This window comes from Marivibrio sp., from assembly GCF_040218065.1.
GTDB lineage: Bacteria > Pseudomonadota > Alphaproteobacteria > UBA8366 > Aestuariispiraceae > Marivibrio.
The window spans coordinates 394018-448969 of record NZ_JAVJQE010000005.1 but is presented as its reverse complement, the minus strand read 5'-3'; the positions used below and the strand labels follow the sequence as shown (position 1 = coordinate 448969).

54 protein-coding genes and 1 tRNA gene (2 of these 55 running past the window's edge) are annotated in these 54952 nt (G+C 67.9%); 31 read left to right on the top strand and 24 right to left on the bottom strand.

Going from position 1 to position 54952, the window contains the following annotated elements; genetic code table 11:
* Positions 1–477, top strand: partial view of a capsid assembly protein gene (locus RIB45_RS04375; protein ID WP_350049004.1) — the 3' portion only. 294 nt of this gene lie to the left of the window's left edge; the window shows 477 of its 771 coding nt (coding positions 295–771); its start codon lies beyond the left edge, outside the window; its stop codon occupies positions 475–477.
* A gap of 132 nt (positions 478–609) precedes the next feature.
* Complete coding sequence (locus RIB45_RS04370; protein WP_350049003.1) at positions 610–1011, top strand: hypothetical protein; 402 nt, start codon at positions 610–612, stop codon at positions 1009–1011.
* 112 nt (positions 1012–1123) lie between these two features.
* Here RIB45_RS04370 and RIB45_RS04365 read toward each other — a convergent pair whose 3' ends face one another.
* From RIB45_RS04365 to RIB45_RS04355, 3 genes are all read right to left on the bottom strand, one after another.
* Complete coding sequence (locus RIB45_RS04365) at positions 1124–2317, bottom strand: trans-sulfuration enzyme family protein (RefSeq protein ID WP_350049002.1); 1194 nt, start codon at positions 2315–2317, stop codon at positions 1124–1126.
* A gap of 27 nt (positions 2318–2344) precedes the next feature.
* Positions 2345–3736, bottom strand: coding sequence for a pyridoxal-phosphate dependent enzyme (locus RIB45_RS04360; protein WP_350049001.1), 1392 nt, complete (start codon positions 3734–3736; stop codon positions 2345–2347).
* An 82-nt stretch (positions 3737–3818) separates the two neighbouring features.
* Positions 3819–4493, bottom strand: coding sequence for a helix-turn-helix transcriptional regulator (locus RIB45_RS04355; RefSeq protein ID WP_350049000.1), 675 nt, complete (start codon positions 4491–4493; stop codon positions 3819–3821).
* An 88-nt stretch (positions 4494–4581) separates the two neighbouring features.
* Here RIB45_RS04355 and RIB45_RS04350 point away from each other — a divergent pair, with 88 nt between their 5' ends.
* Together RIB45_RS04350 and RIB45_RS04345 are read left to right on the top strand one after the other, a co-directional pair.
* The gene (locus tag RIB45_RS04350) at positions 4582–5493 is read left to right on the top strand and encodes an NAD-dependent epimerase/dehydratase family protein (protein WP_350048999.1); all 912 of its coding nucleotides are present in this window, start codon (positions 4582–4584) and stop codon (positions 5491–5493) included.
* A complete protein-coding gene (locus RIB45_RS04345) occupies positions 5480–7108 on the top strand; it encodes a Rieske (2Fe-2S) protein (protein ID WP_350048998.1) in 1629 nt (542 codons plus the stop codon). Before RIB45_RS04350 ends, RIB45_RS04345 begins: the two co-directional genes overlap by 14 nt.
* On the opposite strand, the gene RIB45_RS04340 is transcribed toward RIB45_RS04345, so the two are convergent.
* The 5 genes from RIB45_RS04340 to ispH all read right to left on the bottom strand — a co-directional run bounded on the left by RIB45_RS04340 (position 7061) and on the right by ispH (position 10900).
* Entirely contained in the window at positions 7061–7453 is a 393-nt protein-coding gene (locus RIB45_RS04340; RefSeq protein WP_350048997.1) for a PAS domain-containing protein, read from the bottom strand. The genes RIB45_RS04345 and RIB45_RS04340 overlap by 48 nt on opposite strands.
* Positions 7454–7684: 231 nt before the next feature.
* Positions 7685–8200, bottom strand: a complete 516-nt coding sequence (locus tag RIB45_RS04335) for a peroxiredoxin (protein ID WP_350048996.1) — start codon at positions 8198–8200, stop codon at positions 7685–7687.
* 239 nt (positions 8201–8439) lie between these two features.
* A complete protein-coding gene (gene rnhA / locus RIB45_RS04330) occupies positions 8440–8907 on the bottom strand; it encodes a ribonuclease HI (protein ID WP_502882547.1) in 468 nt (155 codons plus the stop codon).
* On the bottom strand, positions 8904–9866 hold the full coding sequence (locus tag RIB45_RS04325) for a homoserine kinase (RefSeq protein ID WP_350048994.1): 963 nt from the start codon (positions 9864–9866) through the stop codon (positions 8904–8906). The genes rnhA and RIB45_RS04325 overlap by 4 nt, the downstream gene beginning before the upstream one ends.
* Positions 9867–9904: 38 nt before the next feature.
* Positions 9905–10900, bottom strand: coding sequence for a 4-hydroxy-3-methylbut-2-enyl diphosphate reductase (gene ispH, locus RIB45_RS04320; protein ID WP_350048993.1), 996 nt, complete (start codon positions 10898–10900; stop codon positions 9905–9907).
* Positions 10901–11132: 232 nt separating this feature from the next.
* Between ispH and RIB45_RS04315 the strand changes: the two genes are divergently transcribed.
* From RIB45_RS04315 to RIB45_RS04295, 5 genes are all read left to right on the top strand, one after another.
* Entirely contained in the window at positions 11133–11372 is a 240-nt protein-coding gene (locus RIB45_RS04315; protein WP_350048992.1) for a CDGSH iron-sulfur domain-containing protein, read from the top strand.
* A gap of 107 nt (positions 11373–11479) precedes the next feature.
* Positions 11480–11992, top strand: a complete 513-nt coding sequence (locus RIB45_RS04310; RefSeq protein WP_350048991.1) for a hypothetical protein — start codon at positions 11480–11482, stop codon at positions 11990–11992.
* A 177-nt stretch (positions 11993–12169) separates the two neighbouring features.
* On the top strand, positions 12170–13345 hold the full coding sequence (locus RIB45_RS04305; protein WP_350048990.1) for a M24 family metallopeptidase: 1176 nt from the start codon (positions 12170–12172) through the stop codon (positions 13343–13345).
* Positions 13346–13465: 120 nt separating this feature from the next.
* A complete protein-coding gene (locus tag RIB45_RS04300; RefSeq protein WP_350048989.1) occupies positions 13466–15061 on the top strand; it encodes a sensor histidine kinase in 1596 nt (531 codons plus the stop codon).
* Positions 15062–15168: 107 nt separating this feature from the next.
* On the top strand, positions 15169–16122 hold the full coding sequence (locus tag RIB45_RS04295) for a DMT family transporter (RefSeq protein ID WP_350048988.1): 954 nt from the start codon (positions 15169–15171) through the stop codon (positions 16120–16122).
* A 7-nt stretch (positions 16123–16129) separates the two neighbouring features.
* On the opposite strand, the gene RIB45_RS04290 is transcribed toward RIB45_RS04295, so the two are convergent.
* The gene (locus RIB45_RS04290; protein WP_350048987.1) at positions 16130–16360 is read right to left on the bottom strand and encodes a DUF1289 domain-containing protein; all 231 of its coding nucleotides are present in this window, start codon (positions 16358–16360) and stop codon (positions 16130–16132) included.
* 147 nt (positions 16361–16507) lie between these two features.
* Between RIB45_RS04290 and RIB45_RS04285 the strand changes: the two genes are divergently transcribed.
* Positions 16508–16849 (top strand): ArsR/SmtB family transcription factor, encoded by a 342-nt coding sequence (locus RIB45_RS04285; protein ID WP_350048986.1) that lies wholly within the window; start codon positions 16508–16510, stop codon positions 16847–16849.
* Positions 16850–16875: 26 nt separating this feature from the next.
* Positions 16876–17973, top strand: coding sequence for a permease (locus RIB45_RS04280; RefSeq protein WP_350048985.1), 1098 nt, complete (start codon positions 16876–16878; stop codon positions 17971–17973).
* Positions 17974–18135: 162 nt separating this feature from the next.
* Here the strand turns inward: RIB45_RS04280 and RIB45_RS04275 are convergent, their stop codons facing one another.
* Entirely contained in the window at positions 18136–20421 is a 2286-nt protein-coding gene (locus tag RIB45_RS04275; protein WP_350048984.1) for a xanthine dehydrogenase family protein molybdopterin-binding subunit, read from the bottom strand.
* A 200-nt stretch (positions 20422–20621) separates the two neighbouring features.
* Between RIB45_RS04275 and RIB45_RS04270 the strand changes: the two genes are divergently transcribed.
* Together RIB45_RS04270 and RIB45_RS04265 are read left to right on the top strand one after the other, a co-directional pair.
* Positions 20622–21197 carry a TetR/AcrR family transcriptional regulator gene (locus RIB45_RS04270; RefSeq protein WP_350048983.1) on the top strand — a complete coding sequence of 192 codons (576 nt, stop codon included), beginning with the start codon at positions 20622–20624 and terminating at the stop codon, positions 21195–21197.
* 135 nt (positions 21198–21332) lie between these two features.
* Positions 21333–21905, top strand: a complete 573-nt coding sequence (locus tag RIB45_RS04265; RefSeq protein ID WP_350048982.1) for a carboxymuconolactone decarboxylase family protein — start codon at positions 21333–21335, stop codon at positions 21903–21905.
* Positions 21906–21909: 4 nt separating this feature from the next.
* On the opposite strand, the gene RIB45_RS04260 is transcribed toward RIB45_RS04265, so the two are convergent.
* The 5 genes from RIB45_RS04260 to groES form a co-directional block, all read right to left on the bottom strand.
* On the bottom strand, positions 21910–22152 hold the full coding sequence (locus RIB45_RS04260; protein WP_350048981.1) for a hypothetical protein: 243 nt from the start codon (positions 22150–22152) through the stop codon (positions 21910–21912).
* Between the two features lie 112 nt (positions 22153–22264).
* Positions 22265–23629, bottom strand: a complete 1365-nt coding sequence (locus tag RIB45_RS04255) for a mechanosensitive ion channel family protein (RefSeq protein WP_350048980.1) — start codon at positions 23627–23629, stop codon at positions 22265–22267.
* 68 nt (positions 23630–23697) lie between these two features.
* A complete protein-coding gene (locus tag RIB45_RS04250) occupies positions 23698–24918 on the bottom strand; it encodes a DNA/RNA non-specific endonuclease (RefSeq protein ID WP_350048979.1) in 1221 nt (406 codons plus the stop codon).
* 178 nt (positions 24919–25096) lie between these two features.
* On the bottom strand, positions 25097–26740 hold the full coding sequence (gene groL / locus RIB45_RS04245) for a chaperonin GroEL (RefSeq protein ID WP_350048978.1): 1644 nt from the start codon (positions 26738–26740) through the stop codon (positions 25097–25099).
* 53 nt (positions 26741–26793) lie between these two features.
* Positions 26794–27108 carry a co-chaperone GroES gene (groES, locus tag RIB45_RS04240; protein WP_350048977.1) on the bottom strand — a complete coding sequence of 105 codons (315 nt, stop codon included), beginning with the start codon at positions 27106–27108 and terminating at the stop codon, positions 26794–26796.
* Between the two features lie 305 nt (positions 27109–27413).
* On the opposite strand from groES, the gene RIB45_RS04235 reads away from it, so the two are divergent.
* The gene (locus RIB45_RS04235) at positions 27414–27692 is read left to right on the top strand and encodes an usg protein (protein ID WP_350048976.1); all 279 of its coding nucleotides are present in this window, start codon (positions 27414–27416) and stop codon (positions 27690–27692) included.
* Here RIB45_RS04235 and RIB45_RS04230 read toward each other — a convergent pair.
* From RIB45_RS04230 to RIB45_RS04215, 4 genes are all read right to left on the bottom strand, one after another.
* Positions 27679–28467 carry a Crp/Fnr family transcriptional regulator gene (locus tag RIB45_RS04230; RefSeq protein WP_350048975.1) on the bottom strand — a complete coding sequence of 263 codons (789 nt, stop codon included), beginning with the start codon at positions 28465–28467 and terminating at the stop codon, positions 27679–27681. The genes RIB45_RS04235 and RIB45_RS04230 overlap by 14 nt on opposite strands.
* Positions 28468–28584: 117 nt before the next feature.
* Positions 28585–28911, bottom strand: a complete 327-nt coding sequence (locus RIB45_RS04225; RefSeq protein WP_350048974.1) for a hypothetical protein — start codon at positions 28909–28911, stop codon at positions 28585–28587.
* Between the two features lie 460 nt (positions 28912–29371).
* Positions 29372–29445: transfer RNA gene (locus RIB45_RS04220), tRNA-Gly, on the bottom strand.
* Between the two features lie 48 nt (positions 29446–29493).
* Entirely contained in the window at positions 29494–30045 is a 552-nt protein-coding gene (locus RIB45_RS04215) for a GNAT family N-acetyltransferase (protein WP_350048973.1), read from the bottom strand.
* Positions 30046–30432: 387 nt separating this feature from the next.
* Between RIB45_RS04215 and RIB45_RS04210 the strand changes: the two genes are divergently transcribed.
* From RIB45_RS04210 to argE, 8 genes are all read left to right on the top strand, one after another.
* Positions 30433–31674 (top strand): ABC transporter substrate-binding protein, encoded by a 1242-nt coding sequence (locus tag RIB45_RS04210; protein WP_350048972.1) that lies wholly within the window; start codon positions 30433–30435, stop codon positions 31672–31674.
* Positions 31664–33400, top strand: a complete 1737-nt coding sequence (locus RIB45_RS04205) for an ABC transporter permease (protein WP_350048971.1) — start codon at positions 31664–31666, stop codon at positions 33398–33400. Before RIB45_RS04210 ends, RIB45_RS04205 begins: the two co-directional genes overlap by 11 nt.
* 5 nt (positions 33401–33405) lie before the next feature.
* Positions 33406–34077, top strand: a complete 672-nt coding sequence (locus tag RIB45_RS04200) for an ATP-binding cassette domain-containing protein (protein ID WP_350048970.1) — start codon at positions 33406–33408, stop codon at positions 34075–34077.
* Between the two features lie 257 nt (positions 34078–34334).
* Positions 34335–35186 (top strand): OmpA family protein, encoded by an 852-nt coding sequence (locus RIB45_RS04195; RefSeq protein ID WP_350048969.1) that lies wholly within the window; start codon positions 34335–34337, stop codon positions 35184–35186.
* A 229-nt stretch (positions 35187–35415) separates the two neighbouring features.
* Positions 35416–35808, top strand: a complete 393-nt coding sequence (apaG, locus tag RIB45_RS04190) for a Co2+/Mg2+ efflux facilitator ApaG/CorD (protein ID WP_350048968.1) — start codon at positions 35416–35418, stop codon at positions 35806–35808.
* Positions 35809–35916: 108 nt separating this feature from the next.
* Positions 35917–36555, top strand: a complete 639-nt coding sequence (gene folE / locus RIB45_RS04185) for a GTP cyclohydrolase I FolE (protein ID WP_350048967.1) — start codon at positions 35917–35919, stop codon at positions 36553–36555.
* A 223-nt stretch (positions 36556–36778) separates the two neighbouring features.
* Positions 36779–38227, top strand: a complete 1449-nt coding sequence (locus RIB45_RS04180; protein WP_350048966.1) for a TrkH family potassium uptake protein — start codon at positions 36779–36781, stop codon at positions 38225–38227.
* Positions 38228–38269: 42 nt separating this feature from the next.
* Positions 38270–39424 (top strand): acetylornithine deacetylase, encoded by a 1155-nt coding sequence (argE, locus tag RIB45_RS04175; protein ID WP_350048965.1) that lies wholly within the window; start codon positions 38270–38272, stop codon positions 39422–39424.
* Positions 39425–39507: 83 nt separating this feature from the next.
* On the opposite strand, the gene RIB45_RS04170 is transcribed toward argE, so the two are convergent.
* From RIB45_RS04170 to RIB45_RS04160, 3 genes are all read right to left on the bottom strand, one after another.
* Positions 39508–41064, bottom strand: coding sequence for an alpha/beta hydrolase family protein (locus RIB45_RS04170; RefSeq protein ID WP_350048964.1), 1557 nt, complete (start codon positions 41062–41064; stop codon positions 39508–39510).
* A gap of 7 nt (positions 41065–41071) precedes the next feature.
* Positions 41072–42892: an ABC transporter transmembrane domain-containing protein gene (locus RIB45_RS04165; RefSeq protein ID WP_350048963.1), complete on the bottom strand. Its 1821-nt coding sequence runs from the start codon at positions 42890–42892 to the stop codon at positions 41072–41074.
* Positions 42893–43021: 129 nt separating this feature from the next.
* Complete coding sequence (locus tag RIB45_RS04160) at positions 43022–43504, bottom strand: hypothetical protein (RefSeq protein ID WP_350048962.1); 483 nt, start codon at positions 43502–43504, stop codon at positions 43022–43024.
* Positions 43505–43628: 124 nt separating this feature from the next.
* Here RIB45_RS04160 and RIB45_RS04155 point away from each other — a divergent pair, with 124 nt between their 5' ends.
* On the top strand, positions 43629–44027 hold the full coding sequence (locus tag RIB45_RS04155) for a thiol-disulfide oxidoreductase DCC family protein (RefSeq protein ID WP_350048961.1): 399 nt from the start codon (positions 43629–43631) through the stop codon (positions 44025–44027).
* Between the two features lie 6 nt (positions 44028–44033).
* On the opposite strand, the gene RIB45_RS04150 is transcribed toward RIB45_RS04155, so the two are convergent.
* Complete coding sequence (locus RIB45_RS04150) at positions 44034–45062, bottom strand: class I SAM-dependent methyltransferase (RefSeq protein ID WP_350048960.1); 1029 nt, start codon at positions 45060–45062, stop codon at positions 44034–44036.
* A gap of 105 nt (positions 45063–45167) precedes the next feature.
* On the opposite strand from RIB45_RS04150, the gene RIB45_RS04145 reads away from it, so the two are divergent.
* From RIB45_RS04145 to RIB45_RS04115, 7 genes are all read left to right on the top strand, one after another.
* Positions 45168–46367, top strand: a complete 1200-nt coding sequence (locus RIB45_RS04145; protein ID WP_350048959.1) for a phosphoglycerate kinase — start codon at positions 45168–45170, stop codon at positions 46365–46367.
* A 101-nt stretch (positions 46368–46468) separates the two neighbouring features.
* Positions 46469–46840, top strand: coding sequence for a hypothetical protein (locus RIB45_RS04140; protein WP_350048958.1), 372 nt, complete (start codon positions 46469–46471; stop codon positions 46838–46840).
* Between the two features lie 337 nt (positions 46841–47177).
* On the top strand, positions 47178–50435 hold the full coding sequence (carB, locus tag RIB45_RS04135; RefSeq protein WP_350048957.1) for a carbamoyl-phosphate synthase large subunit: 3258 nt from the start codon (positions 47178–47180) through the stop codon (positions 50433–50435).
* Between the two features lie 201 nt (positions 50436–50636).
* On the top strand, positions 50637–51110 hold the full coding sequence (gene greA, locus RIB45_RS04130; RefSeq protein ID WP_350048956.1) for a transcription elongation factor GreA: 474 nt from the start codon (positions 50637–50639) through the stop codon (positions 51108–51110).
* A 41-nt stretch (positions 51111–51151) separates the two neighbouring features.
* Positions 51152–51373: a hypothetical protein gene (locus RIB45_RS04125; RefSeq protein WP_350048955.1), complete on the top strand. Its 222-nt coding sequence runs from the start codon at positions 51152–51154 to the stop codon at positions 51371–51373.
* A 136-nt stretch (positions 51374–51509) separates the two neighbouring features.
* Positions 51510–52133, top strand: coding sequence for an MEDS domain-containing protein (locus tag RIB45_RS04120; RefSeq protein ID WP_350048954.1), 624 nt, complete (start codon positions 51510–51512; stop codon positions 52131–52133).
* Positions 52134–52164: 31 nt separating this feature from the next.
* Positions 52165–53337, top strand: a complete 1173-nt coding sequence (locus RIB45_RS04115; protein ID WP_350048953.1) for a sensor histidine kinase — start codon at positions 52165–52167, stop codon at positions 53335–53337.
* Between the two features lie 13 nt (positions 53338–53350).
* On the opposite strand, the gene RIB45_RS04110 is transcribed toward RIB45_RS04115, so the two are convergent.
* Positions 53351–53857 (bottom strand): Lrp/AsnC family transcriptional regulator, encoded by a 507-nt coding sequence (locus RIB45_RS04110; protein WP_350048952.1) that lies wholly within the window; start codon positions 53855–53857, stop codon positions 53351–53353.
* 232 nt (positions 53858–54089) lie between these two features.
* On the opposite strand from RIB45_RS04110, the gene RIB45_RS04105 reads away from it, so the two are divergent.
* On the top strand, positions 54090–54952 hold the 5' portion of the coding sequence (locus RIB45_RS04105) for a mitochondrial fission ELM1 family protein (protein WP_350048951.1). The gene runs 121 nt beyond the window's last position; the window shows 863 of its 984 coding nt (coding positions 1–863); the start codon lies at positions 54090–54092; the stop codon falls past the right edge of the window.

The following is a 54952-nucleotide window of genomic DNA, read 5'->3' as shown; positions in this document are numbered from 1 at the left end:
GACACTCGATTGGTTCAGCTCGACCCGGAGGTTAACGCCCTGCTGCACGCCGAAGGCTTTTCCGAGCGTCAGGCGCAGTTGGTCTACGATCTCGCCGCGGAAGTGCTGGGCCCGATCGCGCAGCGTCTCACCGCCCAGGCCGCAAGCGCCGGCGACCGGGCGAAGCTCGAAGCCCACTTCGGCGGGCCGGAGCGCTGGGCGGAAATGCGCCGCCAGTTGAAGCGCTGGGCCGCGGGAAAGCTGCCCGACGACGCCTACAAGGCGCTGGCCTCATCTTATGAGGGCGTCCTCGCGCTGCATCGCATGATGGAGCGCAAGGAGGAGCCGGCCCCGCTCAACGAGGCGGAGCCGCCGGCAACACTGAGCGAGGAGCAGCTGCGCCGAAAGATGCGCGATCCCCGTTATTGGCGGGAGCGCGACCCGACGATCCTGCGCGACGTGAGCGACGGCTTCAAACGGCTTTATCCGAACGGCTGATCGGCCGTCTCGGGTATCGGCGGCGGCCCGGCTTTCCCCAGGCGGGCCGACCGCGTCCCCGACGGCGCGAGGGCGTGCACGCGAGGCCCCGCGCCGTTGTCTCAAAACCTAGGAAGGAGTGAAGAAGCACCGATGGAACAGTTCCCGCAAACCGCCAGCCCCTCCGGCGGTCCGACCGGCGAAGGCCTCTCGGCCATCGCCGAAGGGCTGCTGACGCTGAGCCCGGCCGAGCGTCACGAGCTCGATCGAATCATCACGCCGCGCGTCGCGAGCCTTCTCTCGAAGGCTTTTGGACCGGAGTTCTACACGATGCTCCGTCCCCTGACCGAGAACGACGGACCCGACGGTCTGCCGACGACGCCGGGGCCCGCGGATCCGCGCGCGGCCGGCGAGCCGATGGCCGATCCGACCGCCGGCCGCCATCCGGACGAGGAGAGCCTGCGCCGGCTGATGCGCGATCCGCGCTATTGGCGCGACAAGGATCCGGCCGTCGTCGATCAGGTGAGCCAGGGCTTCCGACGACTGTACGGCTGAGCCCGACCGCCCGACCCCTGCAACCGAAGGAGGCGCCGAAGAACACGGAATTCCTGCAGTGCGAACCGTCAGGGCCGGCCGTCCGAGCGATCGGGCGGCCGGCTCCGCCCTTTCACACCGCGTCGAGCGCCCGCTCAAGATCGGCGAGCAGATCGTCGAGATCCTCAATCCCGACCGAAAGCCGCACCAGCGTATCCGAGATTCCAAGCGCCGCACGGTTCTCCGCCGGCACCGAGGCGTGGGTCATGATCGCCGGATGCTCGATCAGGCTCTCGACCCCGCCCAGGCTCTCGGCAAGCGCGAACAGCTCGGTCGCCTCCAGGAAGCGCCGGCTCTCCTCAAGCCCGCCCTTGATGTAGGCGGTGACGATGCCGCCGAAACCGCCGGTCATCTGGCGCGCGGCGAGCTCGTGCTGCGGGTGGGAGGCGAGGCCGGGATAGATCACACGCTCGATCTTCGGATGCGCGTCGAGATACTCCGCGACCGCCTGCGCCGACGTGCAGTGCTGGCGCATCCTGACCGCCAAGGTCTTCAGGCCGCGCAACGCGAGAAAACTGTCGAACGGCCCGAGGATCGAGCCGACCGCATTCTGCAGATAGCCGAGGCGCTGGGCGAAGGCGTTCTCTTCGCGCACCGCGACGACGCCGCCGACCATGTCGGAATGGCCGTTGAGATACTTCGTCGCCGAGTGGACGACGACGTCGATCCCAAGCTCCAGCGGCCGTTGCACGATAGGCGAGGCGAAGGTGTTGTCGCACACCGTGACGAGGCCGTGCTTTTTTGCGATCGCCGCGACAGCCTCCAGATCGACCAACTTCAAGGTCGGGTTGGTCGGCGTCTCGACCCAGATCATCTTGGTCTCGGGCGTGATCGCGGCTTCCAGCTTCGCCGGGTCGCTCAGATCGACGAAGCTGAAGGAGAGGCCGGCAGAGCGCTTGCGCACGTCGTGGAACAGCCGGTAGCTGCCGCCGTAGAGATCGTCCATCGCGATTACGTGGTCGCCGCTGTCCAGGCACTCCAGGATCGTGCCCATGGCGGCCAGGCCGCTGGCGAAGGCCCAGCCCTTCACGCCGCCTTCGAGATCGGCGACGCAAGCCTCCAGCGCCATGCGCGTCGGGTTCTGGCTGCGCGAATACTCATAGCCCTTATGTTCGCCCGGGCTGTCCTGGACGTAGGTGGAGGTGGCGTAGATCGGCGTCATGATCGCGCCCGTCGTCGGATCCGGGTTCTGGCCCGCGTGGATGCCGCGGGTGGAGAGGCCGTGGGGTTTGTTGCGGGGGGGTGTGTTGCGGGCGTCGCCGTCCATTGTGCTCAGGTCCTCTTACCGACTCGCTCAGCGCCCGCGCCGGCGCAGATGATTGATGAAGTCGACCTTGGTGATCAGGCCGAACAGCCGATCGCCGTCCATGACGATCGCCACCTTGTCGCTGCGGAACAGCGGCAGCAAATCGTCCAGGCCGTCGCCCGAGGAGACGACTTCCAGATTTTCCACCATGTGGTCGGTGACGGCGGCCTGGAAGGCGTCCGGGTTTTCGTGCGCGGCCAGCAGGACGTCGCTTTCGTCGACCAGGCCGACCAACTTGCCGCCCTCCTCCGTCACCGGGATCTGGCTGACGTCGAACATCCGCATGCGGCCGTAGGCGGTGGCCAGCGTCTCGCTGGTCTTGCAGGTGACGAGCTGCCCGCGATCGGCGCGGCGGACCACCAGATCACGCAGATCGCCGTGGCTCTCCAGCTCCATCAGGCCGTTGTCGACCATCCAGGCGTCATTATAGACCTTGGAGAGATATTTGTTGCCGGTGTCGCAGACGAAGGAGACGACGCGCTTCGGCTCGGTCTGACGCCGGCACCAGGCGAGCGCGCCGGCCAACAGCGTGCCGGTGGAGCTGCCGCCCAGCAGCCCTTCCTTCAGCACCAGCTCCCGCGCCGCGTGGAAAGCTTCCTTGTCGGAGACGTAGACGGCGTCGGCGATCAGCGACAGGTCGCAGTTGGGCGGAATGAAATCCTCTCCGATCCCCTCGACCAGCCAGGAGCCGACCTCCTCCGGGACCTCGCCCGTCTGCGAGGCCTCGCCGACGACGGAGCCTTCGGGGTCGGCCAGGACCATGCGGACATGGGGGGCCACCTCGCCGAAATAGCGTCCGAGACCGGAGATCGTCCCGCCGGAGCCGACGCCGCAGACGACGGCGTCGAGGTCGTGATCCATCTGCGCCCAGATCTCCGGGCCGGTGGTCTTCACATGCGCTTCCGGATTGGCGGGGTTGGAGAACTGGTCGACCCAGATAGAGTTCGGCGTCTCCTTCTGAATCCGCTCCGCCATGTCCTGGTAATATTCCGGATGGCCCTTGCCGACGTCGGAGCGGGTCATGGTGACGTCCGCGCCCAAGGCCTTCAGATGGAAGATCTTATCCTGGCTCATCTTGTCGGGGATGATGAGCTTCATCTTATAGCCCTTCTGCGCCGCCACCAGCGCCAGGCCGAGGCCCGTGTTGCCCGCCGTCGCCTCGATGATCGTCCCGCCGGGTTTGATGCGGCCCTCGCGTTCCGCCGCCTCGATCATGGAGAGCGCGATGCGGTCCTTGATCGAGCCGCCAGGGTTCTGGCTCTCCAGCTTCAGGAACAGCCGGCACGGGCCGGTATCGAGGCTCTTCACCTCCACCATCGGCGTATTGCCGATCATGGACAGGACGTCGGGATAAGGCGGTCGGAGATCGGGAGCGGTCATGGGCGGCGTCTTTCTACGACAGGGCAAGCGACGGACGCCCCCTGTTTAAGCCTTTCCGGGCTTTGCTGAAAGGGGGGCGCGGCTAGACCGGCGTCACCCGATAAGCGCAACGCCGCGCGCCCGCCAGGATATGCTCCGTTCGCTCGACCCGCACGGACGGTCCCAGCGCTCCGCGGAAGACCTCCAGCTCCATCGCGCACAGCCCGCTGCAGGCGGCGGCCGCATGACAGATGGGGCAATGGTTCTCGACCAGCAGCCAAGCGCCGTCGGCGGGGTCCCGAGCGATCTCGGCCATATAGCCTTCCTCGGCGCGGATCGCGGCCAGCTCCTGAAGCCGGCGCTTGAAGGTCTTGAAGCGCGCAAGGCGGCCCCTGTACTGGTCGATCTGCTGCGCGGCGCGCTCGGCCAGCAGCTTGTCCATCGCTTTATCGCCTAGCGCCCGGCGTAGGCTGGCGATCAGCCCGACGGCGAGATCGGCGTGACCGTCCTCAAAAAAGGCGTCGGCGCGCGGCGTGAGCGACCAGAGCTTCGCCGGCCGGCCGCGGGCGACCGGGGCGGGCGCGCTCTCAACCTCGCCGGCGTCGGCCATGGCGTAGAGATGCTGACGCACCGCCATGGCGGTAAGCCCCAGCGCCCCGGCGAGATCGTCCGCCCGCTGCGCGCCGCCGCGCTTGAGGAGCGCGCGGATACGCCGCCGCGTATGCGCCGGGCTGCGGGCGAGCGCCGGATCCTGCGGGCGCGGGTCGGGTTCGATCATGACTCTTTCCTAAAGAATTTTCTTGCATAAAGGAAGAGGTCGTGCGCATCGTTTTGTAAAGAAAAATCTTTGGAAAAGGATTGCGGCGGTGCGCATTCTCCTGATCGGCGGGACGGGTTTGATCGGCGGGGCGGTGCTGCGACGACTTGCGCCGGCGCATGAGGTGCTGGCGCTGAGCCGCCGCGCCGAGGGCGACGCAACGCTGGCCGCCGCCGGCGCGACGCCCGTGCGCGGGGCGCTCGCCGACGCGGCCGACTGGGCCGGCGACTTGCCGCCGCTTGACGCCTTGATCCAGTGCGCCGCCGACTTTTCCGCCGAGGACATGGGCGCGGCTGAAGCCCCGCTGATCGCGGCGATCGAAGCCGGCGCGCTTCCGCTGAAGCCTGGCGCGGCGGCGCTTTATACCGGCGGCGTCTGGCTCTATCCGGCTGGGGACGAGGTCGTATCGGACGAAGCGACAGGGTTCGAGCCGCTGCCCGCTTTCGCTTGGATGGTCGATCATTGGCGCCGCCTCCGGGCGTCGCCCGCCGTGCGCGGCGTGTGCGTCCATCCCGGCTTGGTCTTCGACGACGCCGGGCGCGGCGCGATAGACCCCCTGACGGCCGCCCTGACCGTCGGCGGGCCGGTTCCGGTCTGCGGCGACCCGGACGTGCGTTGGCCGATGGTTCACGCGGACGATCTGGCCGACCTTTACGCCCGGGCGCTGGAGGGCGGGCGGGCCGGAGAGTGTTTCAACGGCGTCGCCGCCAACGGGGTTCCGGTGCGCCGGATCGTCGAGGCGCTGGCCGCAGACCGCGGCCTGCCCGCGCCGACCCTGCGCCCTCTGACGCCAGAGGAGGCGCGCCGCCGCTTCGGGGCGAGCGCGGACGGCTTTGCGCGCAGTCAACGCGTCTCCGCCGGGCGGGCGCGCGAGCGCCTCGGATGGCGCGCCCGGCGGCCGGTTCCGGGGGCTTCGCCAACGACGGAAGATATGGGAGACTGCCGGGATGCAGGCGATTGACCACGACCGATTAACGCGATGGACCCCGGTCCTGTCCGTATCCGACTTGCCCGCGGGCGCCCGGCGGGTGGTGAAGACGGACTGCGGCAAGCAGATCGCGCTGTTCCGGCTGACGGACGGCGCCTTGCGCGCGTGCAACAATCGCTGTCCGCATGAAGGCTACCCCCTGGTCGAGGGCGATTTGGCGGAGGGCGGCGGCGCGGTCGGCGCCTGCCGCCTCACCTGCAACTGGCACAATTGGAAGTTCGATCTGGAGACCGGCGCCACGCTGATCGGCGGCGACGCCCTGCGCGTCTACCCGGCGCGCGAGCGGGAGGGCGAGATCGAACTCGACCTCGCCGATCCGCCGCCAGCGGCGGCGCAAGCCAAGGCGCTCGACGCGATGGTCGCCGGCTTCGATCGCCACGAATACGATCGCATCGCCCGCGAGATCGCGCGCCTGCAAAGGGCGGGCGGCGATCCGTTGGAGGCGCTGCGCCGCGCCGTCCGCGAGACCGCGGACAGGCTGGAGTTCGGCGCCACCCACGCGCTGCCGGCGAGCGCGGACTGGCTGCGTCTGGCGGCCGCGCAGGCGGCGGAGGCCCCCGATCGCCGGCTCGTCGCAGTGCTGGAGGGGGTGGGCCATTTCGCATGGGATTCTCAGCGCGCGCCGCGATATCCCTTCCCGGAGGGCGCCGCGGCCTGGGACGCCGGCGCCTTCGAAGCGGCGGTGGAGGCGGAGGACGAGGCGGCGGCCCTCGCCCGGGTGCGCGGCGCGCTCGACGCCGGGCTCGGCTGGGCGGAGTTGGAGCCGGCCTTCGCGCGCGCGGCGCTCGCCCATTACGCCGATTTCGGCCATGCCGCAATCTACACCTACAAGACCCGCGACCTGATCGGCGCGCTAAACCCGGATGGGGAGACGCTTGCCGCAATCCTGGCGATGCTGACGCGAAGCCTCGTCTTCGCAACGCGCGAAGACTTGATCCCCGAGTTCAAGGCCTACGCCCCTGCGCTCGCCGCGTGGTCCGGCGCCGGCGCCGCGCCGTCGGTCGAGGCCCTCAGCCGAAGCGCGGTGCGCCCGGTGATGGAGGCGATGGCGGCCGGGTCCGGCGATCCCTGGGCGCTCTACGATCGGGCGGCGGAGGCGGCGGCCCGTCAGATGCTGCATTTCGATCTCAGGCTGCAGGACGCCACCGACAATCCGGTGAGCCGAAACGTCGGATGGCTTGACGTCACCCACGCGCTCACCTTCGCCAACGCGGTGCGCAAGCTGGCCGAACGGACGCCGGAGATCCTGCCGGCGGGGTTGCTGCAGATCGGGTGCTTTCTCGGACGGAACAGCGGGTTCGTCGATTGGTCGCTGGACGCCGAGCCGTGGCGCGTCGACGACCCGGCGGCCTTCTATCGGACGACGCTTGACGGCCTATTCGACCATGGCGAAGCCGAATACATCGTCTCCGCCCACCTGCTGAAGACCACCGTCGCCCTGCAGGAGGAGTTTGACGAGAGGCGGGACGCCCCTTGGGCCGCGACAGCCGCCGCGGCGTTAAACCGGTTTCTGTCGAGCCCGCTCAAACGCAAACATGCGCTACGGGTCGCCCGCCAGTCCCAGGCCTTCGTCGCCTTGGAAGGTTGAACCCTCCGGGACCCGGGACTGCACGGCGATAAAATTCTGCAGCCGCCCTTCGGCGTCGAAGCTCGGCCGGATCGCCAGACGGTGGATGAACGCGGTTCCGTCCTTGTGATAATTCAGAATGTCGACGGTGATCGGCCGTCGCGCCTTCAACGCCTCGGAGATCAACCGAACGGTGTTTTGGTCGGTCTCGGCCCCCTGCAGAAAGCGCGCGTTGCGCCCGACGGCCTCAGCCGGGCTGTATCCGGTGTGATGTTCGAACTCTTTCGAGACGTAAATGATCGGATTGTCCGGCAGGTTCGGATCCGTGATCAAGGCCGACCGGACGAGTTCCTCATCCGTCGCCACGCGATGCGCATCCTCAAGCGTGTACATCCGAGACTCGGCCCCTTAAGCACCCATTTGGATTAAGACCATCGGATAATTTAGTAAAGAATTTCTTTCTCGCAACGGCTGTGACGAAAAAAACGGCGCAACCGCTTAGGTTGCGCCGTTTTCACTGTAGGCGCGGGTCGGGCGCCCCGACGGGGGGAATCGTCAGGACGCCCAAGCCCGCCTACCGGAAAAGACGGGGCAGGTTTAGGCGGCCTGCTGGTCCTTCTTCTCCTTCAGGTAGGCGAGCACCGTGTCCACGTCGCTGACCTCGAACGGGTCGCCCGGCTTCTCCGGCTCGACGAACATCTTCTCGATGGTCCCGTTGTCCACGACCATCGCATAGCGCCAGCTGCGCTTGCCGAAGCCGAGGTCGGCCTTGTCGACCAGCTGACCCATCTTGTCGGAGAACTCGCCGTTGCCGTCCGGGATCATCTTGATTTCGTCGTCGACGCCCTGCTCCTTAGCCCAGGCGTTCATGACGAAGCTGTCGTTGACGCTGAGGCAGTAGATGTCGTCGACGCCGTGCTTGCGAACTTCCGCGTTCTTCTCCAGGAAACCGGGCACGTGCGTGGACGAGCAGGTCGGGGTGAAAGCCCCGGGCAGCGCAAACAGAACAACGCGCTTGTTGTCGAACAGCTCGTCGCTCGTGACGGCCTTCCAACTGCCGTCCTCGCGGGTGCGGAACGTCACGCCGGGAATGCGATCGCCTTCTTTAAGCATGGATAACCTCCTCCATTTCACGGTGAACGTCAGGGACGCCTGCGGGCGCCCCTGTGAAATTTTCCGCCAGAGACCACGGTCTGCTCTCTGGAACGCTTCTAATGTGCGATCTGCGGCCGGGAAATCAAGAGCGATTTAGACTTATTAAAATGTTTTGGGCGCCTGCGGGACGCAATTTCCTTGCGCGGCGGTGCTGAGCGCGCGGGCGGCCGCCTTATCGGGCGCCTTGTCCGCCCCCCTCACCCGTCTCCGGGGATCGCCGCGCGGGCGAGCGCGTCCGCGCGCTCATTTTCCGCGTGGCCCGCGTGACCCTTGACCCAGCGCCAGTCGACGCGATGACGCTTGGCCGCCGCGTCGAGCCGCACCCAGAGGTCCGCGTTCTTCACCGGCTTCTTAGCCGCCGTCTTCCAGCCGTTCTTGCGCCAGCCGTGAATCCAGCCGGTGATGCCGTCGCGCAGATAGCTCGAGTCCGTGGTCAGCACCACGTCGCACGGGCGCTTCAAGGCCTCCAGCGCGGCGATGGCGGCCATCAACTCCATCCGGTTGTTGGTCGTCTCCGCCTCGCCGCCGGAAAGCTCTTTCTCGCTCCCGCGGTAGCGCATGACCGCGCCCCAGCCGCCCGGGCCGGGATTGCCGCTGCATGCGCCGTCCGTGAAAATCTCGACCTTTGCGGGAACGGCGGCGTCCTCGCCCATCGCGCGGCTCAATCCAGGCCGTAGGCGCCGGGTCCCTCGACCTGGCGGTGGAAGGCGAGATAGGCGGCGTACTCCATCGGATCCTTGGGTTTCACCAAGGCCCCGGCCGGACAATTCAGCCAATCGTAAAGCCGCGTCAGCAGGAAGCGCAGGCTCGCCCCGCGGCACAGCGTCGGCAGGGCTTCCAGTTCGGCCTGCGAGAGCGCGCGCTCCGCCCGGTAGGCCGAGAGCAGCTGGCGCGCCTTGGTGATGTTGAAGCTGCGGTCGCGCTCGAAGCACCACGCGTTGAGACAGACCGCCAGATCGTAAGCGAAATAGTCGTTGCAGGCGAAGTAGAAGTCGATCAGGCCCGAGAGCCGCTCGCCGATGAAAAAGACGTTGTCAGGGAAGAGATCCGCGTGAATCACGCCGGCCGGCAGATCTTCCGGCCAGGCGCGCTCGACCGCCGCGAGCTCGTCCTCGATCAGCGGCGCGAGGGTCTCGTCCACCTCGTGCGCGCGCGCGGCCGCCTGTTGATAGAGCGGCCGCCAGTCCGCCGGCCCCAGACCGTTCATCCGCCGGATCGGAAAATCGGCTCCGGCGGCGTGCAGCTGCGCCAGCGCGCCTCCCAGCTCGGCGCAATGGACCGGCCGGATCTTCTTGGTCCACAAGCCTTCCAGGAACGAGGTCACCGCCGCCGGCCGGCCGGCGAGACGCCGCAAGGCCTTGCCGTCGCGCCCGTGGATCGGCTGCGGGCACGGGATGTCGCGATCCGCGAGGTGATCCATCAGCCCCAGGAAGAACGGCAGGTCCTCCTCACGCACCCGTTTCTCGTAGAGCGTCAGAATGTAGCTGTCGACGGTGGTGCGGATCAGATAGTTGGAGTTCTCGACGCCTTCGGCGATGCCCTTGGCGGAGACCAGGTCGCCGATGTCGTACTCGCCGATGAAGGCCGACATCTCCTCGTCGGAAACTTCCGTATAGACCGCCATAGCTCTGATCGCCCCTGCGCCGCCCCCGATCGTCCCGTCTAGACGACGAGCGCGCGCGGCAATTTGAACTCGATGGTCTCGACGGCCGTGACTTCCTCTTCGACCGTCACGTCGAAGCGTGCGCGGCAGGCCTCGATCACCTCGTCGACCAGCACCTCGGGCGCCGACGCGCCGGCGCTCAGGCCCAAGGTCGCCACCCCGCGCAGGCGCGACCAGTCGATCTCGGCCGCCCGCTGGATCAGCAACGCATTGTCGACGCCTTCATCCTTGGCGACGTCGACCAGACGGTTGGAGTTGGACGAATTCGGCGCGCCCAACACAAGCACCGCGTCCGAGCGCCGCGCGACCGCGCGCATCGAGGCCTGCCGATTGGTGGTGGCGTAGCAGATATCCTCCTGCTTCGGCCCGGCGATGTCGGGGAACCGCCGCTTCAGGGCCGAAATCGAGGCTTCCGCCTCGTCGACCGACAGCGTCGTCTGCGTCGCGTAGGCGAGCGGCGCGCCCGGCGCGACCTCAAGCGTCTCGACGTCGGCCGGCTTCTCCACCAACAGGATGGACCCGGGCGGCAACTGGCCCATCGTGCCCTCGACCTCCGGATGCCCGGCATGGCCGACCAGCACGATGGTGCGTCCTTGGGCGTGATGACGTTCAACCTCGCGGTGGACCTTGCTGACCAGCGGGCAGGTTGCGTCGACGTAGATCATGTTGCGCTGACGCGCCTCGTCCGGAACGCTTTTCGGAACGCCGTGGGCGGAGAAGACGATCGGACGGTCCACTGGCGCGTCCTCGACCTCTTTGACGAACACCGCCCCCTTGGCCTCAAGGCTCTCGACCACGAAGCGGTTGTGCACGATCTCGTGGCGCACGTAGACGGGCGCGCCGAATTTCTCCAAGGCCTTCTCGACGATCAAAATCGCGCGGTCGACGCCCGCGCAGAAACCGCGCGGCCCCGCCAGCAGGATCGTCAGTTGCGGGCGCGCGCGCCGGTCGGGCGGCGCGTCGCCGGCGGCGGAATCGGAAACGGCGTCGGTCATGGCCGGCCTCGCGTCAGTCAAGCGGCGCGCCCGCCGTCAATCCGGCGCGCGTCGCTTGACATAGGTGACGCGAAGCGCGCCGTGCGTCAACCATAGCCGGCCCGCGCGCCGCGCTCAGCCGGGTCGCGCAGGCCGACCCGGTCGCTTGTTCGCGAACGCCGGCTGGGCTAGCATCCGCGCGGTTCCGTCAGGGCGCGCCCGCCCGGCCAGCGACAAAAAGGACGAGCCGCCGATGCCCACGCCCGAAATCCCCGCGCAGGAGCCTTATTCGATCCAGGTCGAAGAGGGGAAGAAGTACTTCTGGTGCGCCTGCGGCAAGTCCGCCAAACAGCCTTTCTGCGACGGGAGCCACGCCGGAACCGGCATGGCCCCGACCCTGTACACGGCCGACAAGTCGCGCACCGTTTTTTTCTGCGGCTGCAAGCAGACCGACAAGGCGCCGCTGTGCGACGGCAGCCACGCCAAGCTCTGAACATCGTCCGTCTCGTCAGTTAGAGAGCCAACATGCGTTCCACCCAAGCCGCCGCCCGTCGTTTCCCTTTCGCGCCGCCGTTCGGGGCGCTGTCGTTCGGGCCGCTGATGCTGGGGCCGCTGATGCTGGGAGCGCTGCTGCTCGTCGCCGGCTGCGCGGCGCAGCGCGACGTCGCTATCGACTGTCCGGAAATACGCATCCCGGCCGACACCGAGCGCCTGACCCGTTTCCGCGACGGCGCCGGGCGCGACATCACCGACGTGCGACTGCAGGCGGAAGTGACGTATCTGTCGGGAAGCTGCTCCGTCGAGGACGAGGAAATCACACTCAACTTCCCGATCTTGGTCGCCGGACAACGCGGGCCGGCCAACGAGGAGGGCGCCTCGGACGTGCGCCTGTTCGTCGCCGTGACGAACCGGGATCGTGAGGTGCTGTCGCGCCGGGAGTTGCCGTTGCGGCTCACCTTTCCCGGCAACAAGGTTCGCGTGAACGCCCGCGAGGAAATCAGCATCGAAATTCCCAAAACGGAAGACCAGCGCCCCCGGAATTTTCTGATTTTCCTAGGATTCGCTCTCGCGCCCGCGGAACTCGACTACAACCGAACGGAAGGCCGATTCTGAGCCTGCACGCCGGGCGCGCCGCGACTCTTTCCGGCGCGCCCCGACGATTCCGTGAAACTTTCGGGCGTTTTTTCTTGAGCCGTGCGCGGGCGCGGTCCTACAAGCGATTCCCTCGGCGGCCCGCATCGGACCGGGGCGCCGGACAGCCGCGTACGGACGCAGAAGGGTTCGCCGACCATGACCTTGCCGTTTGAGAAACACGAGTATCTGGAGCGCATCGATCGGGTGAAACGCGCGATGGAAAACGAGGGCGTGGACGTCCTGATCTCCGTCGATCCCGCCAACATGAACTACCTGACCGGCTATGACGGCTGGTCCTTCTACGTGCCTCAGGCGGTCGTCACCGCGCTCGCAGAGCCGGAGCCGATCTGGATCGGCCGCTCGATGGACGCCAATGGCGCGCGCGTCACCACCTTCCTCGGCGAAAGCTCGATCATCGGCTATCCGGACGAGTACATCCAGACCCGCGAACGCCACCCGATGGACTACATGGCCGACGTCCTGCGCCAGCGGGGGCTGCACAAGAAGCGCATCGGCGTCGAGATGGACGCCTACTATTACACCGCCGCCGCGCACGACGCTCTGACCCGCGGCCTGCCCGACGCCAGCTTCCATAACGGCCACTGGATCGTGCGCTGGGTTCGCAACATCAAGTCTGACACCGAAATCCAATACATGAAGCAGGCCGGCCGATTGATGGAGCTGGTCATGCAGGTGGGCGTCGCGCACATCTCGCAGGGCGTGCGCCAGTGCGATGCAGCGGCGGCGATCTATCAATCGCAGATCAGCGGCATGGGCGACTTCGGCGGCGATTACACGGCGATCTGCCCGATGTTGCCGACCGGGATCGGCACCTCGACGCCCCATCTGACCTGGACCGACGACACCTTCCGGGAGGGCGAGGCGACGATCCTCGAGCTCGCCGCGGCGCGCCATCATTATCACAGCCCGCTGGCCCGCACCGTCTTCATCGGGGACCCGCCGGACTACATAACCGACTGCGCGAAAGGCGCGGTGGAGGCGCTGGAGACGGTGCTGGATTTCATCAAACCCGGAGTCACATGCGAAGAGGTGGTCCAGACCTGGAAAGGCGTCGTCTCCAAATACGGCATCGAAAAGGACAGCCGCATGGGCTACTCCATCGGCTGCGCCTTCCCGCCGGATTGGGGCGAGCATACGCTGAGTCTGCGCACGGGCGACCGCACGGTGCTGCAACCGAACATGACCATCCACGTCATGCCCGGCATCTGGTACGACACCTGGGGCGTCGAAATCTCCGAGGCGATTCGGGTCACGGAGACCGGTTGCGAGTGCTTGGCGAACGTGCCCCGGGACCTTTTCGTCAAAGACTAAGGGGAGGCGGGTCGGCGCGCCCGACGCCGTCGACCCGCAAGTTGTTCGCAAAGGATTAACGAATTCCCCCGAAAGTATGCGTACTATGGTGGCGACACTTGTGAGGGGAACGTCGATCCGATGGCGGCTCAGCACGAAGACGATTTCGACGCCGCAGATACGCTGGCGGCGGAGAACCGCTCTCTGCGCGCGCGCCTGTCGCATACGGAATCGCTGTTCGAAGAGCTGATCGAGGCGGCCTACGACTGGCGGTGGGAGACGGACTCCGAGCATCGCTTCACCTATCTCTCCGCGAACCTCGAGACCGTCGCGGGGCTCGAGCCTGCGCGCTATATCGGCCGCTCGCGCCTTGAGATGCTAGACGAGCAGGTGGCCGCGGAGGTCGCCGCCCGTCATCGCGAGGATCTGGCGGCGCGCCGCCCGATCCGCGGCTTCACCTACCATCTGATCAACGCCGCCGGCGAAAGCCGCTGGTGCCGCATCATCGGTCTGCCGCGCTTTGACGAGACCGGCCGGTTCCTCGGCTATCGAGGGGTTGGGCAGGACGTCACCGCCGAACTCCGCGCCCGGGAGGCGGCCGATCACGCCCAGCGTCTGCTGGCGGCGGCGATCGACAGCCTGAGCGAGCCGTTCGCCCTGTTCGACCGCGACGATCGGCTGGTGCTGGCCAATCGCAGCTTCCAGCGGCTCTACGCCGATTTTCCGACGGCCTCGCAACCGGGCGCCACGTTCGAGCGCATTCTTCGCGAAGCGGTCGAAAGCGGTGTGGTGCTGCCCCATCGCGGCATGAGCAAACGAGAGTATATCGCCTGGCGGCTTGAGCGGCATCGCGCGCCCGACGGGCCGGTCGAGGTGCGGCGCGCGGACGGCGGCTGGTCGATGGCGATGGAGGAGCGGCTGCCTGACGGCGGCGGCGTGCTGATCCTCTACGACATCAACGAGCGCAAGCGCGCCGAGCAGATGATCCTGGAAGCCAAGAACCAGGCGGAGCAGGCCAACCAGGCGAAAAGCTTCTTCCTCGCCAGCATGAGTCACGAACTGCGCACGCCGTTGAACGCGATCATCGGCTTCTCGGAGATCATCGGTGAAGAGGTGTTCGGGCCTTTGGGCAACGAGCGCTACGAACATTATGTCGAGCATATCAACGCGAGCGGGCGCCATTTGCTGGAGATCATTCACGACCTGCTCGACCTGTCGCGGATCGAAACGGGCGCCTACGAGATCGCGACGGCGCCGGTCGATCTGCAGGCGCTGGTTCGGGAGTGCGCGACGCTCGCCGTCGGACGCGGCGCGAGCGACGAAGACGGCCCGATCGCCGTCGCCGTCGATGCGGCCGTGCACGAGATCGACTCGGATCGACGCGCGCTGCGCCAGATCCTGCTCAATCTCGTCAGCAACGCGGTCAAGTTCAGCGACGGCCCACAGACCGTGCGAATCGCAGCGCATCCCTCGTCGGACGGGGAACGCGTGGTCGTCAAGGTGGTCGACCGGGGCATCGGCATCGACCGGGCCGAACTCCCTCTGGTGACGGATCCCTTCACCCGGGCGCGCGATCCCCAGGTGCGAAAGCGCGAGGGGTCCGGCCTCGGTCTGGCCGTCAGCCGCATGCTCGCCGAGCGGCTGGGCGGCGACCTGCACATCGAGAGCGAACTCGGCCGCGGCACCACCGTCAGCGTCCATCTGCCGCGCACTCCGCCGGCGGCGCCGCGCGCATAAGGCGCGCCGGCCCCGGCCGGGGCGACCCGGGTCTCGCCAAATCGGGCGGAGAGGCGTAGGAACGAGAGCGCCGCTTCACGCGGTCTCACACAAGCGCCCCGGATCCGATGCCGCAGCCCCATGACGCCGCCGACCCCGCGGCCCCGACAGCCGCCGACAGCGCCCGCGACGCCCGCTTCGGGGTGCTGATGATGATGGCGAGCGTTCTGCTTTTTGCGGTGATGGACGCGACGGTGAAATGGCTGGGCGACCGTTATCCGACCAGTCACATCGTTTTCTTCCGCTGCGCGATCGCCTTGCCGGTCGTGATGATCTTCGTCTACCGCGCAGGCGGCCTCGCCAGCCTCAAGACCCGTCGGCTCAAGGTCCACATGGTGCGGGCGGCCGTGGGTCTCGGCGCCATGGCGTGCGCCTTCTGGGCTTTCAGCCAGATGCGGCTCGCGGACGCGATCGCGATACTGTTCGCCGCCCCCATCTTCATGACCGCATTGGCCGTGCCGCTCTTGAAGGAGCCGGTCGGCCCCAGACGATGGACGGCGGTCGGTCTCGGCTTCGTCGGCGTGCTTGTGATCGTCAATCCCGGCGGGGGCGTCTTTTCGGCCGGGGCTTGGGCGGCCCTGGCGGCGGCGGCGTTGATGGCCTTGGCGATGATCGTGATCCGCAAGCTTTCCGCCACCGAGCCGGCGTCCACGATCACCTTCTATTTCACCGTCACCGGCACGGCGGTCGGTCTGGTCTGGGTGCTGTTGGAGGGGTGGGAGGCGCCCGTGGGCGTCGATCTGTGGCTGATGATCGGCGTCGGCGTGTTCGGGGCCGTCGCGCAATACGCCATGACGCTGGCGTTCCGCCACGCGGAGGTCTCGCAGGTCGCGCCGTTGGAATACGGCGCTTTGATCTGGTCGAGCCTGATCGGCTACATCGTCTGGCAGGAGGTCCCGAGCGCCCGAACCTGGATCGGCGCCGCGATCATCGTCGGGGCCGGGCTCTACATGCTCTACCGCGAGCGTCGGGTCGCGCAACGCCGCCGCTTGCGCCTGCCGCGCCTGCGCGGACGCGCCTAGCGCCGGCTCAGCGCGCGCGCCGCCGGCGCGGGCGCAAGTCCGCCTCGCTCACTCGGCCGGCCGCGATGCGGCGCGCCTTGAGATCCTGCAACATCTCGTACTTGCGCTGATTGTCCGCGCGGGGCCAGTCTTGGATCTCGCGCGCGGTGCGCAGACACCCGAGGCATTGGCCGGTGCCCGGGTCGAGCGCGCACACCCCGATGCAGGGCGACGGAATGTCTGGCGGCAAGCGGCTCATCAGCGCACCTTTTTTGGAAACGGCTCCTTCGATCTAGAGCGGTTTGCAAGCCGCCGCAAGGGTCGGCGGCGCAGGCGCCGCGCAGCAATTTCTATATTCTTAGAAATACCGATTGACAAAACCGCAGATCGCCCGCACCGTAACGCCATGAGCGAAGAGCTGGAACGAACCGCAGCCTGTCTCGAAGCGTTGGGCAACCCAACGCGCCTTGCGATCTATCGCTTGCTGGTTCGCGCAGGCGACGCGGGCAAACCGGTGGGCCATATCCAAAAGGCGCTGGAGGTTCCCGCCTCCACCCTGTCTCATCACCTCAAGCATTTGGAACTGGTGGGGCTGGTGGCGCGTCGGCGGGAAGGAACGACGCACAACTGCGTCGCCTGTTATATGACGATGGATCATGTGCTGGGCTTCCTGACGCGGGAATGCTGCGCAGACGCGCCAGGCGCCGCGCCCCGCCGCGCCGCGCCCGCCCACAAAACCCCGGCCTGACGCCGCCCCTTCAGGAGCGCTAGACGATGAGCGATCGATCGACCCTCTCTCACCCCTCTAAGTTTGAAATTTCTAGAAATATAGGCTTTCGCGCCGCACGCGCCGTTACGCGCGACCGGGTCGTCATCGCGCTCGCGCTGATCGCCACGGCGGCGGCGTTGATCCAGCCGACGGCCCTCGGCCCGTTGCTCGGGGCGACGCTGCAAAGCCTGATTGACACCGCCCCGTTTATCGCCGCCTCCGTCTTGATCGCCGCGGGGGTGAAGGCCAGCGGCGCAGACCGGCTGATCGGCCGGGCCTTGGCCGGAAAGACGCACATCGCCGTCGTGACCGCGGCGCTGTTCGGGGCCCTGTCGCCCTTTTGCAGTTGCGGCGTGGTGCCTTTGATCGCCGCCCTGCTGGCCGCCGGCGTGCCGCTGGCGCCGGTGATGGCGTTCTGGCTCGCCTCGCCCGTCATCGATCCGGAAATGATGGTGCTGAGCTGGGGCGTTCTCGGCGCCGAGATCACCTTGGCGAAGACGCTCTCGGCCGTCGCGCTGGGCCTGCTGGGCGGGGCGACGGTGATGCTGGTCGACCGCGCCGGCGGCTTCGGCGATGTGCTGAAGGGAGCGGCGCTGGGCGGCTGCGCGACCGGTTGCGGCGTCAAAAGCGCGATCGACCCTGACGCCCGGCCCGTCTGGGCTTTCTGGCGCGAGGGGCCGCGGCGCCGGCTGTTCGCCCAGGAAGCCGCGCGCGCGGGCCTTTTCCTGGCCAAGTGGCTGACGCTGGCCTTCCTGTTGGAGGCGATCATGCTGCGCACCATCCCGATGGACCGTGTGGCGGCGGGTCTCGCCGATCTCGGCCTGTGGTCGATCCCGGCGGCGGCGGCCGTCGGCGTGCCGAGCTATCTGAACGGCTACGCCGCGATTCCGCTGGTGCGCGGGCTGATGGATGTGGGCCTGACGCCGGGCGCCGCGCTCAGCTTCATGGTGGCGGGCGGAATCACCTCCGTGCCGGCGGCGATCGCGGTGCACGCGCTGGTGCGCTGGCCGGTGTTCCTGACCTATCTGGCGGTCGCCGCGGTCGGCTCGGTCGGGGTCGGGCTGCTCTACGCCCTGTGGGGAACGGGCGCCGGGAGCCTGTGAGCGCTGCGAATCGGGGCGCCGCCGGAACCCAACCGCCTGTCCGGCGGGCGGCGGCGCCCTGAGAGGGAGGGCCGGTCCCGCCGCATTGATCCCGCGTCGATCCCGGACGCGAGAAGCCCCCGCGGTCGGACCGCCCTCCCGTCCTTCTTCCCGTCTTTCCGGCTAGTCCCGCAGCGCCCGCCACACCCGCTCCGGCGTCGCCGGCATGTCGAGGTGTTCGACGTCGAGGGCGTCGCACACCGCGTTGATCACCGCGGCCGGGACGCCGATGCACCCCACCTCGCCCGCGCCCTTCATGCCGAGCGGATTGGCCGCGGTCGGAATGTCGGCCGCATGCATCTCAAAGGCCGGCAGATCGTCGGCGCGCGGCAGGCAATAATCCATCAGGCTGGCGCTCAGCATCTGGCCGCTGTCGGGATCGTAGACCGTGCGCTCGCACAACGCCTGGCCGATCCCCTGGGCGAGGCCGCCGTGCAGTTGGCCCTCCGCGATCATCGGGTTGAGGCGCACGCCAAGATCATCGACGCAGACCAGCCGGTCGAGCGTCACGACGCCGGTTTCCGGGTCGAGATCGACCTCCGCGACATAGGCGCCGTGCGGGACCGTCTGGAATTCGCCCTCCGCGTCGGCGAGCCCGGCGCATTGACCCGCCTTCTCCTCCGGCAGCTGCGCGGCCAGTTGGGCCAGATCGATCGTGCGGTCGGTGCCCTTGATCGTGAAGCGGCCGGCGCCGTACTCCAGGTCGCCGGCCGCGGCCTCCAACGCCTCCGCCGCCAGCTCGCGCGCGGCGTCCAGCATCGACTCAGTCGCCCGCGCGATCGTCGTCGCCGCGATCGGCAGGCTGGAGGAGCCGCCGGTGCCGCCGCCCCGCGCGATCCGGGCGCTGTCGCCTTCGACCACCCGCACCCGCTCGATCCCGATCTCAAGGCGCCCGGCGACCAGCTGGGCGAAGGCGGTTTCGTGACCCTGACCCGACGCCTGGACGCCGGTCAGTACGGTGACGGTCCCGTCGGCCTCCAGGATGACCTCGCTGGTCTCCGCCGGATCGCCGCCGGTCAGGTGCAGATAGAGGCCGATCCCCCATCCGCGCATGAGGCCCCGCGCCTCGCTCTCGGCGCGCCGCGCGGCGAAGCCGGCGCGGTCGGAGACCTCCACCGCCTTCTCCATCACGGCGGGGAAGTCGGCGCTGTCGTAAGTGAAGCCGTTGGCGGCCTTGTAGGGATGCTCGTCGGCGGTCACCAGATTGCGGCGGCGGAACGAAACCGGATCTTCGCCGCGCCGTCGGGCGGCGGCCTCGACCAGACGCTCCACCAGATATTCGCTCTCCGGCTTGCCGGCGCCGCGATAGGCGTCGGTCGGGGCGGTGTTGGTGTAGACGCCCGTGGCGGTGAGATGCAGCGCCGGCACGCGGTAGCAATGGCCGAGCGTCTTGGCGAACCCTTTGGACAACACGCCGGGGCCGAGCGCGGAGGCGTAGGCCCCGATATTGCCCAGCGTCCGGCAGCGCAGGGCCAGGATCTTTCCCTGCGCGTCCAGCGCCAGCTCCGCGTCGCTGATCTGGTCTCGGCCGTGGGCGTCGGTCAGGAACGCCTCCGTCCGACCGGAGACCCAGCGCACCGGGCGTCCCAGATCGCGGGCCGCCGCCACGACCAGCGTCTGCTCCGGATAGTTCATCAACTTCATGCCGAAACTGCCGCCCACGTCCTGGGTCACGACCCGCAAACCGTCCTCCGGCAGGCCGAGCGTTCCGGCCACCGTACGGCGCACGAAATGCACGCCTTGGGTCTGCGTCGTCAGAACGGCGCCCCCGTCCGCCGGATCGACCCAGGCGAGCGCGGAGCGCGTCTCAATCGGCGTGATCACGACGCGGTTGTTGACGACGTCCGACAGGCTGACGACCTGGGCGGCCTGCTGAAAGGCGGCGTCCGTGGCGGCGCGGTCGCCGTCCTCCCAGACGTAGCCGATCTCCTCCGACGCCTTCGGATCGACGACGGGATCGAGATCGTCGATGTCGACGAAGACCGCCTCCGCGGCCTCCTGCGCCGCCGCCTCGCTCTCGGCGACGACGAAGGCCACCGGGTCGCCGACGAAGCGCACCGTCTCGCGCGCCAGCGGATAGCGCGGCGGCGCATGGAAGGGCGCGCCGTCGGCGCTTTCGATCCGGGTCAGGCAGGGCATCTCCTGCACGCCGAGCGCCGCCAATTCTTCGGCCGAATAGATCTTCACGACGCCGTCGACGGCGCGCGCCTCCTCCAGATCGAGCGCGCTTATCCGGCCGTGCGCGACCGGGCTGCGCACCACCACCGCCGCCAAGGCCGGGCCGAGCGCTCGGGGCGGGCGCACGTCCTCGACGAAGCGCCCGGCGCCGGTCAGCAGCCGGCGATCCTCCACCCGCGGGGCGGAACGGCCGATATAGACGTTGGTCGGGGCGGCGGGCGTGTCGGGCATTCGAACCTCTGGGGAAGCGCTGGAGACCTCTGCGAACGGCTGAGCGGGACGTCCTTTCCTTTAGCAAGCCGCGCGCGGGTCGGCAAACCGCCGCGCGGCGGGACGGCCCGCGGCCCGCCGCTTGCATGACGTCGCCAAGTAGTTGAACGAGCGTTCCAATAGCGCCATATCTGAGCTTCAACAGAAGGCGGAGAGACGCCATGCCGAGACCCAAAGCCTTCGATCCCGAGCGCGCGCTGGACCAGGCCATGCAAGCCTTCTGGGCGCAAGGTTACGAGGCTACGTCGATCGATGATCTGGTGCGCACCACCGGCGTGAATCGGGCGAGCCTTTACGGCGCCTTCGGCGACAAGCACGCGCTGTTCCTGAAGGCCTTGGAGCGCTACACCGGCGCCGGACTGTTCGCCGCCCTAGACTTGGACGACGAGACGATCTCGACGCGCGACATGCTGAGCCGTCTGTTCGACCGGTTGATCGCGCGCTGCCTGGACGGTCGCGGCGCAGGGTGCCTGATCACCAACACGATCTGCGAATTCGGGGCGCGGGACGAGGCTGTGCTTGCCGCCGCGCGCCGGGCGCTGGCGCGGATGGAGAATGCGCTGGACCTCGTCGTGCGACGCGGCCAGGCGCGCGGCGAAGTCGACGCCGACGCGAAGCCCCGTGAAGTCGCGCGTTTCCTGCTCAACGCCATGCAGGGGCTGCAGGTCATCGCCAAGGTCAATCCGGACGAACGCGCGCTGCGCCAGATCGCGACACGCACGCTGGCGACGGTGTAAGGCCGCGCGCCTCACGCAAGTGTGAACCGATCGCCTCGGCGGCGATATTGGAACGATTGGTAAAATACCCACATGCCTGCTGACCGCGTCGCCGATACTCGGCGGCGCACCCCATCAATTCGAAGGGAGGCTCGCATGAGCGCCGATTTCCCCATTCACGACGCCGAGAGCGCGCCGGCCGAGACCCAGGAGACGCTGAAGGCCGTCAATCAGAAGATGGGCTTCCTGCCCGCCATCCTGGGCGCGATGGCCGAAAGCCCGGCCGCGCTGGAGGGCTACGTCACCCTGCAGGGGATCTTCGACAAGACCGACTTTTCGCCGGCGGAGCGGCAGTTGATCCTGCTGTCCGTGTCCTATGAGAACGACTGCCACTTCTGCGTCGCGGCGCATTCTAAGGGGGCCAAGGGCGCCGGCCTGGACGCCGACGCTGTCGCCGCCGTGCGCGACGGTCGGCCGATCGACGACGACAAGCTGGAGGCGCTGCGCCGCTTCGCGCAGCAGGCGACCGTCGAGCGCGGCCGCCTCGACCGTCAGGCGGTCGCGGATTTCCTGGCCGCCGGCTACAGCGAACGCCAAGCGCTGGACGTGGTGCTGGGTGTCGCGGTCAAGACCCTCACCAACATGACCGACGCCGTCGTCGGCGACATCCCGCTCAACGACGAATTGGCGGCGGAGAAGTGGGATCCGGCCTCCAAGAAGGCGGCGTGACGCGTCAGCGTCCCGGCTTCTTCTCCAAGCGGCGAAAATCGGCGTCGGGGGCGCGCCCCTCGAAGTCGATGTGGACGAGGTTCGCCTGATGGCGCCGACGCCAGACCTGCAGGCCGCGGTCGGTGAAGCCGACGTCGAGCCGGCTGTAGTTCTGCAGGCTGGCGGCGTCGGCCAGCCCTTGGGCCGTCTCCTCCGCGCAGGTCGCGCAGACGACGGGGTGGGTGATGCTGTGGAAGAGATGCTGCATGGTCTCGGCCCTCCGCTTGGCGAAGGAAGCTAGGGTGGCGACCGGCGGCGGCATCCTTGAACGACCAAGCAGGGCGCCGGGGCGAGCCCGCCCCCTTTCCAATCCCTGATTGTCATCTGGGCCGGGGCGTTCCGCCGCCGACGCTCCCCTCCTCCTGCAGCCGCACCGCGACCGGCCCCTTCACATGCAGGTCGCGCTGCGGGAAGGGGAACTGCACGCCGGCCTCATGGTACTTGTCCCAGACGCGCAGCAGAACGGCGGAGCGGATGTTGCGCACCCCCTCCTGCGGGTCGGCGATCCAAAGGCGCAGCTCCAGATTGACCGAATTGTCGCCGAACTCGATCAACAGGCATTTCGGCGCCGGCTCGTCGATCACCCGCGGCTCCTCAGCCGCCGCCTCGACGGCGAGTTTCATGGCGAGGCGCACGTCGCTGTCGTAGCTCACCCCGATCGGCACCTTCAGGCGCACCTTGCTGTCGGTGTAGGACCAGTTCTCGACCCGCTGGGTGATGAACTCCTCGTTCGGGATCAGATGCTCGATCCCGTCACGGGTGATGACGGAGGCGTAGCGCGCCCCGAAGCTCTTCACCCAGCCGTAGGTGTCCTGCACCGCCACCACGTCGCCGGGTTTGATGGACTTGTCCATCAGCAGGATGATCCCGGAGACGAGGTTGGAGATCACCTTCTGCAGCCCGAAGCCGATGCCGACGCCGAGCGCGCCGGAGAACAGCGCAAAGGCCGTCAGATCCACCCCGATCGATTTCAAGCCGATGACGATGGCCAGCACGACCAGCGTCACCTTGGCGAGCTTGGCGAGGAGCACCTGGACCGAGGGCGTCAGCTCCGGCACCGCCTGAAAGCGCCGTTCCAGCACCCCGGAGAGCGCCGTCGCCGCCCACAGCAGCACGGCCAGGGACAGCACCCCCTTCACCACCATAAGGACGGAGACGCGCAGCTCCCCCACCTCGATCGCAGCCGCATCCATCACGGCGATCGTCGGACCCAGCAATTGCAGGATGTTGAGCGCGGCGATCAGCCAGATCACCGCGGCGGCCGTGCGCGCCAGCACGTGCGTGCGGATCAGGCTGGTCGCCAGGCGGATGGCGATCCAGGCGAAGGTGAGGCTCGCCGCCGTTCGCAGCAGCCAGCCGCCGCGGAAGAAATCGGCGGCCGTGCGCTCCACCACCCCGCTCGCCAGCCACAACAGGATCAGCAGCAAGGCCCAGGGGACGAGCCGCGGCGCCTCCTCCCCCAGCCGCTTGAGCGCGGGCGGGGTGCGCGGTCGATTGAACCAGCGCGCGACCCACGCCGCCGCGCCGGGCTTCAGGCGCCCGCCCCCGATCCGCGCCAGCCCGAAAAGCCCGACGATCATCCCGGCCTGGATCAGCACCGGCCAATTGACGACGCGCGTCTTCAGCCAGAACAAAGCGCCGGCGACGAGGCGGTCGAGGGTTTCAAGATCGGGCGGGAACTCCATGACGAGAGCTTAACGCGAGTCTCCGCCGATCGGGAATGGTCCCTGCGCGGATCGCGCGCCTTTAATCCTCAGGTCGGATAGGCGAAGACCAGAGCCCGCCCTTCCGCCGGGACGTCGCGCCGCTTGTAGCGCACCCGGTCGACCTGCATGCCGTTGGCGTGGAATAGGCTGATCGTGCCGCCCGCGTTCGGCAACCTCAGCGGCGAGAGGTCGCGCACCGCGATCGCCGCGCCGGGGTCGAGACGGCCCTCGAGCCGCCGCTCGCGGCGCATCCGATCGCGCAGGCGCCAGCCGTCGAGATCGACGATCTCATTGGTCAGGTTCAGGATCGACACCCACTCCCCGGCCGTCTCGTCGCCTTCGGGATCGATCATGGCGGCGGCGATGAAGACGTCCAACTCGTCGTCCAGAAAGCCGTGACGCGGGTCGCCGGTCTCCATCAGCTCATGCGGGCCGTCGGTTTCCAGGCGCTCGGGGAAATGGGTGATGCCCATGCTCCGTCGGCGCTCCTGTGTATCGGTGCTGAGCAGCGGGTTCGCGGCCGCGATCGCGTCGTCGAAGACGAGGCCGGTCAGCTCCTCAATCTCCGCAACGGTCACCTGATAGTTCTCGAAATCATAGAGCCGCCGGCCGCGCCGGTCCTTCAGCGCCGCCACGTCCTGAGTCAGCATGAAGGCGTGGACTTTCAGCGCGCCCGCCGCGTCGCAATAGCACATCACCTTGAAGAAGGCGGGCGGAACCTTGGCGATCGGCAAACCCGGCGGCTCAACCGTACGGTCGTAGGCGCCGGGGACCGGGCCGCTGAACACGGAAAGCCGGCCGTCCTTCGGCCCCTTGTGCTCCAACACCCAATCCTCCAGCGCGACCCATTCGTCGCGGTTGAAGTTCTCGTGCTGCAGAGCGGCGTTGGAATAGTAGTAGGTGTCGTCAGAGGCCCGTTTGGCGGCGCGCAGGCTGTCGCCCCAGGCGGCGGCCGCGCGCCGGGCCATATGGCCCTTGTCCCAGGGGTTGCGGTCGTAATAGGGATCGGTCAGTTGATGCGCCGCGCCGATCCTGGCGTCCGGCCGCCAGGAGCGGCTGTCGACCACATGCAGCGCGTTCTGGTCGATATTGAGCGCGGCGAAGACAGGCTCCCGGCGAGCCGCGTTCATCACCACCGTATAGTTGGCGTAGTGGGCGTAGACCCCCTGGTCCAGCGTCTCCCGGCGCAGAACGTCGCCGTCGAGCGCCGCCTGGAACCGCGGCATGGGCGCCCCGATCCCCAGGAACATCGCATCGAAACCTGTCATGGCGCACCTCCCCGTCATTGCACGGACAGAGTGTAGCATGAACCATGTTGCGGCTGTGCGATACGCGCGCCGCGGCGCGTCCGCCGGCGCCTTTTCCCAGGTCCGCACAAAAAGAAAGGGCGGCGCCCGCAAGCGCCGCCCTCCCCATCGTCGGATCGACGGGGGACGTGGGACGGACTTAGAAGTCCATGCCCATGTCGCCCATTCCGCCGCCTATGCCCGCGCCGGCGCTTCCCTTCGGCTCCGGCTTGTCGGCGATCATGGCTTCGGTCGTGATCAGCAGACCGGCGACCGAACTCGCGTCCTGCAGCGCGCAGCGCACGACCTTGGCGGGGTCGATGACGCCCTTCTTCACTAGGTCGCCGAAGACGCCTTCCTGCGCGTCGAAGCCGTAGTTGACGTCCTTCGACTCCAAGAGCTTGCCGACGATGACGGCGCCGTCCTCGCCCGCGTTGGTCGCGATCTGACGCGCCGGCGCGGTGAGCGCGCGACGGATGATCTCGACGCCGACCTTCTGGTCGTTGTTGGCGGGCTCCAGCTTGGCGAGCGCCTTGACCGAGTAGAGGAGCGCCGTGCCGCCGCCGGGCACGATGCCTTCCAGCACCGCCGCGCGGGTGGCGTGGAGCGCGTCGTCGACGCGGTCCTTCTTCTCCTTCACCTCGACCTCGGTGGCGCCGCCGACGCGGATGACGGCCACGCCGCCGGCCAGCTTCGCGAGACGCTCCTGCAGCTTCTCGCGATCGTAGTCGGAGGTCGTCTTCTCGATCTGCGCCTTGATCTGCGCGCAGCGGCCCTCGATCTCCTTCTTCTTGCCGGCGCCGTCGACGATCGTCGTCTCATCCTTGGTGATGGAGACGTTCTTGGCGCGGCCCAGCATGTCGATCGTGACGCTCTCCAGCTTTACGCCCGTCTCCTCCGAGACGACCGTGCCGCCGGTCAGGATCGCCATGTCCTCCAGCATCGCCTTGCGGCGATCGCCGAAGCCCGGCGCCTTGACGGCCGCGACCTTCAGCCCGCCGCGCAGCTTGTTGACGACGAGGGTGGCCAGCGCCTCGCCCTCGACGTCCTCAGCGATGATCAGGAGCGGCTTGCCCGACTGCACGACCTTCTCCAGCACCGGGAGCAGGGCCTGCAGGTTGGAGAGCTTCTTGTCGAACAGCAGGATGTAGGGATCGTCGAGCTCGACCTGCATGCGCTCGCTGTCCGTCACGAAGTAGGGGGACAGGTAGCCGCGGTCGAACTGCATGCCCTCGACGACGTCCAGTTCGGTCTCCAGGCCCTTGGCCTCCTCGACCGTGATGACGCCTTCATTGCCGACCTTCGCCATGGCGTCGGCGATCATCTGGCCGACCTCGCGGTCGCCGTTGGCGGAGATCGAGCCGACCTGGGCGATCTCGCTGTTCTGCGAGACCTTCTTGGCGCGCTTGGCGATGTCGGCCACGACGGCCTCGACCGCCATGTCGACGCCGCGCTTCAGATCCATCGGGTTCATGCCGGCGGCCACGGCCTTCACGCCCTCGCGGACGATGGCCTGGGCCAGCACGGTCGCCGTCGTGGTGCCGTCGCCGGCCAGGTCGTTCGTCTTGGACGCGACCTCGCGCAGCATCTGCGCGCCCATGTTCTCGAACTTGTCCTTAAGCTCGATCTCCTTGGCCACGGTCACGCCGTCCTTGGTGATGCGCGGCGCGCCGAAGCTCTTGTCGATCACGACGTTGCGGCCCTTCGGCCCCAGCGTGACCTTCACCGAGTCGGCCAGAATGTCGACGCCGCGCAGCATGCGGTTGCGCGCGTCCGTCGAGAACTTCACGTCTTTCGCAGACATTTCTTGTTCACTCCTCGTTTACGAGCAAGCGGTTGAACCCAAAGACCCGCCCGTCAGGCGGCCTTCTTGGCGGCGGCTTTCGCCTCGATGATCCCGAGGATGTCGCTCTCCTTCATGATGAGGAGCTCCTCCCCGTCCATCTTCACTTCGGTGCCGGACCACTTGCCGAACAGCACCGTGTCGCCGGCCTGAACGTCGAGCGGACGGACCGTGCCGTCCTCAAGCGTCACGCCCTTGCCGACGGCGATCACCTCGCCCTGCATGGGCTTCTCCTTGGCGGTGTCGGGAATGATGATCCCGCCGGCCGTCTTCTGATCCTCTTCGATGCGACGGACCAAAACCCGGTCGTGCAGCGGCCGAAAAGCCATAGCCGTAACCTCCTCTTTTCAAGACAAAGGTCGTCAGCAGGGGATGGCGGACTCCCCCGGTTCTCGTCTTCGGTTTTCCGGGGGCGCCCGCTTAGCACTCCCCCTGATCGAGTGCTAAGCCGCGCTTAAATAGGCCCGTCTCACGCGGCTTTCAAGAGCTTTTGCGCCTTTGTTAGCAGCCGCCCGTAATGGCTGCTAACATCTTGTTTTTGTTGCTTTTTATCTTGCGCGAAAATCTGTTGCACCGCACATTTTCAAGAAAAACACCGCTTCTCATCGAGTTTGCGAGCAAGGAGGCGACAAGCATGAGCGTTTCGATCGATCCCGCCTTTCAACAACAGCTGACCGGCTACCGTCTGGCGACGGCGGAAATCGTCTATCACCTTCCCGATTATCCCGACCTGCTGCAGCAGTTCATCTGGCAGCATTACGATTTGGCGCCGGATTTCCCGCGCCTCAAACAGTTCCTGGACTATTGGGAGACCAACATCGAGGGCCGGCTGCATTCGGTGCGCCTCGCCCGCACCGAAATCGTCACCGCCGCCGAAGCGCGCGCGGTCGGGGGCCTTTTCACCCTGCATTAAGGGGCGGATCGACCACGTGCGGATCGTAGAGCGCGAGCCGGCTCAACCCTGCGAGATCGAAGATCCGCACGCGCCCGTCGCGCAGTTCGCACAGCCGCTTGTCTTTCAGGCGGCGTAAGGTGCGGTAAATGTGGATGGTGGTCAGGCCCATCGCATCGGCCAACTGCTCGCGCGTCACTGGGAAGTCGAACCCGTCGTCCGCGTCGGTGAGGCCGAGGCCGACCAGACGGTCCTGCAACTCCACCAGGAAATGGGCGAGCCGTTCCTCGGCGGAGCGACGCCCCAGGCTCGCCAGACGCTCGATCAACGCGCTTTCATCGCGCACGACCGCCGCCATCAGGGCCAGGAAGACGCGTTGATCCGTCGCCATCGCCTCCTTCAATCCCGCTTCGTCGAGCGGGGCGACGCGCATCTCGCTCAACGCTTCGATTTCGACAGGGCTGTGGCCGCGCAGCAAGGCGTCGAACATGATGAAGTCGCCGGGAATTGCGATGCGGTGGATCTGCCGCCGCCCGTCCTTCAACAAACGGGCCGACGCGCACCAGCCGGATTGGATCAAATGCACGCGGCCGTGCGCCTCGCCCTGGGCGATGAGCGTCTCGCCGCGCGCCACGCGTCGATCAGGCCCTTTGAGCGCCAGCAGCCGGTCCCGCGCCGCCTTGGAGACAGGGGCCAGCTGCTGAACCCGCCAGACTAGGGCGCAGAACGCCTCGCCGCCGACCCCCGCCGCCGCCGGCGTCATGCCGGACGGGGCGCCCGCTTCACGTCCGTCCATCCTCGCTTATAGCCCCCTGACCTGTCCGTGGCGCGTCTATGCTTAGGGAACCATACCGTATCGGATCGGGCGACGCATAGGTAAAATTCTCCGCGCCCCTTCTGTCTGTGCGCGATCTCACAGGGGCGAGGCCGCCCGCAGACGTTCGAGCAAAGCCGCCGCCTCTCGCCGGCGCGTCGACGCCGGGTCGTTCGGCCCGTCGGCCCAGGAACCGTCGCCGTCTCCGCGCCCATCCTCCTGATCGGGGCCAGAGGCGTCGGCTTCGCCGGCCTGCGAGTCCGCGACGCCGTCGTCCTCCGCGCCGCGCAAGGCGTCGATCGCGACCTCGAAGGTCTCGTCGACCTGCGCTTGGCTGAGGACGCCCTCGTCCAACAAGGTCACGATTAAGGATTCCAACAAAGCCAGCGCCGCGATGTCGCCGCTGCTTCGTGCGCCGGATTTCATGTTTCGCCTCCGCGGCCTAAAGCCTGCATTTCGGCTAACGAAACATATAGGACCGGGCGAGCGAGATTAAAAGGGCGCGCGCTGCACCCCGCGGCGCCCACGGCCGGGTCACCGATCCGGTCGGCTTGAGCGAGGCGGAGGTCAAAAGATCCGCTGCAAACTGCCGCAAGGCGTCGGTGTGGTGATTTTTTCTAATCAAACGGACGCTGGACACCGGCGACAGCGCACGTTCTCGAAAAGCACTCGGGGGTCGCTGAGATAGGTTCGAATTGAACCGCTATTTCTATGCGGCCAACCGGGCAGACGAGCGATGGGAAACTCGCCGCGCAGGCTCAACACTCTCGGCGCCGACCCCTGCCGCCGCGAATGGCTTTACTCAAGAGTTACTCAAACCCTGACATCGCACCGGCCGCGCCAAAGCCGTGGCATGTCCAAATATCTATTTTTATTGAAAGAAAAATGGAGCGGGTGAAGGGAATCGAACCCTCGTCGTCAGCTTGGGAAGCTGCTGCTCTACCATTGAGCTACACCCGCGTCTCCGTTCGGTGTCTATAGTAAAACGGCGCGGCGCTCGCAAGCGCTTCAATCGATCGGCGGGTCGATACGCGGCGCGGGCCGCACCGACCCGACGAGCCCCGTCAGCGCGCCGACCTCGAACTCGAGCCCCATGAAGGTCAGCGGGCCGACCGGTCCCGGCAGCTCCAGCCCCGCCACCGGCCCGACCGAAAAGCCGAACGGCGCATAGTAGCCCGGATCGCCGACGATCAGCACCGCCGGCCAGCCGAGGCGCTTGGTCTCCGACAACCCGTGCGCGACCAACGCGCGGCCCACGCCGCGCCCGCGCAGCGCCGGCAGCACGGCGAGCGGGCCGAGCAGCGGCAGCGGCCCCTCGGGGCCCGCCACGGCCCAGAAATTGAGCGAGGCCACCAGCTTCTCGGCGCCCGTGGTCGCCTCTTTCAGGCGGGCGACGAAGGCGAGATCGCCGAGCGGCGGGCGCCCGTCGCGGAACCGGTAAACCGTGCGCTTCTCGCGCTCCGGCCCGAAGCTTTCGGCGATCAGGGCGTCGACGGCGGGCTGGTCTTCGGGTTTCTCAGGCTCGATCGAGACGTCGAGCGGGGGCAGGTCGTGCGGCATGAAAGAGGACTCCGATCCGGGGGCGGCCGGCGGGTCCTCTGCGCGCGTCATGCGAGGGCTGCACCCGTCGAATGGACGCAAGCGGACCCGGCGCCGGCGAGGGGGCCGAGGCGACGCGCGCGACGCCCGACGGGCGCGGCGGCGCCGCATCGTCGGATACGTCGAAGCGTCCTGACCCTGGGCCGCGCCATCGCGGAAATCCTTTCCGTCCTGCGGGACCGGGCGCCGCCGTTCGGCGTCGCCCCCTCCTTATCAAAGCCTGATAGCATGGCGCGCGAAGCGATCACAAGTCCGTGGGTCTTCGGCTCCGGCGCTGGTCACTCGCGGCCCCGTCGCTTAGATGGATGGGTCGAGAACACGCAGACTACTCGAGGGAGACGAGATCGAATGCCGAACCGCCTATCCCCTCTGAAGCGCGCGGCGGCGGTCGCGCTCGCGCTGGCCGCGCCGCTCGCCGCGGCGTCCGTCCCCGCCCAGGCGGAAGAACCGCGTTGGACCGAGACGCCCTGGTCCGCCGTCGCGCAACGAGCCGCGGGCGGTCAAGTCTATTGGAACGCCTGGGGCGGCAGCGAGGCGACCAACGACTACATCCGCTGGGTCGCCGACCGGCTCGAGGAGCGACACGACATCGAGCTGATCCACGTGAAGCTGACCGACACGGCCGAGGCCGTGCGCAAGGTGCTGGCGGAAAAGAGCGCCGGCCGTGACGACGACGGATCCGTCGACCTCATCTGGATCAACGGCGAAAACTTCAAGGCGATGAAGGACGCCGGGTTGCTGTTCGGCCCGCTCGACGAGATCCTGCCGAACTTCGCGCTGATCGATCCGGAGGAAAAGCCGACCACGGTGATCGATTTCACCGTCCCGACCGAGGGGTTGGAGGCGCCGTGGGGCATGGCGAAGATCGTTTTTCCCTATGACGCGTCGCGCGTCGCGCAGACGCCCGCCTCCACGCGGGAGCTGTTGAGGTGGGCCGAGGCCAATCCGGGACGCTTCACCTATCCCGCGCCCCCGGACTTCACCGGCTCCACCTTCCTGAAGCAGGCGCTTTACGCGCTGGCCGAAGATCCGGCCGTGCTGCTGGATCCGGCGGGCGAGAATTTCGAGGCCGTGACCGCGCCGCTTTGGGCCTACCTCGACGCGCTTCATCCGGTGATGTGGCGCGCGGGACGGGACTTCCCGAAGAGCAGCGCCGACCAAATCCGGATGCTCGACAACGCGGTCATCGACATCGCCATCAGCTTCAATCCGGCCGAGGCGTCGGCGTTGATCGCGCAAGGCCGGCTGCCGGAGACGGTCCGTACCTTCGTCTTCGACGAGGGGACGATCGGCAACACCCACTTCGTCGCGATCCCTTATAACTCTCCCAACAAGCCGGCGGCGATGGTGACGGCGAACTTCCTGATGTCGCCGGAAGCGCAGGCGAAGAAGCAGAACGCGGAGGTCTGGGGCGACCAGACGGTGCTGAGCTTCTCGCGTCTGTCGCCGGAGGCGCGCGCGCTGTTCGAGGACCTGCCGCGCGGCCCCGCGACGCTGCCGCCCGACGAATTGGGACCGACCCTGCCGGAGCCGCACCCGACCTGGATGACCCGCATCGAGGAGCGTTGGCTCGCCCGTTATGGCGCCTGAGCGGGCGCGCGCGCCGCAAAGCGGACGCCCAAGCCGAGGGATCGGGTTGCTGGCGCTCGCGCCGGGGCTGACGCTGTCGCTCTTTCTCGTCCCGGTGGCCGCCGGGCTTGCAGGCGCGGCGGCCCCGGCCTTCGGCTATCTGCCGGCGCTCGGCGGGGACACGTTCTCGCTGGAGCCCTGGCGGCGCTTCGCCGCCTATCCCGGCGTCGCAGGCGCGATCGCGGCCAGCCTATGGACCGGCCTCGCCGCGGCCGCGCTGTCTTTCGCGCTGACCATCGGTTTCGCGGCCGCCTGCCATCAAACCCGGCTGTTCGCCCTGATGCGCCGGCTGTTGTCGCCCCTTCTGGCGGTGCCGCACGCGGCCTTCGCCATCGGTCTGGCGTTTCTGCTGGCGCCCAGCGGTTGGCTGATGCGCGCGCTTTCACCCTGGGCGACGGGATTCGAGACGCCGCCGGACATCGCGCTGTCGCCCGATCCGTTCGGGCTCAATCTGATCCTGGCCCTGACGGTGAAAGAGACGCCTTTTCTGTTTCTCATGCTGCTTGGGGCGCTAAACCAGGTTCAGGCGGAGAAGACGCTGGCCGTGGCGCGAAGCCTGGGCTACCGACCCGCGACGGCGTGGCTGAAATGCGTGCTGCCGCTGGTCTACCGTCAGATGCGCCTGCCGATCTTCGCGGCCGTCGCCTTTTCGGTTTCGGTGGTGGACGTCGCCCTGCTGCTCACCGGCGCCACGCAGCCGACCTTGTCCCTGCTGATCCTGCGCTGGGCCAACGATCCGGATTTGAGCTTCCAATTCCTGGCCGCCGCCGGGGCGTGCGCGCAGATTCTGGTCGCGCTCGGCGCGCTGGCCGCTTGGGCGGCGGCGGAGCGACTGGTCGCGCGCCTGGGCCGGGGCTGGACGGCCGCCGGACGGCGCGCCGGCGCCGAGACGGCGGCGCGGATCGCGACCGGCGGCCTGTTGGTCGTGACCGGCGTGGGGCTGGTCGCGCTCGTCGGCATGGCGATCTGGTCGCTGGCGTGGCGCTGGCGCTGGCCGGACGCGCTGCCGGGCGAATGGAGCCTGCGCATCTGGACGCGTACGGCGGGAGAGGCTGCGGAGCCGGGTTTGACCACGCTGATCGTCGGGGTCCTGGCGGCGCTGATCGCGTTGGCGCTGGTTCTGGCTTGCCTGGAGTCCGAGGATCGCAAAGGCCGCCGCCCCTCGACGCGCGCGCTCTGGTTGCTCTACACGCCGCTGATCGTTCCGCAAGTCGCTTTCCTGTTCGGCGCCCAAGTGTTGTTGGTGTCGGTCGGCCTGCAGGGAACTTGGGGGGCGTTGATCTGGGCGCATCTGCTGTTCGTGCTGCCCTATCTTTTCCTCGCGCTGTCGGAGCCGTTCCGGAAGCTCGACCCGCGCTACGCCCGCACCGCGCTGTGCTTGGGCGCCGGGCCGAACCGGGTTTTCTGGCGCATCAAGGCGCCGATGCTGCTGCGCCCGATCGCAATCGCGTTGGCGGTGGGCTTCGCGGTCAGCGTCGGCGAATATCTGCCGACCGTCTTCGCCGGCGGCGGCCGCTTGACCACGCTGACGACCGAGGCGGTGGCGCGCGCCGGCGGGGGCGATCGACGATTGATCGGCGTCTTCGCCGTGCTGCAAGCCGCGTTGCCGCTGCTCGGCTTCCTGGCGGCGACCGCGGCGCCGGCCTGGATATACCGCCGCCGCCGCGGCATGCGAGAGGGATTGTAGGGATCATGACGGCGCCTGCGACGCTGCACCTGGAAGCGGTCGAAATCGCGCTTGGCGGGCGCGCGCTGTTCGCGCCGCTCAGCCTCAGCGTCGCGCCGGGCGAGACGGCGACGGTGATGGGTCCGTCCGGATCCGGAAAATCGACCTTGCTGGCCTATCTCTGCGGCACGCTGGCCCCGGCCTTCTCGGTCGCCGGTCGCGCGCGCCTCGGCGAGCGGGCGCTCGACGGCCTGGCGCCGGAGCGCCGACGCGTCGGCATCCTGTTCCAGGACGACTTGCTGTTCCCGCATCTGTCCGTCGGCGAAAACCTCGCCTTCGGCCTGCCGCCGGGGCTCGATCGCGAGGAGCGAACCCGTCGGGTGGGCGAGGCGCTGGCCGACGCGCAGCTCGACGGCTTCGAGGACCGCGATCCGGCGACGCTTTCAGGCGGCCAGCGCGCGCGGGCGGCCTGCCTGCGCACCTTGCTGGCCGAGCCCCAGGCGCTTTTGTTGGACGAACCCTTTTCGAAGCTCGATGCGGCCCTGAAGGACCGATTTCGGCGCTTCGTCTTCGAGCACGCGAGCGCGCGCCGGTTGCCGACCCTTCTGGTCACGCACGATCCGAGCGACGCGCAGGCCGCCGGGGGCGCCGTCGTCACCCTCCAAAAAGGAAGCGAGGCCCAAGGACCGGCCAGATAATTACCTTTTTGTATATTGCGGCGTAAGCTTATTACAATTCCCATGCTTTTTTCGTACACGCCGGTTCCGCTTCAGGCTAGAGTTCCCACGTGATGATGGGAGGGAGCGTCGCAGCGCGAAGCGCGCTCGTTTGCGACGCCCATTGCGGAGGCTTCAGACGGGTCCCCTTATGCGCCGGCGAAACCGCCGGACCGGGGGGCGGAACGAGGTCGCCGCGTCGGCGCGCACGGATGCAAAAAGGCAGTGGGGGTCACATCATGTTCAGACTTTCCGTAGTGGTAATGGCGGCCGCGCTTCTGGGCGCGTGCACGACCTGGGATCTGGAGCGGCTGCAAGAGACGGAGCCGACAGGCACCCCCTTCACCCAGGCGCTCGCGAAGGAGTATCAGACCTTCGCGGAGTTCGAAGCCTATCAGATGAAGGATTGGATCGATCAGGAGTACTTCGCCAAGAAAGGCCTTCGCGCCGCGGCCGGCGAAGTAGTCGCGCCGGAGGAGCTTTCCGGCTGGGATCTGCCGGAGGGCAAGATCGACGAGCTGGCGGAGGCGCGCGGCCGTCTGATCGGGGCGCTCAACCAGGGCGGTCGGCGCAACCACCCGGAAGACGCCGCCCATGCGCAGGCCAAGTTCGACTGCTGGGTCGAACAGCAGGAGGAAAACCACCAGCCCGAGGACATCGAGGAATGTCAGCGGGAGTTCGAAGCCGCGCTCGCCAAGCTCGTGGAACTGGTCGAAGAGCCTGAGCCGCAGCCCGCGGCCGCGCCTGAGCCCGCGCCGGAGCCGGTGACCTACATGGTCTTCTTCGACTTCGACTCGGCCGCGTTGAACGACGGCGCGATGGCCGTCGTGGGCCTCGTCGAGGATCGCCTGCCGGACTACGAGGACGGCTTCATCAGCATCGTCGGCCACACCGACACGGCCGGCTCGGCGGCGTACAACAGCGAACTGTCGATGCGTCGCGCCGAAGCGGTGCGCGAGGCGCTGACCACCATGGGGGTCGCCCCCGGTCAGATGAGCGTCGACGCCCGGGGCGAGTCGGATCCGATGATCGCGACCGGCGACGGCGTGCGCTCGCCGCAGAACCGGCGGGTGGCCATTACGGTGAAGTGACCGCCGCCGGTTGACGCATTGGCCGGGTGCGCCCGGCTGAGAAAAGAAGGGGTCGGACGCTGCGCCGCGTCCGGCCCCTTTTTTTACAACCCTCCGCCTTGACGACGCCGCAGGGACGCGCGACCTCTCACCCCTCGGATCGGCTGGACAGAGCGTGAGCGCGGCTCCTATGCTGACGCGAATAGACAGATCGCACGGCCGCAGAGACGACGAGGCGACGGGGATCGGGATGTACGAAGCGGTGACCAAGGGCGTGCGGGTCTGCGTGACGCCGCATTATCTGGAGGATCAATCGTCTCCCGGCGACGGACATTATGTCTGGGCCTACAGCGTGCGCATCGCGAACGAAAGCGACCGCGTGGTCCAGTTGAAGAACCGCCATTGGCGCATCACCGACGCCAACGGCGTCAGCCAGGAGGTGCGCGGTCCCGGCGTGGTCGGCGAACAGCCGACGCTGGCGCCCGGCGAAATCTTCGAATACACCAGCGGCACGCCGCTCTCCACGCCGTCCGGGATCATGGTCGGATCCTATGAGATGGAGGCCGCCGACGGCGCGCTGTTCGACGTCGCCGTGCCCGCTTTTTCGCTCGACAGCCCGCATCAGCCGATCCAACTCAACTGACGCCGCGTATACAAAAAGGTCCGGGCGTTTGAAGGCGGCCGGGCGTCATCGGGGGACAGCGTGCCAAACGGCCCCAACAGGATAGACCCGAAGCCTAAGGGAACTCTCATGAACGCGATCAAGCCCGTCAGCCGCGCCGAGGCGGATTACGAAAACGCGCGCCCGTCGCGCGAGGAAGCCGAAGCCGCGGTGCGCACTCTGCTGCGCTGGGCCGGCGACGATCCGAACCGCGAAGGTCTTCTTGATACGCCCGACCGCGTGGTGCGGGCCTATGAGGAGTTTTTCTCGGGCTACGCGGAGGATCCGACCGCGTTGCTCTCGCGCACGTTCGAGGAGACTGAGGGCTATGACGAGATGGTGCTGTTGCGCAACGTCTCGTTCGAAAGCCATTGCGAGCACCACATGGTGCCCGTCATCGGCACGGCCCACGTCGCCTACCTGCCGAACGAGCGGGTGGTCGGCATCTCCAAACTGGCCCGGGTCATCGAGATCTACGCCAAGCGGCTGCAAATCCAGGAAAAAATGACGGCCCAAATCGCAGACGCCATCGAGGACGTGCTCAAGCCGCGCGGCGTGGCGGTCGTCGTGTCAGCGCAGCACCAGTGCATGACCACGCGCGGCGTGAAGAAGGCCGGCGTCTCCATGGTGACGTCGCGCATGTTGGGCGCGTTCAAGACGGACCGCGCCCTGCGCGCCGAGTTCTTCAGCCTGACCGGCGCGCCGGGCGGGAGCGCGCAGCAGGGCTGACCCGCTCCTCATCCGGGGTCGTTGAGGCGGCGGCCGTCCCGCGGGACGCGCCGCCGCTTGCTTTTACGGCCTATCCGGCGTAGCGGGAGGCGTCTGGCGCCCGCGCGCCCGACTGGGCTAGACTGCCCGCCGCGCGGCGCGGCGCAAGACGACGCGCGGATGTGCGCCGTCGGGGCCGATCGGCCCCGCCGCCGCGAGGCAGCCCGAGGCGACGACCCAAGCCGTGTTCGATTTCCGCCCCATCCTGTTCGTGAACGGCGCGCTGCTGGCGACGCTGGCCCTGTCGATGGCGGCGCCGGCGACCGTCGATCTGGCGGTTGACAATCCCGATTGGGAAGTCTTCACCATGGCCGGCGCGTTCACCCTGTTCGTCGGCGTCATGCTGATGCTGACGAACCGGGTGCGCTTCGGAAACCTGTCCATCCGCCAGGCCTTCGTCATGACGGCCTCGGCCTGGGTCACCCTGCCGGCCTTCGCGGCCTTGCCGCTGGCTTTCGCGGATCTGCAACTCTCCTACACCGACGCCTTCTTCGAAGCGATGAGCGGCATCACCACGACCGGATCGACCGTCATGGTCGGGCTCGATTTCGCGCCGCCCGGCATCCTGTTGTGGCGCTCGCTGCTGCAATGGCTGGGCGGGGTCGGCATCATCGTGATGGCGGTCTCCATCCTGCCGATGCTGCAGGTCGGCGGCATGCAGCTCTTCCGGATGGAGTTCGCCGAGCGGATGGAGAAGGCGCTGCCGCGCGCCGCCCAGATCGGCGCGTGGATCGCGATCATCTATCTGGGGCTGACGCTGCTGTGCGCCGGACTCTATCATCTGGCGGGGATGGGCGCGTTCGACGCGGTCAATCACGCCATGACGACGGTCGCCACCGGCGGCTATTCCACCTACGACCGATCGGTCGGGCTGTTCCAAAGCGCCTGGATCGACGTCATCGCCACCGTTTTCATGATCGCCGGCTCGCTGCCTTTCCTGCTGTATCTGCAGGCCTTGCGCGGCCAGCCGAACGCGCTGATCACGGACAGTCAGGTGCGCTGGTTCTTCGGGTTTCTCGGGACGGCCGTGATCTCGACGATCCTCTACCTCCACCTTCAGCTCGAGCGGCCGATCCTGGACGCGATCCGCGCGGCGGCCTTCAACATCACCTCGATCATGACGGGCACCGGCTACGCGACCGAGGATTTCGGCGCCTGGGGCGCTTTCGCGCCGCCCTTGTTCTTCCTGCTGATGTTCATCGGCGGCTGCGCCGGGTCGACCACCTGCGGCATCAAGGTCTTCCGCTTCCAGGTGCTCTACGCCACCGCGCGGGTGCAGATGAAGCGACTGCTCCAGCCGAACGGCGTCTTTATCGCCTATTACAACAGAAAGCCGATTCCCGAGGCCGTCGAGGAATCGGTGATGAGCTTCTTTTTCCTGTTCATGATGATCTTCGCGCTGATCGCTGTAGGGCTCGGCATGATGGGGCTCGACTTCGTGACCGCGACCAGCGGCGCCGCCACGGCGATCGCCAATGTCGGGCCGGGCCTCGGGCCGATCATCGGCCCCTCGGGCAATTTCGCCACCCTGCCCGACGGGGCGAAATGGCTGCTCTCGCTCGCCATGCTGCTCGGCCGGCTCGAGATCTTCACCGTCCTGGTCTTGCTTGCGCCGGGATTCTGGCGACAGTAAGGGCCGCAGGCACCGCCCTTCCCTAGCGTTCAGGAGCCGTTCATGACCGACGCGGTCGAAATGCTGGCGACCCTCGTGGGCTTCGACACCACCTCGTCGAAGTCCAACCTCGATCTGATCCACTTCATCAGCGACCGGCTGGCCGCCGCCGGGGTCGACGCGACGATCCTGCCCAATGCGGACGGGACCAAGGCCAACCTCTTCGCCACCATCGGGCCGAAGCGGCAGGGCGGGGTGTGCCTGTCCGGCCACACCGACGTGGTGCCCGTCGCCGGCCAGCCGTGGGAGACGGATCCCTTCCTGTTGACCGACAAGGGCGACGGGCGGCTTTACGGTCGGGGCACGTGCGACATGAAGGCCTTCCCGGCCTGCGCGCTGGCGCTGCTGCCGGAGATGCTGGAGAAGCCGCTCGCGCGCCCCATCCATTTCGCCTTCTCCTACGACGAGGAGGTGGGTTGCCGCGGCGCGCCGGAGATGATCGCCGAGATCGGCGAGAGCCTGCCCAAGCCCTCCGTCGTGATCATCGGCGAGCCGACGGAGATGAAGGTCGTCTCCGCCCACAAGGGAATGTGGTTCTTCCGCACCACCGTGACCGGCAAGGAGGCGCATTCCAGCCAGATGCAGAACGGCGTCTCGGCCGTGATGGTCGCGTCGCGCCTGGTCGCCAAGCTGGACGAGATGGTGAAGGCGCGCGCGGCCGCGGCCGACCCCGACAACGGCTTCACGCCGCCCTACACGACGATCCATGTCGGCCAGATCAACGGCGGCACCGCGCCCAACATCATCTCGCGCCACGCCGAGTTCGTCTGCGACGTGCGCAATCTGCCCGACGATTTCCCCGAGGACATCCAGCAGGAATTCGTCGACTGGTACACCGCCGAGATCCTGCCGGAGATGCACGCGATCGACCCGTCGAGCGGCATCGAGACGGTGACGGAGAACGTCGTCGCGGGTCTCCGCGAGGATCGCGAGTCCGAGGCCGAGACTTTCGTGCGCCAGATCACCGGCGACAACGACACGCACTACGTCTCCTACGGCACCGAGGCGGGTCAGTTCCAGCAGGCCGGCATGGCCGCCGTCGTCTGCGGCCCGGGCTCGATCCTGCAGGCGCACCAGCCGAACGAGTTCATCGAAAAGTCCCAAGTCGCCGAATGCGAAGCCTTCCTGCGCAGGGTGATCGAGCGCTGTAGGGCGTAAGCGTCGGCGCTCAGACGGGCGTTCGAGAAATCAGCTTTCTCCGACCCCGCCGCCGAGGCGACGCGTTCCCCTCGTCGCCGGGCTCATCCTCCCAAGACCGGGAACACCGCCCCGATCGCCCACCCGACGGCGACCGCCGCCGCGACGCCGCCCGGGATGGGGTGGCGGGTGCGCAGGTAGGCCCAGCGGCTGAACAGCCCGTAGATCGCGAAGACCGGGATGATCACGGGCGTCAGGATCAGGAGGAAGAAGAGCTCCGAGGGGTCCAGCGCCACCGCGAGCCCAAGCGAGAGCAGGAACAGAAGCTTGGTGATCCAATAGGCGCCGCGCGGCGCGTCGCCGCCGCGGGTCAGCCACTCGTCCGCCAGATAGAAGATCAGCGCGCCGACGATCATCGCCGCGATCAACGGACCGCGCAGCGCCGTCGGCTGGAAATTGAAGATGTAGAGATCCGCCGGCAGACCGATCGCCGCCACGGCGTAGGCGGCGGCGGCGATTGAAACCGCCAGCAGCGTCACGCTGGGGATCGGGCGGACCGGCTGCGGCTCCGTCCGACGGCGGCGCAGCCAATAGAGGCCGGCGGCCGCAATCAGCCCGTAGAGCCCGAAATGCAGCGCCATATAGTCGCCCACCAAAACCGGCAGAAAATCCGTCGGCGTGACGCTCAGGATCAACGGCGTCGCGATCGCGGGCGCGAGCGCCGCCGGCAGAAATTGACGCCAGCTCAAATTGGCCCCCAGCGGCTCGCCGCCTAGCGCCGGCAGTCGGCTGGCCAGCGGCCGGGCCAGCAGCACCGTTCCCAGCAGCAATAGCGCGATCCATAGCCCGCGATTGACCGGCGCCGCCTCGCGCGGATTCACGGTCCGATCGAAGACCTGATCGAGCCAGGCGATCGTCTCTCGCTGGGTTTCCTGACTGTAAAGAACGCCGACATGTTCGACCGCGTCGGCGGCGACGAGACGGCGCGCGTCGCCGTCTTCGATCGAGCCGTAGGTGCGCTCGATCTCAACCGCCTCCGGCGCAAGGCCGGCGCCCTTGGCGATCGCACGCCGCCCCTCCTCCAGAAGGCGCGTCTCCAGGGCCCCGTCGACGATCAGAAGATTGCGCGGGCTGTCCGCCGTCACCGCGGGCGAGAACATCGAGACCGCGACGACGGCGGCGACGTTCGCGTGCGCCTGCGCGTAGCGCACGACGATGTCGGAGGCCATCGAGTGGCCGAGGACCGCAAGCCGCTCGCCGTCCCATCCCGCGGCCCGCGCCCGCGCGATCGCCGCCGCGGCGACCGCCTCCATTTGCCCCTGCAGGCGCGCGCCGGCGCCGTCTTCCGCCGTCACGTCGCCGGTAAGCGGCCGCGGATGACGGCCGTGCCCAAGATAATCGAACGTGACGGCCGTGAAGCCGGCGCGCGCCAGCGCGATCGCGATCGGCTGCATCAACTGCTGCGATCCGGCGAAGCCGTGGGCGATCAGAACGGGCGGTCCGGCCGCCCCCTCGGCCGGGCGGTAGAGGATCGCCGGCGTCGCGTCCACGGTGAAGGGCGCCACAGCAAGCGGCGCCTCCTGCGCCTCCAGCCGCCAGACCGACAGGCCGATCAGCAGCAGGGCGAGAAGCGCGAGCGCGCCGTTGAGCCGCGGCTCCATCGTCCGCCTACTCCGCCGCCTCGCGCGGCGCGCGGCCGGGCTCGGAGAACTGCAGCTCGGCCAGACGCGCGTAGAGCGGATTGCTCTCCAACAGCTCTTGATGCGGGCCGGTCGCGACGATCCGGCCCTGATCCATCACCGCGATCCGATCCGCATTGACCACGGTGGACAGGCGATGGGCGATGATCAGCGTCGTGCGGCCCTTCATCAGCCGGGCCAGCGCCTGCTGCACCAGCCGTTCGCTTTCGGCGTCCAGCGCGCTTGTCGCCTCGTCCAGCAGCAGCACCGCGGGATCGCGCAGGAGCGCGCGGGCGATCGCGATCCGCTGCTTCTGCCCGCCGGAAAGCCGCGTCCCCTTTTCGCCGAGGAAGCTGTCGTAGCCCTCCGGCAACTCGCGCAGAAAGTCGTCGGCGGCCGCATCGCGCGCGGCCTGGCGGACCGCCTCCTCCGAGGCGTCGGGATCGCCGTAGCGGATGTTGTCGAGCCCGCTGGCCGAGAAGATCACCGGATCTTGCGGCACGATGGCCATCCGGTGACGCAACGCCTTCGGATCGGCCTCGCGCAGGTCGACGCCGTCGAGCGTGATCCGGCCGGACTCCGGATCGTAGAAGCGCAGAAGAAGTTGGAACATCGTGCTCTTGCCCGCCCCGGACGGTCCGACGAGCGCCACGGTCTCCCCCGGCGCGACGTCCAGATCGACGCCGCAGAGGGCCGCACGGTCGGGCCGAGAGGGATAGGTAAAGCCGACGCCCGCGAAGGTGACGCGCCCCTGCGCCGGATGGGGCAGCGGGACCGGGTCCGCGGGCGGCGTGATCGCAGGCTCCGCCTCCAACAGCTCGATCAGGCGCTCGGTCGCGCCGGCGGCGCGCTGCAACTCGCCGAAGACTTCGGACAGCACGCCGACCGCGAAGGCGACGATCACGGCGTAGAACACGAAGGCGGCGAGCTCCCCGCCCGTGATCCGGCCGGCCAGCAGATCGTGCCCGCCGACCCACAGGATCACCGCGATCGCCAGGAAGACCAGCAGGATCACGATCGAGGCCAGCGCGCCGCGCAGCCGGATGCGCTCGACCGCGACGTCGAAAGCCTCGCGCACTTCCGAGCCGAAGCGCCGCGCGTCCTCGCGCTCGTGCGTGAAGGCCTGAAGGGTGCGGATGGCGTTGAAGCTCTCCTCCGCGAAAGCGCCGACGTCGGCGACGCGATCCTGGCTGTCGCGCGACAGTCGGCGCACCTTGCGGCCGATCACCATGATCGGGATCACAGTGATCGGCACCACCAACAGCGCGAGCAGCGTGAGCTTCGCGTTGGTGACGAACAGCATCACGACGCCGCCGACCAGGATCAGCGCGTTGCGCAACGCCATCGAGGCCGTCGAGCCGACGATCGACTGCAGGAGCGTCGTGTCGGTGGTCAGCCGCGAGAGAATTTCGCCGGTCTTGGTGACCTCGAAAAAGCCGGGGTCGAGGGAGAGCACGCGGTTGAAGACCGCGTTGCGCAGGTCCGCCACCACCCGCTCCCCCAGCCAGGAGACCAGCGTGAAACGCGCGTAGGTGCCGACGGCCATGACCACCGCAAGCCCCAGCAAGACGCCCAGCGCCCAGTCGAGCGCGCCGGCGTCCCCTTCCGCCAAGCCGCTGTCCACCAGGATGCGCAAGCCCTGCCCCAGGCCCAGTCCGGCGCCGGCCGTCACGACCAGCGCGACGCCCGCGCCCAAGGCCGTGCGCCAATAGGGAGCCATGAAGCCCAGCACCCGACGCAGGGTGCGCAAGTCCTTGCTCTTCGGGCGGTCCGCGCCCGGATTGGTCAGGCGTCCGCCGCCGGGGGGCATGCGCGCAACTCCTCAGATCCCGCCCAAGCCGGACGCTTCTGCGGCGACCGGCTGTCGTCAGGGCTCAGAGTGCCCAACCTCCGCCGCCGCGGCAACCGCAACGGGCGGCCCGGCGCGCGAATTGCGCTCCTATTTGAACGCCATGCCGATGAGCAGATGCCGCACGCCGCCATCGGCCTCGGCGAACGGCATGACGACCGCTTCGCGGGCCACTTCGCGGTCGCCGAAGTTGTAGCGCCCGCGCGAACAGACCGGCGCGCCGGTCTCGACCGCGGCGGCGTATTTGCGCGCGATGAACCCCTCGGAGCCGTTCAGGTCGATTTCGGAGAGCTTCTTGTTCTTCAGCGAGACGCCAGCGTAATGACGGACCAGTTCACCGACCAACCGGAACAGGAAATCGCCGTCAGGCAGGCGCTCGGCCCACAGGGCGAGCGGGGCGAGCTTCGGGTGATCGCCGATGAGGTTCAGCGCGGCGCGCGGCGGGGGCGCGCCATGCTCGGCCGTCAAGTCGCGCCAGTAGCCGAGCCACTCCGCGCTTTCCGGCAAATTCAGCGCCGCCTCGTCAACGCGCTCCCAATCGACATGCGGTATGCGGCCCGTGGACTCGGACATGACGTGCTCTCATTGGGGTGCGACAAAGCCTATCCTATTTGTTTAACCCAAAGGTACTATATAAGGCGTCGACTGACCAGCCGACGGGCTTTTCGCGCCGCGCTGCGGGCCTATATCCCCATCCATGACGGCATCCGACGACGCGCAAGACGCCAAGCTCACCACCCTTTATCACGGGGCCTGCCCGGTTTGCGGGCGCGAGGTGTCGCACTATCAGCGCTACGCCGGCGAGCGCGCGCTCCCGCTCGGCTGGGAGGACGTCTCGGACGGGCGCGCCGCGCCGTTGATGGAGGCGCACGGGATCGACCGCGAGGCCGCCAAGAAGCGCCTCCACGTCGTGACGCCCGACGGCCGGCTGCTCTCCGGCGTCGACGCCTTTCAGGCGTTGTGGGCCGAGATGCCGCGCTATCGCTGGCTCGCCAAGCTGGTCGGACTGCCGATCGTCAAGCCGATCGCGCGCCTGGTCTACGACCGCCTGCTGGCGCCCGCCCTTTACGCCGCCAATCGACGGGCGGGGCGGTAAAGGCCTTCAAGCAGGCTTATCGAACGTCATCACCCGGCTGAAGAAGGCGCGCTCGGTCTCCATCCAACGCAGACCGCAACCCTGGAAGACCGTCTCCAGATCGTCGCGAATGTAGTCGGCGTAGTAGGGTTCGTGGAACGCGACCGGAAACCGGTCGAGCAGCGCGTCGTAGGGCGCATGGTCGCCGATCTGGATCGAATCCACGACCACGAGCCGCCCGCCCGGCGCCAGCGCGCGGGCCATCTCGGCGGCGACCTGGCGGCGCACCTTGCGGGGCAATTCGTGGAACAGATAGACCGAGGTGACGAGGTCGAGACTTGCGTCCGCGACCGGCAGACGCTCCGCCAATCCTTGGGTCAGCGCGACCTCGCGGTGGCGGCGCAGCACCCGGCGCGCGCGCTTGAGGTAGGCGTGGGACAGATCGAGCCCGGCGACCGAGAGGCCCGGATGCGTTCGCTTCAGATCGTAGAGGAAGCGCGCCGTGCCGCAGGCGACGTCGAGATGCCGGCGCCCGGCCGCCCCGTTCGCTTGAATCCAGCGTCCCAGCGGGATCAGCGCCTGCCGACGCATGGCGTCGGCGCCGCCGGTGAACAGCACCTCCACCTGATGGTCGTAGCGCGCCGCCGAAGCCTCGGAGAGCCATCCGTCGCTTTGATAGTGGAAATTCTGCAGATAGTAGCGCGGGTAACGCCCGCGGGTTTCGGCGTCGAACACCTCGCTGTTGACGCCGAGCCGTCGGCGCAGATTGACCGCCGGCAGGTCGCGCAGAAAGTCGAGCGCGCGGGCCGCCGCCCGGCCCGGCGCCATGCTGCGGTCGCTGGGTGCGGGATACCAGCCGGCCTCGACGTTGCGCCAGTCGCGCTCGAACAGCCGGAACAGGTCGGCGCGGATCGACCCCCACCCTGGCAGGCTGCCGGGCTTGACGGGCGGGGCGTTCGCCATCGGCGGGGCCAGCTTGTTGGCCAGGATGTATTGCCCGCCGTAATAGGCGGCGCGGGCCGACTGGCTCAGGCCGTATAGCGTGCGTCTCAGCATGCCCTAGAAAGTGGCGCGGACCGGGCGTCTCGACAAGCGCCCGCGCTTTCGGTAAGCACCGGCGCGACCTTCTGAAGCAGCCGCGACAACGGGAATCCTGGGGCCATGTTCACGACCATCGACGATTTGGACTGTGCGGGAAAAATTGCGCTGGTGCGCGCCGACCTGAACGTGCCGCTGCGCGAGGGCGTCGTCACGGATCTGACCCGGATCGAGCGGCTGAAACCCACGGTCGACGATCTCGCGGCGAAGGGGGCGAAGGTGGTGCTGCTATCCCACTTCGGACGGCCGAAAGGCGTGCGCGCGCCCGATATGTCGCTGGCGCCGGTCGCCACGGCGGTGGAGACGGGCCTCGGCCGGAAGGTCGTGTTCGCCGACGAGTGCGTCGGCGAGACCGCGGCGCGCGCCGTCGCCGACGCGCCGGACGGCGCCGTCGTCCTGCTCGAGAACCTGCGTTTCCATGCGGGCGAAGAGGCGAACGACGAGGCGTTCGCGCGCGCGCTCGCCGACCTCGGCGACGTTTACGTGAACGACGCCTTCTCGGCCGCCCACCGGGCCCACGCCTCGACCGAGGCGATCGCGCGCCTGTTGCCCGCCGCCGCCGGCCGGAACATGCAGGCCGAACTCGAGGCGCTGAGCGCCGCGCTCGAGAAGCCGGAGCGCCCGGTCGCCGCCATCGTCGGCGGGGCCAAGGTCTCGACCAAGCTCTCGGTGCTGGAGCATCTGATCGAGAAGGTCGATCTGCTGATCATCGGCGGCGGTATGGCCAACACCTTCCTCTTCGCGCAGGGCGTCGAGATCGGGGCCAGCCTGTGCGAAAAGGATCTGGCCGACGCCGCACGCACGGTCATGGAGAAGGCGCAGACCCGCGGCTGCGCGATCGCGCTTCCGACGGACGCGGAGGTCTCGGTCGAGCTGGCCCCGAACGTGCCGCATCAGACGGTCGCGATCGACGCGGTGGACGCCGACATGATGATCCTCGATGTCGGGCCGGCCACGACGGACGATCTGGCCGCCCGGCTCGCAGACTGCCGGACGCTGATCTGGAACGGCCCGCTCGGCGCCTTCGAGACGCCGCCGTTCGATCGCGGCACCGTGACGCTGGCGCAGAAGGCGGCGGACTTGACCGACGCCGGACGTCTGGTCTCCGTCGCGGGGGGCGGGGACACGGTCGCCGCCCTGGCGGCGGCCGGCGTGACAGAGCGCTTTACCTACGTCTCCACCGCCGGCGGCGCGTTTCTGGAATGGATGGAGGGCCGCACGCTGCCGGGCGTGTCCGCGCTGTCGCAGCCTCGCGCGGCGTAAATTTTTCCCCGTTAACCGGCCTTAAACCATTCACCCCTTAATACCGCAGGGTGGATCAACTGCGCAGGCCCGGTCTATAAGGATCGGGAACGCCTTCGAGGGTGGGTGAGAGCCCGATGATCATCGACGCCAACACGCCGGCCGCCCTGGCCGCGCAATCGATCGCCTCGCAGCGCGACGGCGCCGCCCAGCGCGCCGACGCGCAGCAGCCGGCCGTCGACCGTGCGGCCGAGAGCGCGCGCGCGCGCGCCGACCGGGCGAACGCGACCGCCGGCGGCCCGACCCAGACGCGCCAATCCGTCTCCGCGCCCGACACCCAGAACCAGCGCCCGGGCGAGGCCCGCGACGCCGGTCAGCGCGACGCGGCGCAAGAACGCGGCGCCGCGCGGCGCGATCAGCCCCTGCAGCTCGCCGACCGCCAAGGCCCCGCCCCGACCGGCGGCCGCGGCCAGATCGTGGATCTTTTCGCTTAAGCCGCGACGGCTTGCGATCGGCGGCATGCCGCCTCCGTTTTCCAGTCTTCGCCACAGCGTCTGATGTGTCGTCTTCAACGAGGGGCCGAAGACGCGCTCGCGTTCCGGCGCGCCGTCCGCACCCGCGCGCCAAAAAAGGCCGCGAACGGATGCTCGGAGCCTCACGCGTCCTTCCCAAGGGGCTGGCGCCGCTGGGGCGCATGATGTAAACCCGCTCCGGTCCGCGCCCGGTCGAGGTTCGATCCGGCCCGCGGCGGGGGCCGGATGCGTTTCGCGCGGCCTCCTGTCGGTCGCGCGCCCTGACGAGCCCAGCAACCGACCGAGGCGACGCGCCCCCATGCCCAAGCGCACCGACATCGACGCCGTGATGATCATCGGGGCCGGCCCGATCGTGATCGGCCAAGCCTGCGAATTCGACTATTCCGGCACCCAGGCCTGCAAGGCGCTGAAGGAGGAGGGCTACCGCGTGGTCCTCGCCAACTCCAATCCGGCGACGATCATGACCGATCCGGAGACGGCCGACGCCACCTTTGTCGAGCCGATACGCCCTGACACCGTCGCGCGCATCCTGGAGCGCGAACGCGCGATGCACCCGGACGAGAAACTGGTGCTGCTGCCGACCATGGGCGGGCAGACGGGCCTGAACACGGCGCTGGACCTCTTCCGCGACGGGACGTTGGAGCGTCTCGGCGTCGAGATGATCGGCGCCGACGCCGACGTGATCGACAAGGCGGAGGATCGTCAGCGCTTCCGCGAGGCGATGGACGCCATCGGGCTGGAGAGCCCGCGCTCGCAGCAGGTCTCTTCGATGGAGCAGGCGATGGCCGCGCTCGACTATGTCGGGCTGCCGGCGATCATCCGCCCGTCCTTCACCCTGGCCGGCACCGGCGGCGGCATCGCCTACAATCGCGAGGAATTCGAGCGCATGGCGAAGAACGGCCTCGCCGTCTCGCCGGTGCACACCGTCCTGGTCGAAGAATCGGTGCTGGGGTGGAAGGAGTACGAGATGGAGGTCGTCCGCGACAAGGACGACAACTGCATCATCGTCTGCTCGATCGAGAACATCGATCCGATGGGCGTGCACACCGGCGATTCGATCACGGTGGCGCCCGCGCTGACGCTGACCGACAAGGAATATCAGTTGATGCGCAACGCCTCGATCGCCTGTCTGCGCGAGATCGGCGTCGACACCGGCGGCTCCAACGTGCAGTTCGCGGTCGATCCGGAGAGCGGCCGGCTGGTGGTGATCGAGATGAACCCTCGGGTCTCGCGCTCCTCCGCGCTGGCCTCGAAGGCGACCGGGTTCCCCATCGCCAAGGTGGCGGCCAAGCTGGCCTGCGGCTATACGCTCGACGAGCTCGACAACGACATCACCAAGGTGACGCCGGCCAGCTTCGAGCCCTCGATCGATTACGTCGTCACCAAGATGCCGCGCTTCACCTTCGAGAAGTTCGCCGGCGCCGATCCCTATCTCACCACGTCGATGAAGTCGGTGGGCGAGGCGATGGCGATCGGCCGGACCTTCGCGGAGAGCCTGCAGAAAGCCTACCGCTCGATGGAGATCGGGCTTTCCGGCCTGGACGAGGTGGAGATGGAGGACGACCCGGACGCGTTGCGCGCTGCGATCGCCAAGCCGACCGCGGATCGGCTGTTGAAGGTCGCCCAGGCGATGCGTTGCGGCATGTCCGTCGCCGAAGTCCATCGAATCACCAAAATCGATCCTTGGTTTCTGGAGCGTATGGGCGAGATTCTGAGCGCCGAGGCGCAAGTGCGCGCCGAAGGGCTGCCGGCGAGCAAGCTCGGAATGCTGCGGCTCAAGAAGCTCGGCTTCTCGGACGAGCGGCTGGCGACGCTTTCGGGCAAGTCGGCGGACGACGTGGCCGCCCATCGCTGGTCCCTGGACGTGCGGCCCGTCTTCAAACGCATCGACACCTGCGCCGGCGAATTCCCCAGCGCCACCCCCTACATGTATTCCTGCTATGAGGGCGACGGAGTCACCGAGCCGGAGTGCGAAGCCGACGTGACCGACCGGCGCAAGGTGGTGATCCTCGGCGGCGGCCCGAACCGCATCGGACAGGGGATCGAGTTCGACTATTGCTGCGTGCACGCGGCCTACGCGCTGTCGGCTGCGGATTTCGAGACCATCATGGTCAACTGCAACCCGGAGACCGTTTCGACCGATTACGACACCTCCGACCGGCTCTATTTCGAACCGCTGACGGCCGAGGACGTGATCGAGCTGGTTCGCAAGGAGCAGGAGCGAGGGCAGGTGCTGGGATGCATCGTGCAGTTCGGCGGCCAGACGCCGCTGAAGCTCGCCGGCGCGCTGGAGGCGGCCGGGATTCCGATCCTGGGCACGCCGCCCGACGCGATCGATCTGGCCGAGGATCGCGAGCGCTTCCAGAAGTTGCTGAACGAACTGAACCTGCGCCAGCCGCCCAACGGCCTCGCCGTCTCCGAGGCTGAAGCCCTCGCGATCGCGGAGAAGATCGGCTATCCGGTCGTGATCCGACCGTCCTACGTGCTGGGCGGGCGCGCCATGGAGATCGTCCACGACGAAGCGGAGCTGAAACGCTACATCCGGTCGGCGGTCCTGGTGTCGGGCAAAAGCCCGGTGCTGATCGACTATTACCTGCGCGATGCGATCGAGGTCGACGTCGACGCGCTCAGCGACGGCGATCAGGTCTTCGTCGCCGGCGTCATGGAGCATATCGAGGAGGCGGGCATCCATTCCGGCGACAGCGCCTGTTCGCTGCCGCCCTATTCGTTGGCGCCCGAGATCGTCGAGGAGATGAAACGCCAGACGGAGGCGCTCGCCAAAGCGCTCGGCGTCGTCGGTCTGATGAACGTGCAGTTCGCGGTCCAAGGCGCCGACGTCTACATCCTCGAGGTCAATCCGCGCGCCAGCCGCACCGTGCCCTTCGTCGCCAAGGCGACCGGCGTGCCGATCGCCAAGATCGCCGCTCGCGTGATGGCCGGCGCGACGCTCTCGGAGTTCGAGTTGGAGAACCGCTCCCTCAAGCCGCACATCGCGGTCAAGGAGGCGGTCTTCCCCTTCAACCGGTTCCCCGGCGTCGACGTGCTGTTGGGTCCGGAGATGAAGTCGACCGGCGAAGTGATGGGACTCGACTCCGACTTCGCGCACGCCTTCGCCAAGGCGCAGCTGGGTTGCGGCGCGGATCTGCCGATTGAGGGCACGGCCTTCGTCTCGGTCAAGGACAGCGACAAGGAGGCCGTACTGGAGCCGGCGCGGCTGCTGTTGGAAAGCGGCCTGAAGTTGATCGCGACCTCGGGCACGCAGCGCTTCCTCGCTGAGCACGGTCTGGAGGTGGAGCGGGTCAACAAGGTGCTAGAAGGCCAGCCGCATATCGTCGACGCCATCATCAACGGCGAGGTGAAGCTGATCTTCAACACCACCGAAGGCCGCAAGGCGATCGAGGACAGCATGAGCCTGCGCCAAGCCGCCCTGTCGCAAAAAGTCCCCTACTACACCACGGTCGCCGGCGTGCGCGCGGCCGCCGTCGCGATCCAGGCCCTGAAGCAAGGGGCGCTTGAAGTCGCCCCGCTTCAATCGTACTTTAAGGTTTCGGCGTAGGCGCTGACCTCCCGCGACCCCCGATCAGGTTCGGTTCAGCGACCCCGCCCCGTCGGCTCTTCCGACGGCGGGGGCGCAAGGCCTCTTGATCGACGAGGGCTCAGGGGCGCGGTCGCGCGCATCGCGCCCCGCGGCGTGCGCCGGACGAGCTTTCGCCGTCCGCCGCGCTGAAGGACGAACACGCTTGTAAGGTTCGGTTCGATGGAAAAGGTGCCGATGACCCTGCAGGGCTATGAGGCCATGCAGGAAGAGCTCAAGACCCTCAAGACGCAGGAGCGCCCGGCGATCATCCAGGCGATCGCGGAAGCGCGCGAGCACGGCGATCTCTCCGAGAACGCCGAATACCACGCCGCGCGCGAGCGGCAGTCCTTCGTCGAAGGCCGCATCGCGCAGCTTGAGGACAGCATCAGCCGCGCCGACGTAATCGACGCCAGCAAGCTCGACGGCGATCAGGTGAAGTTCGGCGCGACCGTCACGGTCGCCGATTGCGACACGGACGAGGAGTCGGTCTACCGGCTCGTCGGCGAACTGGAAGCCGACATCAAAGAGGGCAAGCTGTCCATCGCCTCGCCGATGGCGCGCGCCTTGATCGGCAAGACCGTCGGCGACGTCTTCGAGCTGGTCACCCCCGGCGGGGCCAAGGATTACGAAGTCGTCGACGTAAAGTTCAAGTGAGGCGGCTTGCCCCCCGGGCGCGCCCGCGCTAGGTCGCTCGCATGGACATCTTCAACGCCTTCGCCGACTGGCTGAACGCTCTCACCGGCTTCAATTTCTCCATCCACGGCTGGATATCGGTTCTGCTGATCCTGCTCGGCGTCTTCGGCCTCTATCTCGGTCTGTTGGCGCTTATCCGGCGCTCGCACCGCTCCGGCCACGATCAGGCGGTGGACGACTATCGCGATCCGCGCCGCGGACCGCCCGACGACGGTCGGCTCTGAGCCGGACCGCTCGCCCGCGCGCCCGCTTTCGAACGCGCCGCCCCCTCTCCGACTTTCTTTACATCTTCTTAATGCACCGTATGGTCTAATACCTTTGGAGGGCGCCAGCGACGCGCGCCGACAAGGAGGGTCGACCATGGCCGACTACAGCTTAGACGCTCCGGCGCCGGGCCTTCACATGTGCTATCTGTACGGCGACGACGACGAACGGATCCGCACGATCGCCCGATGGCTTGAAGGCGGCGTCGAGGCGGGCGGCCTGATCGAATATTTCGGGGCCGAGACGGACGAGGGCGCGTTGATCGATCAACTGGACCGGCTCTCCCCGCGCCATCCTTCGGATCGGCCGCGCGCCATAACCTGGCGGGCGGCGCAGAACGTCTACACGCCGGACGGGCCGTTCCGCCGCGCGCCGATGATAAATCGGCTGCGCGAGGGATACGACCGGTTGCACGCGGCCGGACCGCCGGACGCGCCGATCATGGTGACGGGGGAGATGGAGTGGGCCCTGACCCCCGGCGCCTGCGACATGGACGAACTGATCCGCTACGAATTCGAGGTCACCGAGGCGCTCGTCGACAAGCCGCTGACCGCGATTTGCCAATACGACGCCGGGCGCTTCGACCCCCAGACGCTGTATCGCGTGCTGAAGGTCCATCCCTACATGGTGATGAACGGCCAGATCCTCCCCAGCCCCTATTTCGACCCGACCGACCCGCACCTCGCAGACCCGCCGAGCGTCTGCGGCCTCCACGCCTGAGCGCTGTGAGGATCCTCCCGGACGAGCCTTCATGACATCCGCCATCGATCACGCCGGCAATCTCTTCGTCGCCCTGAACGCCGCCCGCAGCTTCCCCGACGTCGGTCCGGCGTCGCGGTTCCTGGCGCTTGCGCTGGAGGATCTGCCCGGCGTGTCGGCCGCGGCCGTGGTGATCGGAGGGGACGGAAAGGCCGCCGCCGAGTGCGAGGGCGGCCGTTCCTTGTCGATTCCAATGCACTCGCACGCGGGCGGGCACGGCTTCTGTCGGCTTGACCTGACCGATCCGGGCGCCTTTCAGCCGTATCGCGATCTTGTCCGCAACGCCGTGGCGCTCTTCGCCCTGGATCTTGACTACCGGGCGGCGCTGGAGGGCGAAGCGCACGCGCGCGCCTATCTCGAAGACGCCGTCAAACGACGTACGACCGAGCTCGAAGAGACCAACGAGCGTTTGGTCGTCGCGTTGGATCGCGAACACCGGGCTAGCCGCAACAAGACCGACTTCCTGGCCAATCTGAGCCATGAGCTGCGCACGCCGCTGAACGCCATTCTCGGCTTTACCGAAACCATGCGCGACGGCCTGTTCGGACCGCTCGGCAACCCGCGCTACGAGGAGTATTCGGGCATCGTCCACCACAGCGCGCATCACCTGATGGCGATCCTGAACGATGTACTGGACCTCTCCAAGATCGAGGCCGGCTCCTTCGACATCCAGACGGTCGACGTCGCCGTGGGCCGGTTGGTCGCGGACACCTGCGCGCTGCAGCGCGGCCAGGGGCGCGCCGCGCATGTCGGCGTCGCGATCGCGCCGATCGACCCGGACCTCATCGTGCGCGGGGACGACCGGTTGCTGCGCCAGGCGCTGGCGAACCTGTTGTCCAATGCGATCAAATACAGCGGCGACGGAGAGTGCGTCGACGTCTCAGCCGCGCGCACGGAGCGCGGCGAGCTGGAGTTGAGCGTGCGAGATCGCGGACCGGGTATCCTGCCGAGCGATCTCGACCGCGTAATGAGGCCGTTCGAGCAATCCTCCGCGCCGATCCGCGCCCAGGCGGCCGGAACCGGCCTCGGCCTGCCGCTCGCACGCTCGATCGCGCGGCTTCATGGCGGTGAGTTGGAGATCCTCCCGCGCGACGGCGGCGGGCTGAGCGCGATTCTGCGATTGCCGGCGGTTCGCGTGCTGCACGGCGGCGCGGCGATAGCCTGACGGCCCCCGTCGCCTACGCCTCGCCGTCGAGATCCTCTTCCGGCCGTTCCGGATCGATCGGCACGCCGACATCGCGCTTGGAGGTGCGGATGCCGATTGCGGAGCGCACGTGGCTCACATGCTTCGCCGCGGTCAACTCATTGGTCAGAAATCGATTGTAGCTGTCGAGATCGCGCGCGACGACCTTCAGCAGGAAGTCCGTTTCGCCCTGCAGCATGTGGCACTCGCGCACCAAGGGCCAGCGGCGCACCTGCTCCTCGAACTGAACCAGATCGCTTTCGGCCTGGCTGTCCAGCCCGACGAAGGCGAAGACGGTGACGCCGTACCCTAACTGCTCCTCGTCCAGATCGGCGTGATAGCCGCGGATGAAACCCGCTTCTTCCAGCGCGCGCACCCGTCGCAAGCAGGGCGGCGCGGAAATTCCGGCGTTCTTGGCCAACTCGACATTGGTTATACGGCCGTTGGCCTGCAGGTCCCGGAGAATCTTGCGATCGATCTTGTCGAGCTTGGTGCGGCGCATGCGTTTGCGGGCTCTTTTCTGGCGCTGGAGAGGTGGTAAGGGAATAGCGCGAACGGCGGGGGCGGCGCAACATTATTAGCAAGAGACCGCGCTCAAAATCCGCGTCATCCGCGCTTGCCCGCAGGCGGTCAGGGCGGCATAGTCCGGCGCGATTCGCCGACTAGGCCGGCCCGCACGCCCCCGAGCCGGCGCACCCTCTTTCACCTATCTACGGGACGGAACCGCCAACGCGATGCAGGCTGCCGACACTCTCTGCTGGGTGCTCACCGACGGGAAGGCCGGGATGGAGGCGCAGGCCATCGGCCTGGCCGAAGCCGTCGGCCTGCCGCACGAGACGAAGCGTCTGCGCGGCGGCCTGCCATGGCGCTTTCTGCCGGCCGCGCTGTGGCCGCCGGGCGTCATGGGTCTCAGTCCGCGCAGCGACCAACTGGCGGCGCCGTGGCCGCGCCTCGTCATCTCGTGCGGTCGCCACGCGGTCGGACCGGCGCTCGAAGTGAAGCGGCGCTCCGGCGGGGCGACGCTTGCGGTTCACATCCAGCACCCGCACGTCCCGCTGTCGCGGTTCGATCTGGTGGTCGCGCCGGCGCACGATCGGATCGACGGCCCGAACGTCGAGGTGACGGCCGGCTCCGTCCATCGGGTCACTCGTGAGCGCCTCGACCGGGCGGCCGCGGCCCTGGCCGACAAGGAACGGCAATGGCCGAAGCCCCGGATCGCCGTGCTGATCGGCGGCTCCAACGGCGCCTATCGCCTGGACGAAGTGGAGACGGCGCGGCTCGCCGCACAATTGAAGGAGGTCGCGCACAAGACGCGCGGCTCGCTGCTGGTCAGCCCCTCGCGGCGCACGGGGTCGGAGAACGTCCGCATTCTGAAGCGCGCGCTTTCCGGGACGCCGGGACAGGTCTGGGACCTGCAGGGGCCGAACCCGTATTTCGCCTGGCTGGGCGCAGCGGATGCGATTCTGGCGACGGGCGATTCGGTGAATATGGTCTCGGAGGCCGCATCGACGGGAAAACCGGTCTATCTGCTGCGGCTTCCCGCCGTGGGTCGGGTGGAGAAGTTCCGGCGCTTTCACCAATCGATGTTCGACGCCGA

What these genes read in the sequence shown, in the direction of transcription:
- RIB45_RS04200 (WP_350048970.1), top strand. Translation starts at nt 33,406, where the DNA reads ATGACGGCGCCTGCGACGCTGCACCTGGAAGCGGTCGAAATCGCGCTT.
- carB (WP_350048957.1), top strand. Translation starts at nt 47,178, where the DNA reads ATGCCCAAGCGCACCGACATCGACGCCGTGATGATCATCGGGGCCGGC.
- ispH (WP_350048993.1), bottom strand. Translation starts at nt 10,900, where the DNA reads ATGACCGACGCCGTTTCCGATTCCGCCGCCGGCGACGCGCCGCCCGAC.
- argE (WP_350048965.1), top strand. Translation starts at nt 38,270, where the DNA reads ATGACCGACGCGGTCGAAATGCTGGCGACCCTCGTGGGCTTCGACACC.
- RIB45_RS04120 (WP_350048954.1), top strand. Translation starts at nt 51,510, where the DNA reads ATGGCCGACTACAGCTTAGACGCTCCGGCGCCGGGCCTTCACATGTGC.
- folE (WP_350048967.1), top strand. Translation starts at nt 35,917, where the DNA reads ATGAACGCGATCAAGCCCGTCAGCCGCGCCGAGGCGGATTACGAAAAC.
- RIB45_RS04150 (WP_350048960.1), bottom strand. Translation starts at nt 45,062, where the DNA reads ATGCTGAGACGCACGCTATACGGCCTGAGCCAGTCGGCCCGCGCCGCC.
- apaG (WP_350048968.1), top strand. Translation starts at nt 35,416, where the DNA reads ATGTACGAAGCGGTGACCAAGGGCGTGCGGGTCTGCGTGACGCCGCAT.
- greA (WP_350048956.1), top strand. Translation starts at nt 50,637, where the DNA reads ATGGAAAAGGTGCCGATGACCCTGCAGGGCTATGAGGCCATGCAGGAA.
- RIB45_RS04300 (WP_350048989.1), top strand. Translation starts at nt 13,466, where the DNA reads ATGGCGGCTCAGCACGAAGACGATTTCGACGCCGCAGATACGCTGGCG.
- RIB45_RS04155 (WP_350048961.1), top strand. Translation starts at nt 43,629, where the DNA reads ATGACGGCATCCGACGACGCGCAAGACGCCAAGCTCACCACCCTTTAT.
- RIB45_RS04210 (WP_350048972.1), top strand. Translation starts at nt 30,433, where the DNA reads ATGCCGAACCGCCTATCCCCTCTGAAGCGCGCGGCGGCGGTCGCGCTC.
- RIB45_RS04275 (WP_350048984.1), bottom strand. Translation starts at nt 20,421, where the DNA reads ATGCCCGACACGCCCGCCGCCCCGACCAACGTCTATATCGGCCGTTCC.
- RIB45_RS04345 (WP_350048998.1), top strand. Translation starts at nt 5,480, where the DNA reads ATGCAGGCGATTGACCACGACCGATTAACGCGATGGACCCCGGTCCTG.
- RIB45_RS04305 (WP_350048990.1), top strand. Translation starts at nt 12,170, where the DNA reads ATGACCTTGCCGTTTGAGAAACACGAGTATCTGGAGCGCATCGATCGG.
- RIB45_RS04115 (WP_350048953.1), top strand. Translation starts at nt 52,165, where the DNA reads ATGACATCCGCCATCGATCACGCCGGCAATCTCTTCGTCGCCCTGAAC.
- RIB45_RS04255 (WP_350048980.1), bottom strand. Translation starts at nt 23,629, where the DNA reads ATGGAGTTCCCGCCCGATCTTGAAACCCTCGACCGCCTCGTCGCCGGC.
- RIB45_RS04295 (WP_350048988.1), top strand. Translation starts at nt 15,169, where the DNA reads ATGCCGCAGCCCCATGACGCCGCCGACCCCGCGGCCCCGACAGCCGCC.
- RIB45_RS04250 (WP_350048979.1), bottom strand. Translation starts at nt 24,918, where the DNA reads ATGACAGGTTTCGATGCGATGTTCCTGGGGATCGGGGCGCCCATGCCG.
- RIB45_RS04280 (WP_350048985.1), top strand. Translation starts at nt 16,876, where the DNA reads ATGAGCGATCGATCGACCCTCTCTCACCCCTCTAAGTTTGAAATTTCT.
- RIB45_RS04265 (WP_350048982.1), top strand. Translation starts at nt 21,333, where the DNA reads ATGAGCGCCGATTTCCCCATTCACGACGCCGAGAGCGCGCCGGCCGAG.
- RIB45_RS04270 (WP_350048983.1), top strand. Translation starts at nt 20,622, where the DNA reads ATGCCGAGACCCAAAGCCTTCGATCCCGAGCGCGCGCTGGACCAGGCC.
- RIB45_RS04365 (WP_350049002.1), bottom strand. Translation starts at nt 2,317, where the DNA reads ATGGACGGCGACGCCCGCAACACACCCCCCCGCAACAAACCCCACGGC.
- RIB45_RS04230 (WP_350048975.1), bottom strand. Translation starts at nt 28,467, where the DNA reads ATGGACGGACGTGAAGCGGGCGCCCCGTCCGGCATGACGCCGGCGGCG.
- RIB45_RS04360 (WP_350049001.1), bottom strand. Translation starts at nt 3,736, where the DNA reads ATGACCGCTCCCGATCTCCGACCGCCTTATCCCGACGTCCTGTCCATG.
- RIB45_RS04225 (WP_350048974.1), bottom strand. Translation starts at nt 28,911, where the DNA reads ATGAAATCCGGCGCACGAAGCAGCGGCGACATCGCGGCGCTGGCTTTG.
- RIB45_RS04310 (WP_350048991.1), top strand. Translation starts at nt 11,480, where the DNA reads ATGCTGGGGCCGCTGATGCTGGGAGCGCTGCTGCTCGTCGCCGGCTGC.
- RIB45_RS04125 (WP_350048955.1), top strand. Translation starts at nt 51,152, where the DNA reads ATGGACATCTTCAACGCCTTCGCCGACTGGCTGAACGCTCTCACCGGC.
- RIB45_RS04205 (WP_350048971.1), top strand. Translation starts at nt 31,664, where the DNA reads ATGGCGCCTGAGCGGGCGCGCGCGCCGCAAAGCGGACGCCCAAGCCGA.
- RIB45_RS04315 (WP_350048992.1), top strand. Translation starts at nt 11,133, where the DNA reads ATGCCCACGCCCGAAATCCCCGCGCAGGAGCCTTATTCGATCCAGGTC.
- RIB45_RS04325 (WP_350048994.1), bottom strand. Translation starts at nt 9,866, where the DNA reads ATGGCGGTCTATACGGAAGTTTCCGACGAGGAGATGTCGGCCTTCATC.
- RIB45_RS04165 (WP_350048963.1), bottom strand. Translation starts at nt 42,892, where the DNA reads ATGCCCCCCGGCGGCGGACGCCTGACCAATCCGGGCGCGGACCGCCCG.
- RIB45_RS04110 (WP_350048952.1), bottom strand. Translation starts at nt 53,857, where the DNA reads ATGCGCCGCACCAAGCTCGACAAGATCGATCGCAAGATTCTCCGGGAC.
- groL (WP_350048978.1), bottom strand. Translation starts at nt 26,740, where the DNA reads ATGTCTGCGAAAGACGTGAAGTTCTCGACGGACGCGCGCAACCGCATG.
- RIB45_RS04235 (WP_350048976.1), top strand. Translation starts at nt 27,414, where the DNA reads ATGAGCGTTTCGATCGATCCCGCCTTTCAACAACAGCTGACCGGCTAC.
- RIB45_RS04215 (WP_350048973.1), bottom strand. Translation starts at nt 30,045, where the DNA reads ATGCCGCACGACCTGCCCCCGCTCGACGTCTCGATCGAGCCTGAGAAA.
- RIB45_RS04170 (WP_350048964.1), bottom strand. Translation starts at nt 41,064, where the DNA reads ATGGAGCCGCGGCTCAACGGCGCGCTCGCGCTTCTCGCCCTGCTGCTG.
- RIB45_RS04285 (WP_350048986.1), top strand. Translation starts at nt 16,508, where the DNA reads ATGAGCGAAGAGCTGGAACGAACCGCAGCCTGTCTCGAAGCGTTGGGC.
- RIB45_RS04335 (WP_350048996.1), bottom strand. Translation starts at nt 8,200, where the DNA reads ATGCTTAAAGAAGGCGATCGCATTCCCGGCGTGACGTTCCGCACCCGC.
- RIB45_RS04160 (WP_350048962.1), bottom strand. Translation starts at nt 43,504, where the DNA reads ATGTCCGAGTCCACGGGCCGCATACCGCATGTCGATTGGGAGCGCGTT.
- RIB45_RS04370 (WP_350049003.1), top strand. Translation starts at nt 610, where the DNA reads ATGGAACAGTTCCCGCAAACCGCCAGCCCCTCCGGCGGTCCGACCGGC.
- groES (WP_350048977.1), bottom strand. Translation starts at nt 27,108, where the DNA reads ATGGCTTTTCGGCCGCTGCACGACCGGGTTTTGGTCCGTCGCATCGAA.
- RIB45_RS04195 (WP_350048969.1), top strand. Translation starts at nt 34,335, where the DNA reads ATGTTCAGACTTTCCGTAGTGGTAATGGCGGCCGCGCTTCTGGGCGCG.
- RIB45_RS04290 (WP_350048987.1), bottom strand. Translation starts at nt 16,360, where the DNA reads ATGAGCCGCTTGCCGCCAGACATTCCGTCGCCCTGCATCGGGGTGTGC.
- RIB45_RS04355 (WP_350049000.1), bottom strand. Translation starts at nt 4,493, where the DNA reads ATGATCGAACCCGACCCGCGCCCGCAGGATCCGGCGCTCGCCCGCAGC.
- RIB45_RS04145 (WP_350048959.1), top strand. Translation starts at nt 45,168, where the DNA reads ATGTTCACGACCATCGACGATTTGGACTGTGCGGGAAAAATTGCGCTG.
- RIB45_RS04260 (WP_350048981.1), bottom strand. Translation starts at nt 22,152, where the DNA reads ATGCAGCATCTCTTCCACAGCATCACCCACCCCGTCGTCTGCGCGACC.